Below are 55,465 nucleotides of genomic sequence, written 5' to 3' on the forward strand. Positions count from 1 at the left end.
GGTTGGGATCCGACCCCGCCCCGCGGCGGCCCCCCCCCCCCCGGGGGGGGTGTGGTTTAACCCGGCCGCGGGGGGGGGGCGGCGCCGCGCCCCGCCCCACCCCGGGGGCCCGATGACTTGAGGAACCGGTCAGTGCTTCCGGTGCCGGAAGATGTCCTTCATCTTCTCCTTCGCCTGACGGACGTCACCCTTCGTCCGCTCGCCGCGACCCTCGGCCGCCAGCCGCTCGTTGCCCACCGCGCGGCCCGCCGCCTCCTTGATCCTGCCCACGGCCTGCTCGGCCTTGGCCCGGTGCTTCTCGTTCTCCGGCACAGCTGATCACTCCCTCGGGTGGGACGGGAACACGTAACCCTCGTGTGGCCCGGATCCCGGACCTCAAACGCACGCGCCGAACGGGCGCGGATGTGATCAGCGGGTCCCCGAAATATGATGAGGGCTGTCTCGCGTCAGAACCCTGATGGCGGACGTACCCCGGAGCGGTCCATGACCTCCCATCGGTCCCCGCGGTCCGCGACCGCCGACGATTTGCTGACGAGGCTCGGAAGGCTGACGGCCCAGGCCAGGGAAGGCGCCGAACTCCAGCAGGCCCGGGTGGAACTGGCCGAGGCGCTCCAGCGGGAGATCCTCCCCGCCTCCCTCCCGTCCGTCCCCGGACTGCGCACGGCCGCCCGGTACACGCCCGCCCGTCACGGTCTGAGCATCGGCGGCGACTGGTACGACGGCTTCGCGCTCCCCGGGGGAGCCCTCGGCTTCTCCATCGGCGACGTGGAGGGCCACGACGTCGAGGCGGCCGCCTTCATGGGTCAGGTCCGCATCGCCGTCCGTGCGGTGGCCGCGGCCGCCGCCGATCCGGGCGAGGTGCTCAGCCGGGCCAACGACCTGCTGCTCTCCGTGGACTGCGACCTCTTCGCGACCTGCACCTTCCTCCGGTTCGACCCCGACACCTGGGAGATCCAGACGGCCCGCGCCGGCCACGTCCCCGGCGTGTGGGCCACCGTCGACGGCCTGTCCGGCGTCGTGGAGGACGCGGGAGGCACCCCGCTCGGCATGCTGCCAGGCGCCGAGTACCCCGTGACCCGCCGCCGGCTGACCACGGCGGGCTCGTACGTCCTGGTCACCGACGGGGTCGTCGAAGGACCGTCGTTCCCGATGGAGGCGGGGCTGGCGCGGGTGGCCGCCGCCGCCCGCGCCGCCGCCGGCGCGGAACCGGGGGAGTTGGCCGCCGAGGTGATGAAGGTCGCCGATTCGACGGGCCACGAGGACGACGCCGCCGTCCTGGTCCTGCGTCACGACGCCTCCGGCGCCGGACCGGGTGACACGCGAGACCCCTGACGCGTGTCACGCCCCGCCGCCGGGGCCGGGCTGTTGTCTGATGCAGTGATGCGCACCGAGGGCTCCCGACGTCCGTTCCTGGCCGTGGTCCGGGTCCTCGCCGTTGCCGCTGCCTACTTCGCGGGCGCGCGGATCGGGCTGCTCCAGCAAGTGGTGATCGAGGGAGCGGTCGTCACCCCGCTGTGGCCGCCCACCGGCATCGCCCTCGCCTGCCTGCTCTGGCTGGGGCTCCGGGTGTGGCCCGGGATCGCGCTCGGCGCGTTCCTCGTCATCCGGTCGCTCGGCTCGGAGGACCCGGTCGGACTCGTGATCGTCGCGGGCAACACCCTCGCCCCCGTCTGCGCGGCCCTGATGCTCCGCCGGGTCGGATTCCGCAGGGACCTCGACCGGCTCCGCGACGGGGTGGCCCTGGTCTTCCTCGGAGGGCTGGCGCCGATGCTGATCAGCGCCACCGTCGGCGCCTGGCTGCTGGTCTTCACCCACAGCCTGCCGGACAGCGGGTTCTGGACGGTGTGGTGGACCTGGTGGGCCGGCGACGCGATGGGCGTGCTCGTCCTGACGCCGCTCCTGCTGGTCGCGCACAAGGTCCACGTGTCGCAGGACCCCTACCGCTGGGCCGAGGCCGCGGCCCTGGCGATCGGGGCCGTCGGCGTCACGCTCCTCGCGACCAGGAGCAGCCTGGCCCTGCTGTTCCTCGTCTTCCCGCTGTTGATCTGGGCGGCCCTTCGGTTCCAGCTCGCCGGGAGCGCGCCCGTCATGCTGCTCGTGTCGGTGATGGCCAACGCCGCGGCCATCTCCCGCGTCGGCCCCTTCGCCGACCACACCTTCGTCGAGGGCATGGTCAACCTCCAGGCGCTCAACGGCAGCGCGGCCCTCACCTCGCTGCTGCTGTCGGCGCTCGTCACCGAGCAGAACACCATCCGCCTGCGGATCGAGCAGGCGTGCCTGGAACTCGCCGAAGTGGTGGATCAGCTCGCGTCGGGCAGGACGGTCTCGCGCCGGCACCCGCCCGACACGGACGGGCCCGGCGGCGACGGGTTCCACGGGGAGGGATCCCGGGCGGACGGCGGGTAGCGCGCCGGCCGCGCGCGATGCGCCGGTGGACCGCCGGGCTCCGGAAACGTTCGGAGCCCCGGTAACGCTCGGAGCCCGGAAACGTTCACGGACCGGAAACGTTCGTAGCCCGGGAAACGTTCAGAGCCTCCCGCCCAACCGGGCGGGAGGCTCTGAACGTGAAGGGTGGTGCCCACGTGAGGGGTCCGGATCCGCGGATCCGGGGGGTGGTGCAAGCCGGGGCCCCGTGGGCACTCGCGCAGGCGTCGGAGGCCCCGGCTCGAAGAGGGGACCGGGTCAGCTGTTGGCGGACACGTTGCCCGACAGGACCGGGATGTTGTCCAGGATGTGGGAGAGCGGCTCGTCGCCCTTGGCCTGGGTCGAGTTCTCGGTGCACTGCTGGTTCTGCGGGTTGGACAGGACGTTGATGTCCTGGACACCGATGTTCAGCGCGGCGATGAGCGACTGCGCGTTGATCTTGGCCGGCAGACCGATGCAGGGCTTGTTGAGCGTGCCCTGGACCAGGCCGAGCTGCGGGCTCAGGTCGCCGTGGGTCTTCTGGTTGCCGTAGATCTGGGAGGCACCGTTGCCGTTGACGGTGTTGATCCCGTTGTCGTTGCCGATGGCCATGGCCGGAGCGGCAAGGGCGGCGCCCGCGCCGACGATGGATGCGGTGGCGGCGGCGGTGGCCATCATCTTCTTGATCATCATGGTCCTTCTGTTGCACGAGTGCACGGTGGTGAGCGCTCTGATCAACGCCCGGACCTGCGGCAGGTTCCGCATCTTCACCCGATCGGCCGCCTGCCGCCCACCGCCCCGCGGTTCCGGCTCAGGCAGCCGTGACGACCGACGCCCGTATCGCCGAGGCCCACTCCTCCAGCAGCGCCGCGTGGCGCACCCGCTCGTCGTCACGAAGACGCCCCTCGGCACGGGCGAACAGGCAACGGATGTCCGCGTTGATGGCGGAGAGGGGACGGCCGGGCGTTTCGGAGTCAGGGGTCGGGCTCATGTGATCAAGAGTAGGGGGGAGGTCCGACAGTCGACGCCCGTGTCCGTCATGCGGACGGCCCCGGCGGGTCGGTGACGTCCCCGCCGGGGCGTCCGCCGAGCCGGGCGGCCCGCGCGCGCAGGTAGCGCCGCTCGGGGAGGCTGAGGGTCAGTTCGGCGGCCCTCGTGTAGGCGGCGCGGGCCCCCGCCGGATCGCCCGCCCGCTCCAGCAGGTGGGCCCGTACGGCTTCCGGACGGTGGTGGACCGCCAGGTGCTCGTCCCGCTCCAGGTCGGCGAGCAGGGCGAGGGCACGGTCCGGTCCGTGCACCATGGACACGGCGACCACGCGGCCCAGCTGCTCCGCCGGGCCGGGGACCAGACGGACCAGGACCTCGTACAGCCCGAGGATGTCCGCCCAGTCGGTGTCCTCGTCGCCCCGGGCCTCGTCGTGCACGGCCGCGATGGCGGCGCGCAGCTGGTACGGGCCCAGCGGCGTACGGGTCAGGGCGCCGCTGACGAGGGCGACTCCCTCGGCGATGGCCGAGGCGTCCCACCGGCCGCGGTCCTGCTCGGCGAGCGGGACCAGGCTGCCGTCGGGCGTCGTACGGGCGTCCCGGCGCGCGTCGGTGAGGAGCATCAGGGCCAGCAGCCCGGCCACCTCCCCGTCGTCGGGCAGCAGGGCGTGGACGGCCCGGGTGAGACGGATCGCCTCGGCGGCGAGCCCGGCGCGGCGCAGCTCGCGGCCGGAGGTGGCGGTGTAGCCCTCGTTGAAGATCAGGTAGAGCACCTGGAGGACGTCCCCGAGCCGTTCGGCGCGGTCGTCCTCGTCCGGCATGCCGAAGGGAGCCCCCGAGGACCGGATCCGCCGCTTCGCCCGGCTGATCCGCTGCCCCACGGTCGCTTCCGGGACCAGGAGCGCCCGGCCGATCTCGGCGGTGGTCAGACCGCCCACGGCGCGCAGCGTCAGCGCGATCCGGGCCGCCGGGCCCAGGTCGGCGCGACAGCACAGGAACAGCAGCTTCAGCGTGTCGTCCTCGGCCGGGGCCCGGCCCTCACCCGGCGGCGGGGCGACGAACTCGTCGCGCGGCGTCAGCGCGGCGGCCGACTCCTCCCGGCGCCTGCGCGCCTCCTCGCCGCGCAGCAGGTCCGTCAGCCGGCGGGAGCCGACCCGGATCAGCCAGCCGCGCGGATTGTCGGGCAGCCCTTCCTCCGGCCACTGCCGGGAGGCGGCCAACAGCGCCTCCTGCACGGCGTCCTCGGCGAGGTCGAAGTGGCCGTAGCGGCGCACGAGCGCCCCGAGGACCTGCGGCGCCAGCCGGCGCAGCAGGTCCTCGGGAACGGGGCCCGTCCTCACATCTCGGTCCCGGCGCCCTCGTCGACCGGCCGGACGACGACCGGGTAGTTCGGCGCGCCCTCGGGGACGGGACAGGCGTGGGCGCGCGCGGCGATCTCGGCGGCCCGCGAGAAATCGGCGACGTCGACGATCCAGTAGCCGGCGAGCACTTCCTTCGTCTCCCCGTAAGGACCGTCGGACACGACCGGCGAACCGTCGGCGCCGGCGCTCACCAGCCGGGTCCTGCGGGGTTCGGTGAGCCCCTGGCCGTCGACCCACTCGCCCGACTCGGCGAGATCGTCGTTGAGCGCGTTCATGTGGTCGAACATCGCCTTGACGTCCGCCTCCGACCAGGCCGGATTGCCCGCGCTGCCCTTGCCGCCCATGGCGTCGTAGTCGGCCTGGTTGCCGAGGACCATCAGCATGTACTTCATGGGGTGTCACTCCTCCTGATCGTGGGCCGCCTCCGCGGTGGCCTCTCACGGGGGACGTCGGAGCCGTGTCCACCATTTCGACACGCGGCCCGCGGCTTCGCGCGACGACCCGCCGTCCCGAGCCGCGGTCCGGCGCGTCGTCGCAGGTCCGGGGCGTTCCGGCCGAGCCGGAAAAGGTTCCGGCGACCTCCGGCGTGAGGTGCGGGAGGGCGTGCGAAACGGCCGGAAAGCGACAACCCGCCGTTACGGCCGGCCGGAAGACGCCGATCCGCGCGAAACCCGACCCATCCGAATCGGCCCCGGCGGCGAAGCACAGGGTGACAGGCCGCTGCCGGGCGGCACGACACAGCGCGGCCCGGTCGCGGAAAGCAGCGACCGGAAGGCTTCACTCCGTGACCCTCTCGACGCCCCGTGCCACGCGTGAGGACCAGTCCGTTCCCCGCCACCGCATACCGGCCGACCCCCGATCATGGCCCGACGTGGTGCGCTGCCCGGAACCCCCCACCGGTCACACCGCCATCGCGCGCGGCCTCCTGCGGCGCGCCTTCGCCCGCCTTCCGCTGCGCGTCCGCCTGGGCGGGCAGGCCCCGGCGGGCCACGGGCCCGAGCTCACCGTCCACGACCCCGACGCCTTCTTCCGTCGGATCGCCGCCGACGGCCTCATCGGCTTCGGCGAGTCGTACATGGCCGGCGAATGGGACGCCGACGACCTGCCCGGCGTCCTGACCGTCCTCGCCGCCCACGTGGACGAGCTCGTCCCCGCCCCGCTGCGCCGGTTGCGCGCCGCCTGGGTGCGGCGCAGGCCGGAAGCGCAGCGGGGCACCCCGGAAGGCGCCCGGGAGAACGTCCAGCACCACTACGACCTGTCGAACGAGCTCTTCGAGCTCTTCCTCGACCCGTCGATGACCTACTCCTCGGCCGTCTTCACCGCCTTCCCCGCCCGCCCCGAGACCCTGGAGACCGCGCAGCACCGGAAGATCGACCGGCTCCTCGACCTCGCCGGCGTCGGCCCGGACCGACGGCTCCTGGAGATCGGCACGGGCTGGGGCGAACTCGCGCTGCGCGCCGCCGCCCGGGGCGCCGAGGTCGTCACGCTCACCCTCTCCGCCGAGCAACGGGACCTGGCCGTCCGACGGATCGCCGAAGCCGGCATGTCGGACCGGGTCAGCGTGCGGTTGCAGGACTACCGCGAGGCGCGCGGCACGTACGACGCCGTCGTCAGCGTGGAGATGATCGAGGCCGTGGGCGCCGACTACTGGCCCGTCTACTTCCGCTCCCTGCGCGACGCACTCGCCCCGGGCGGCCGGATCGCCCTCCAGTCCATCACCATGCCGCACACCCGGATGCTGCTCACGGACCGCACCCACACCTGGATCAGCAAGTACGTCTTCCCCGGCGGACTGATCCCCTCCCGGCGCGCCATCGAGGAACACGCCGCCCGCGCCGGCCTCGGCGTCGTCTCCGACGAGGGCTACGGCGACCACTACGCGGAGACATTGCGCCTGTGGCGGGAACGGTTCACCGCCCGCGCCGACGAGGTCGCCGCCCTCGGGTTCGACGTCACGTTCCGCCGCATGTGGGAGCTGTACCTGGCCTACTCGGAGGCCGGGTTCCGCTCCCGCTACCTGGACGTCCGCCAACTGCTCCTCGTCGAAGGGGCCCGGTGAGCCCGGTGAGCGGTCACCCCGCCGGGCCGTCCCGGGAGCCCGGAGCCCCCGCCGAGGCCGCGCGTCGTCGCGGCGACGGAGTCCCGGGCGCGCTGCGCGTCCGCAGGGCGCCCGCGCGGCCCGCCTGCGCCGTCCTGCTGCTCCACGGCGGCCGGGCGGAAGGCCTGGCGCCGCCCCCGAGGGCCGGCCTGCCCCGGCTGCGCATGCGCCCGTTCGCCGCCGCCGTGCTGCGCGCCACCCCCGCGGACCGGGTCCTGGTGGCCGACGTCCGCTACCGCCACCGGGGCTGGAACGGCGACCGCGCCGACCCCGTCCGGGACGCCCGGCGGGCGCTGCGGGAACTGCGCCGCGCCGCCGGGCCCGTACCCGTCGTCCTGATCGGGCACTCCATGGGCGCCCGCGCCGCGCTCCGGGTCGCCGACGAACCGCACGTCCGGGGCGTCGTCGGCCTGGCCCCCTGGTGTCCGCCCGGCGAACCGGTGGTCCACCTCCAGGACACCCCGATCGTCCTGCTCCACGACGAACAGGACCGGGTCACCCGCGCCGAGGACTCCTGGGAGTTCCTGCGCCGCGCTCGCGCCTGCGGCATACGGGCCGGGGGCATCGCGATGCCCCACGGGAACCACGCCATGCTCCGGGACGCCCGCACCTGGCACCGGACCGCCACCGCCGTGGCCCTCGCGTTCCTGGGCCTGGGCCCCATGCCCGCCACCGGCCGCTGAGGCCGCGGGGCCGTTGCCCGCCGGGCGCGGGTGTCCGACGGGTGCATCCGCCCGGCGGTCCCGATCCGAAGGAAGCGGTGACGGCAGCATCCGTAGGGACCGGAAAGGACGGCGGCCCATGCGCGGCACCCGTGGAGGAAAGCACTCCGTCATCGTGGTCGGCGCCGGCGCGGCGGGACTCGCCTGCGCGGCGGACCTCGCCCGCGCCGGCGTCGAGGTGACCCTGCTGGAGGCCTCCGACCGGGTGGGCGGCCGCATGCGGACCGACGTGCGGGGCGGATTCCGGCTGGACCGGGGCTTCCAGGTGTTCAACACCTCCTACCCCCAGGTGAAGCGTCGCCTGGACCTTCGCGCCCTGCGGCTGCGCCCGTTCACCCCCGGCGTACTGGTCCACACCGACCGGGGTCGCGTCCGCTTCACGGATCCGACCCGGCGCCCCGGCGAGGTCCTGGACCTGCTGCGCGGCGCCCGACTGTCCCCGGCGGGCGCCGCCGCCGCGGGCGCCCTCGGCGCGGCCGGCCTGCTGATGCCGGCCCGGCTCCTCAAGCGGCTGCCGGAGACCGACACGCGGGAGGCCCTGCGCTCCTGGGGCGTGCCCGGTTCCCTGGTCGACGAGGTGCTGGGCCCCTTCCTGGCCGGCGTGTTCCTCGAAGACCGGCTGGAGACCTCCGGCCGCGTGTTCCGGATGACCTGGCGCAGTTTCCTGCGCGGCTCCCAGGCCCTGCCCGACGAGGGCATCGGCGCGGTCCCGCGGCAGCTCGCCGAGGCCGTCCCGGCCGGCCGTCTGGAGCTGGGCACCGCCGTCGCCGCCGTCTCCGAGGGAGGGGTGGTCCTCGCCGACGGCTCCTCCCGCGAGGCCGACACCGTCGTCGTCGCCACCGATCCGGCCACGGCGGGCGGCCTGATCCCCGGCTGCCCGGTCGCCGGAACCCGCACGGTCACCACGTACTACCACGCCTGCGCCACGTCCCCGCTGAGGGAACCGACCCTGCTGCTCGATGCCGGGCGGAGGTTCCTGAACAGCTGCGTGCTGACCGAGGTCGCCCCCTCCTACGCGAGCGACGGCCGCGCCCTGGTGTCCACGTCGGTCCTCGGCAGGGGCGCCCCCGAGGCCCCGGCGGAGCTGCGGGCGGCGCTGACCGAGGCCTACGGGACGGACGCCGACGCGTGGGAGCCGGTCGCCGCCGTCACGGTGGAGGGAGCGCTGCCCGTCATGCTCCCGCCGTGGCCCCTCAGCCGGCCCACCCGCATCGCGGACGGCCTCCACCTGTGCGGTGACCACCGGGCGACCGGCTCGCTCCAGGGCGCGTTGGCCTCGGGCGCCCGCGCCGCCCGCGAGGTGCTGCGGGCCGTGCGCGCCTGAGCCGTCTCAGGCCGGTTCCTCCCCGGCCGCCGGGACGAGGAACAGCTCGTCCTCGTAGCACCAGGCCCACGCCTCGCCCTCCTCGGCCGAGCGGGCCAGCGGGTGACCGGACGCGGCGGCGTGGGAAGCGGCGTGCTTCCCGGAGGAGCTGTCGCAGCAGCCGACGTGACCACAGGTCAGGCACAGCCGCAGGTGCACCCACCGCAGCCCGGCCTCCCGGCACCGCGCGCAACCCTCGCTCCGCGCGGGAGGTTCGCCCTCGCCGGCGCCGTCCAGGTGCCCGCACGCGCGACCCTCCGGCCTGCCCGCGTCATGGGCGACGGTCCAGCGCGTCACGACGGCTCCCTTCGTGCGACAGGCCCCCGCCCCATCCTTCCCGCCACCGCGGCCCGTGTCCATCCGTCATGACACCCATATCCCCGGCTTGTTCGCAGGTGGCAACATATGGTCTTGCCGCGCCGGATCACCTGCCTGAATAGGCCGTGCGCCGCACCACCATCGCAAAGAACGAGATTGAGGGGGACGGGCTGTGCCTGCTCCACGGATGAGCACGACACCGCTGCCCGGCATCGGCGTGCAGTACGACCTCACCACCCGGGAACACCGACACCTGTCGGTGATCGCGCACCGGGACGGAACCCGGACGGTCAACGTGTACCGGGCCGACGACCCCGACGCGTGCGCGCAGTCCCTGCACCTGACGGGGGCGGAGACCACGTCCCTCATCGACGCGCTGATGCCGGCGCACCACAGCCCCAACCTGCTGCACACCACCGACCTGGGCCTGGTCGCCGAACGCATCGAACTGTCGGCGCACTCGCACTGGAACGGCCGCGTGCTCGGTGAGACCCGGATGCGCACCGAGACGGGCGTGTCGGTGGTGGCCGTCCTGCGCCGCGCCGAGGCCAGGCCCTCGCCCGCGCCCGACTTCCGCCTCGCCGGCGGCGACACCCTCATCGTGATCGGCACCCGCGAGGGCGTCGACGCGGCCGCCTCGATACTCGGACGGGAGTGATCCGCACGTGCATTCCGCAGTCTTCCTGATCGAATTCGGTGCGATCATCCTCGGCCTGGGCCTGCTCGGCAGGCTCGCGGGCCGCTTCCACTTCTCCCCGATACCCCTCTACCTGCTCGCCGGACTCGCCTTCGGCACCGGTGGACTCCTGCCCCTCGGCGCGAGCGAGGAGTTCGTCGCCATCGGCGCCGAGATCGGCGTCATCCTGCTCCTGCTGATGCTCGGCCTCGAGTACACCGCCAGCGATCTGGTGTCCAACCTCAAGACCCAGTACCCCGCGGGCCTCGTCGACTTCACGCTCAACGCCGTACCGGGCGCGGTCGCCGCGCTCCTGATGGGTTGGGGGCCGGTCGCCGCCGTCGTGCTGGCGGGGGTCACCTGGATCTCGTCGTCCGGGGTCATCGCCAAGGTGATGGGGGACCTGGGCCGGCTCGGCAACCGCGAGACACCGGTCATCCTCAGCATCCTGGTCCTGGAGGACCTGGCGATGGCGGTCTACCTGCCGATCGTCACCGCCCTCCTCGCGGGCGTCGGCCTCGCCGCCGGAAGCCTCACCCTGGCCATCGCCCTCGGCGTCGCGGGCGCCGTCCTGTTCGTCGCGGTCCGCTACGGCCGGGTCATCTCCCGCTTCGTCTCCAGCGACGACCCGGAGAAGCTCCTGCTCGTCGTCCTCGGCCTGACCCTGCTGGTCGCGGGCGTCGCCCAGCAGCTCCAGGTCTCCGCCGCCGTCGGCGCCTTCCTCGTCGGCATCGCCCTCTCCGGTGAGGTGGCCGAGGGCACGCACACCCTGCTCAGCCCGTTGCGCGACCTCTTCGCCGCCGTGTTCTTCGTCTTCTTCGGCCTGCACACGGATCCCGCCAGCATCCCGCCCGTGCTGCTGCCGGCGCTCGCGCTCGCCGTGGTGACCGCGCTCACGAAGATCGCCACCGGCTACTGGGCCGCCAAGAGGGCCGGGGTCGGAGTCAACGGACGGTGGCGGGCCGGGGGCACGCTCGTCGCCCGCGGTGAGTTCTCCATCGTCATCGCGGGCCTCGCCGTCACCGCCGGGATCGAACCCGCGCTGGGGCCGCTCGCCACCGCCTACGTCCTGATCCTGGTGGTCATCGGGCCGCTCACCGCCCGCTACACCCAGCCCCTGGGCATATGGATCACCGGCCTGCGCACGCCGCCGGCCCAGCCGGTGCTGTCCGCGGTGCCGTCCCCGGCGAAGTCCCCGGAAACGGTGCCGGACCGGCAGCCGGTCCAGGACCAGGACCCGGCCGGCCGCGCCTGAGCCGGGCCCCGGGGGTCGAGCCCCGGGGCCCGACCCCCGGGGCAGCCGGACTCAGTGCATGCGCAGTGCCGCGGCGAAGTCCATCTTGTCCTCCAGCCGGGTCAGGTTGCGTCCCGTCAGCGACTCGATCCGGCTGATCCGGTAGCGCAGCGAGTTCACGTGCAGGTGCAGCGCCTCCCCGCACCGGGCCCAGGAGCCGTCGTGGTCCAGGAAGGCCCGGAGCGTGGGGACCAGGTCGCTGTGGTGGCGGCGGTCGTACTCGTACAGCGGGGACAGCAGCCGGCGGCTGAACGCCCGCCGCGCCTCCGCCGGGATCAGCGGCAGCAGGGACATCACGTGCGAGGCCATGTCGGCGGGGCCGCACACGCCGACGGATGACACCGGCCCCGTCCCCGCCGCGTCCGGCGCGGCCGCCACCCGGCGCGCGTGGCGGGCCTCCGCCAGGGCGTGCCGCAGGTCCGCCGGGTCCCGCACGGGGTCGCCGAGCCCGATGCTCAGCCGCTCCCCGTCCCGCAGTGCGAGCGGCAACGCCCCGCCGGCCACCTGCCGCACGGCCCCGGAGGTCAGTTCCTCGCCCCGTGCCAGGAGGACGAAGGCCACCGCCTCGCCGGGGTCCCCGGCGCCGGTCACCGCGATCCGGTGCGCGGCGTCGGGGCCGAGGCAGCGCGGGTGCAGCAGCACCTCCTCCAGCAGGTCCCGTACGGGAGCCCCGCCCGTCGGGGCGTCCAGTCGCGCCGCCACCGGCTGCCAACGGGGCTCTTCGCCGGGCCCGTTCGTCCCGGTCAGGGTCGCGGTCAGGCGGGCCGCGGCCTCCGTCGCCGCCGCGCCGCCGGAGGCGGACTCCAGCGGGCCGAGGAGGCGGCCCGCGGCGCGCCGCCCGGGGTCGCGGTCGGCGTGCCGGTCGGCGCGTTCCACCGCCACCAGTGCGGCCAGCCGCTCCACGAGGTCGATGTGCTCGCCGGGCCAGTCGCCGCTGTCGGCCTCCACCGCCACCAGCCAGTCGGTCGGCGCGGCCGCGGCCGTCGGATCCGACCGCACGGGGAACAGGGAGTAGGGCACCGTACGGATCGTGGTGCGGTGCGGGGGCCGCCGTCCGGCGCGCTCGGCGGCCAGGAACCGGCCGGCGAGGGCCGTCGCGGTCTCCTCGGTCAGGGCCGGTCGGGTGCCGGCGACCAGCCGGCCGGTGGGCGACAGGACGTGCGCGCGCAGGTCGAGTTCGGACAGCAGCAGTTCCAGGAGGGCTTCGGCCCCGCCGCCCGTGCGTCCGGTCGCGGTCAGTCGCCGGTGGCGATCCACCAGCGCCGCCAGGTTCCCGACCCGTGCACCGGCCTGACGGCGTGCGACGAACTCGGCGACCGAGGTGAAGGAGACGTCCACGCCGATCGCGAGCAACGGCAGGCCGTGCCGGGTGCAGGCCTCCTCCAAAGCGACGGGCACGTGCCCGAACTCGGCCTCGCCCGCGCCGAGCGCCGCGGCACCGGCCTCCACGAGGATCCGTACGAAGGCGTCGGGCCGCTGCGGATCCTGGCGCAGCCAGGTCAGTCCGGTCAGCACGAGGTCGCCGGGGCAGACGAACCTGCGCGGGTCCGGCAGATCGATGGTCACCGTGCGGTGCACGGGCCGATCGAGTCCCTCGTGGCCGTCCCGGCCGTCGTCGACGAGCCGGAGGAGCCGGGACGAGATCACATCGCGCAACTGCATGGCCCCAGCCTGTCATGACCCCTCCCGCGGACCCCGTGCGGGGCCGACCGGAGGGTGAGGTAAAGAATGCTTGACATGGTGTCGCAACTCCTTGACACTCCAGGTGTCTGGTTTTCTTGACATGGGCGGTGGTGGCAGTGGCGGTCGAAGAGAAACGCGCCTGGATCATGCTGGTGGTCGCGGTGACGTCGTACGCGGTGTACCTGTGGGTGGTGCTGGAGCGACCGGCCGGGGTGGCCTTGGCCCAAGCGCCCTACGTGGCGGCCCTGTTGTGGACGGTGGGCCTGTCGATCGCCGCCTCCGTCGCGGGACACGTCACGGTGGCCGCCCTCGCCTCGGCCGAGGACAACACGAAGGACCGGCGGGACCGGGAGATCCACCGGTTCGGCGAGTACGTCGGGCAGTCGTTCGTCGTGATCGGGGCGGTGGCCGGGCTCCTGCTGGCGATGGCCGAGGCCGCGCCCTTCTGGATCGCCAACGCGATCTACCTGGCCTTCGTGCTGTCGTCGGCCCTCGGCTCCACGGTCAAGATCATTTCTTACCGGTTCGGATTCCACCCGTGGTGAAGCCGACGAGGGTCACCAACACCATCCGGGCCCAGCGCTTCGCCCACGGCGAGATGACCCAGGCCGAACTCGCGCGCCGCATCGGCGTCAGTCGGCAGACGGTCATCGCCATCGAGCAGGGCCGCTACTCGCCGTCGCTGGAGATGGCCTTCCAGATCGCCGCCGTGTTCGGCGTCCCGCTCGACAGCGTCTTCCAGTACGCGGGCACCCCCGCCGGCGCCACCGCGCCGGCCACCCCTGCCGATGAGGCCAACGAGGGAGAAACCCCATGAGAGCGATCGTCCAGGACGTCTACGGGCCTCCCGAGGTGCTGCGCCTCGAAGACGTGCCCCGGCCCGTGCCCGGCCGGGGCGAGGTGCTCCTGCGGGTGCACGCCGCCGGAGTCGACCAGGGCGTCTGGCACATCATGGCGGGTCGGCCCTACCTGATCCGCGCCGCCGGTTTCGGCCTGCGCAGGCCCAAGGGCCGCATCCGCGGACTGGACGTCGCGGGCCGGGTCGAGGCCGTCGGCCCCGGCGTCACCCGCTTCGGTCCGGGCGACGAGGTGTACGGGATCTGCGACGGCTCGTTCGCGGAGTACGCCTGCGCCAAGGAGGACCGCCTCGCCCCCCGGCCCGCCGGCCTCACCCCCGAACAGGCGGCCGCCGTACCGGTGTCGGCCGTCTCGGCCCTCCAGGCCCTGCGCGGCGCCGGCCGGCTCCGGCCGGGCGGGAGCGTCCTGGTCATCGGGGCCGCGGGCGGCGTCGGAACGTACGCCGTGCAGCTGGCCAAGGCCCTCGGGGCCGGTCACGTCACCGGCGTGTGCAGCGCCGCCAAGGCGGACCTGGTCCGCTTGCTCGGCGCCGACGACACCGTCGACTACGCCACCGAGGACCCGGTCGACGGAACCCGGCGCTACGACCTCGTGCTCGACATCGCGGGGAACCGCACGCTGCGGAGCCTGCGGCGGGCACTCGCCCCGCGCGGCACCCTCGTCATCGTCGGCGGTGAGGGCGAAGGGAGCTGGATCGGCGGCAACGACCGTCAGCTGCGGGCCCTGCTGCTGTCCCCCTTCGTCCGGCACCGTCTGCGGGCGCTGGCCTCCGCGGTCCGGGCCGACGACCTGTTGGCCCTGGCCGGGTTCATCGACTCGGGCGCGCTCGTCCCGGCCGTCGACCGGACGTACGCCCTGCCCGAGGTCCCCGATGCGATACGCCACCTGAGGGAGGGCCGGGTGCGCGGCAAGGCCGTCGTCCGGGTGTGACGCCGCCACCGGTCGCGGGCCGCGGCGCTCGCCCCTACCGCCCGTCGAGCAGCCGGGCCGCGACCGCGCGCATCTCGACCTTGCGGATCTTCCCGGTGACGGTCATCGGGAACTCGTCCACGACGTGCACGTAGCGCGGGATCTTGAAGTGGGCGAGCCGTCCGTGGCAGTACGCGCGGACGGCGTCCGCGGTCAGCGGCTCGGCGCCCTCGCGCATCCGCACCCAGGCCATCAGCTCCTCCCCGTACTTCGGGTCGGGCACGCCGATCACCTGGACGTCCAGCACGTCCGGGTGCGAGTGGAGGAACTCCTCGATCTCGCGCGGGTACAGGTTCTCGCCGCCCCGGATCACCATGTCCTTGATCCTGCCGGTGATGGCGAGGTAGCCGTCCCCGTCCATGACCGCCAGGTCACCCGTGTGCATCCAGCCCTCCGCGTCGACGGCCTCGGCGGTCTTCTCCGGCTCCCCCCAGTAGCCGAGCATGACCGAATACCCCCGGGTGCACAGCTCGCCCGGGGTGCCGCGCGGCACGGTCCGGCCGGTGTCCGGATCGATCACCCTGACCTCCAGGTGCGGGCCGACCCGGCCCACGGTCGAGACCCGGCGCTCCACCGGATCGTCCGCGCGGGTCTGCGTGGACACCGGGGAGGTCTCCGTCATTCCGTAGCAGATCGACACCTCGGTCATGCCCATGCGTTCGATGACCTCGTTCATCACCTCGACCGGGCACGGCGAACCGGCCATGATGCCGGTCCGCAGGCTCGACAGGTCGTACTCCTCGAAGCCCGGGGCGGCCAGTTCGGCGATGAACATGGTCGGCACCCCGTACAGCGAGGTGCAGCGCTGCGCCTCGACCGCCGCCAGGGTGGCCACCGGGTCGAAGGCGGGCGCGGGGATCACCATGGCCGCCCCGTGGCTGGTGCAGGCGAGGTTGCCCATGACCATGCCGAAGCAGTGGTAGAAGGGGACCGGGACGCACACCCGGTCCTGCTCGGTGTAACCGCAGGATTCCCCGACGAAGAAGCCGTTGTTGAGGATGTTGCGGTGCGAGAGGGTGGCGCCCTTCGGGAAGCCCGTGGTGCCCGAGGTGTACTGGATGTTGATCGGCTCGTCCGGGGCGAGGTCGGCCCGGGCCCGGACCAGCGCGGCCCGATCGGCCGCCCGTCCCCGGGCGAACAGCGAGGCCCACAAAGGTCCGTCCAGCAGGGCGACGAACTCCAGCCCGGCGCAGCGCGGCCGGACCTCCTCGATCATCGCCGCGTAGTCGGAGGACTTGAAACGGTCCGCCGCGACCAGGAGCCGGATCCCGGACTGGCCCAGTACGTACTCCAACTCGTGGGCCCGATAAGCCGGGTTGACGGTAACGAGGATCGCCCCGATCTTCGCGGTGGCGTACTGCGTCAGCGTCCACTCGGCACGGTTGGGGGACCAGATCCCGACGCGGTCGCCCTTGACGATGCCCAGGTCGAGCAGCCCGAGGGCGAGGGCGTCCACGTCGGCCGCCAGTTGCGCGTACGTCCACGAGCGGCCGGCGGCCACGTCGACGAGGGCGTCACGGTCCGGGAACCTGCTCACCGTACGGTCGAGGTTGTCCCCGATCGTCTCGTCCAGCAGGGGGACCTCCACGCTCCCGGACGCACAACTCGACGCGACGGACACACGTACCTCCTGGACTCGCCGCCGCAGCAGGGGCGGCGGACGGACGGCGGGCGGACGACGGGTTCGCACGGGCCCGGAGGGCCCGGCGCGCTCATGATCCTCTCCCGCGCGCCCCGGGCCAACCCCCCTGCCGCGCCCTTCCCCTACAGGCCGAACCGGGAGGCGTACGCCGCCGCGCCCGCCGCGGTGTCGCCCGCCCAGCCGACGTATCCGTCGGGGCGGATCAGGAAGACCCCGTCCCCGTAGGCCCCGTACGAGGGAATCCGGACGGTGCGGACGGCGGGGGACTCGCCGAGGCCGGGATCGGCGCCGGCGGCTTCCGGGCCGACGGTCAGCAGCGTCCAGTGCGTGCCCCGGAACTCGCCGAACAGGTGCACGCCGTCGCGTCGGCCGTCCGGCGCGCGGTCGCCCGCGCGCAGGGCGTCCCCGGGCGGGTCGGTGCGCGTCTCGACCGCGAGCGACGCGTCCCGGTAGCCGAGGTCGAGTTGGGTGGTGGCCTTGCCGCGCCGGGTCTCGCCGCGGTGGACCCGGGTCGACAGGCCGAGCATGCCGGCGGCGACCGGCAGGCGTTCCTCCTCGTAGGTGTCGAGCAGGGACTCGGGGGCGCCGTCCCGCAGTACGGCGGCCAGCTTCCAGCCGAGGTTGTACGCGTCCTGGACGCTGGTGTTGAGGCCCTGGCCGCCCGCGGGGGAGTGGACGTGCGCGGCGTCGCCGGCGAGGAAGACGCGGCCGGAACGGAACCGGTCGGCCATGGCGGCCCGCGGCCTGAAGTCGGAGGCCCAGCGCACCTCCGTCACGTCGGCGGGCGCGAGGTGGGAACGGGCGGCGACGGTCGTGCGGATGCCTTCGAGGGAGAGATCGGCCTCGCCCTCGGGGAACTGCGCCACGACCTGGAAGTCCTCCGTGCCGGCCAGCGGGCAGATGGAGAGGTACCCGCCGTCGGGGGTGGGCGGGAAGAAGTGCCAGTTGTCGCGGTCCAGGCCGGTGATGCGGACGTCGGCCACCAGCATCGCGCCGGGGTCGACGGTCTCCCCGGTCATGCCGATGCCCAGGGAGCGCCGCACCGTGGACCGGCCGCCGTCCGCGGCGACCGCGTAGCGGGCGCGGACCGTCCCGCCGCAGGCGAACGTGGCCGTCACCCCGTCCGCGTCCTGGGCCAGGCCCACCAGGTCCCGGCCGAACGCGACGGTCCCGTCCAGCTCGCACAGGCGGGCGTGGAGGATCTCCTGCGTCCGCCACTGCGGCACCATCCAGGGCGTGGCGTACGGCGACCCCTCGTCCGGTTCGGCCGCGTCGAACATCACGTATTCGCCCTGTCGCTTCCCGTCCTGCCAGACCATGCCGACCGGGTACGGGGCGCCGGCCGCCCGGATCTCCTCGTGCAGTCCCAGGTCGTCGAGCACCTCCAGGGTGCGGGGCTGGAGCCCCTTGCCGCGCGAGCCGGGGAACAGGCGATCGGCCCGTTCGACGACGACGGCGCGGACCCCGCGCCGGGCGAGTTCGACGGCGAGGGTGAGGCCGGTGGGGCCGGCGCCGACGACGAGCACATCGGTGTCCTGGTGCACGGGAATCTCCTTAACGCTGTTAAGTTGCTGCCCCGACAGCGTGCACTTAACGGTGTTAAGCTGTCAAGCGTGGCAACCAGGAGAACCCCCAAGCTGGACAAGAAGCAGGCCGTCGACACGGCACTGCGGCTGTTGAACGAGGTCGGCCTCGACGGCCTGACCCTGCGCGCGATCGCCAAGGAGCTGGACGTCCAGGCGCCCGCCCTCTACTGGCACTTCAAGAACAAGCAGGAACTGCTCGACGAGATGGCCACGGAGATGTACCGCCGGATGGTCGCGGGGGAGCCGCCCGCGCCGGACGCCACGTGGCAGCAGCGGCTCGTGGCGACCAGTGCGGGCCTGCGCGACGTCCTGCTCGGCTACCGGGACGGCGCGAAGGTCTACAGCGGCTCGCGGTTCACCGGCACCGAGCACGCCGTCCGCATGGAGGAGAACCTCAAGGCCTTCGTCGACGCCGGATTCACCCTCTCGCAGGCGGTCCGGGCCACGTCCACGGCCTACTTCTTCACCCTCGGCTTCGTCACCGAGGAGCAGGGGGTCGAGCCGACCCCGGGTGAACGCAGGGAGGGCTACGACGTCGACGAACGCGCGGCGCGCCTGGCCGACTTCCCCCTCGCCGCAGCCGCCGGCACCGAGCTCTTCCAGGACTACGGGACGGGCTTCGAGGAAAGCCTGCGTCTGCTGATCGCGGGCATCGAGGCGCGGTACGGGATCGCCTGACCCCGCCCGGCCCGCCCGTGGGCGGACGGGCCGGGCGGGGGCGGCCCGGTCACTCGGGGCGCAGGCTCATGACCAGGTCGCGCGGGAGGCCGTGGGTGTCGTGGAGGTGCCGGAAGTCGTCCTCCTCCAACCGGCCCCGGAACCGGGGCCGGGCCAGCACCCGCCGGCCGCGCTCCAGGAGCCGGGCGAAGCGGCGCTCCTCCTCCAGCAGGATCCGGCGGACCTCGCCCGGGTCCACGTCCTGCCGGAACCGGTCCAGGGTGTGCCGCAGCGGTTCGTCCGGCAGGTCGCCGAGACCGCGGGAGCGATCGTCGCGCCACAGCAGGGTGAGCACGCGCCGTACGAGCCGGCGCAGTACGTACCCCTGGCCGGTGTTGGCCGGTCGGACCCCGTCGCCGATGACGGCGACGGCCGAGCGCAGGTGGTCGTTCACCACCCGCAGGGACGGTTCGTCCAGCGGCCACAGGGCCGGTACGAGGCGGCGCCAGGGTTCGAACACGTCGCAGTCGAACACCGAGGTGCGGCCCTGGAGCAGGGCGGCCAGCCGCTCCAGGCCGAGCCCGGTGTCGACGTTCCGCTGCGGCAGCGGCATGAGCGAACCGTCGTCGAGCCGGCGGTGGCGCATCATCACGTGGTTCCACACCTCCACCCAGCGGTCGTCGTGGGTGGGCGTGGAGCGGGGCGGACCGTCACCCGTCCACAGGAAGATCTCCGAGTCGGGTCCGCACGGGCCGGTCGGTCCGTTCGACCACCAGTTGTCCTCGACGGTGAGTTCCACGGGGACCCCGAGGCCCTGCCACAGTTCCAGGGAGGAGAGGTCCGGACCGGTCCGGTCGTCGCCGCCGAAGACCGTGGCGTGCAACCGCCCCGGATCGACTCCCAGGCCCTCGGTGAGCAGCCCGTATCCCCAGTCGAGGCTCTGCGGGCCCTCGTAGTCGCCCAGCGACCAGGTGCCGAGCATCTCGAAGACCGTCAGGTGGGTGGTGTCGCCGACCTCGTCCAGGTCCGTGGTGCGCAGGCAGCGCTGGGTGTTGACCAACCGCCTGCCCAGGGGGTGGGGGCGACCCTCCAGGTGGGGGGTGAGCGGATGCATGCCGGAGGTGGTGAACAGCACCGGATCGCCGGGTGGCGGCAGCAGCGTCGAGCCCGTGACGCGGCAGTGGCCGCGCTCCTGGAAGTAGTCGACGAACGTCCGGACCACGTGTTCCGTCTGCATGGGGTGGCTCCTTCGCGTGGGGCGTGGAGGCGCCGGACGACGGGAACCGGGAAGTCGCGTGATCGCGGACGACGGGGCGTCGCGGGAACCACCGGCGGACCGTGTCCGGTCGCCGGGGGAGGGGGAACGTCAGGCGGCGGCGGCCGGCGAGCTGGTCGCTCGCGCGGTCGCGGTGGTGGTGCTTCGGCCGGTGACGTTCATGGGCCCGACGATAGCGGGTCCCCGTGCGGCGCGGCACCCGGATTTCGACGCACGGGGCGTCCCCGGGAGGGGCGCCGCACGGCCCCGCCCGTCACGCTCAGCGCACCGGGTGCGCGTCCGCCTCGCGGTGCATGCCCGTGCACAGGGCCCAGATGATGAAGAGGTTGACGGCGATCAGCACCAGCGCCCACAAGGGGTAGTACGGCAGCCAGATGAAGTTGGCGATGGCGCCCAGACCCGCGATGGCCACGCCGAAGTAGCGCGCCCACAGGGCGCCGCTGAGCACCGCGCAGCCGGCGAGGACGAGGATGACGCCGAGGATCAGGTGGATCCAGCCCCAGCCCGCCAGGCTGAACTGGAACACGTAGTGGCGGGTCATCAGGAACAGGCCGTCGCGCGCGATGGCCGCGATCCCCTCGAAGATCGCCATGGCCCCGCCGAAGATCATCAGGGCGGCGGCGAGGACGGTGGTCCCGGACGTGTGCGCGTGCGTGGGGCTCGGGTACGCGCGCCCTGCTTGGGGTCGGGTGGCGTCACTGGCCATGTGGGTCTCCTCGGATGGCAGAGCCGGACGAGCAGCCTGGACGGGTGATCCCCCGATTCAGCGTGGCACAGGGCCATGGCGTCGGCACTCCGGCCGGGACAGCGGCGACCTCATATTCGAGCAGGTGTTCGGATTCGGGGGTATCGTGGAGCCATGCACGCGCTCCAGGGCTCCCTCTTCGACCAGACCGACGAGATCCGGCTCGGCCCGCTCGCCGGGCTCCGGCGCACGCACCTCGGCGCCGGGGCCTGGGTGGACCGTCTCCCCGGCTGGCTGACCGGGGCCGACACCCTCTTCGAGAGCCTCGCCGCCGAGGTCCCGTGGCGCGCCGAACGCCGGCAGATGTACGACCGCGAGGTGGACGTGCCCCGGCTGCTCGCCTTCTACGGGGCCGGCGCGGAACTGCCCCACCCCGCCCTGACCGGAGCCCGCACGGCACTCGACCGGCACTACGCCGCCGAACTGCGCGAACCCTTCGTCACGGCCGGACTGTGCCTCTACCGAGACGGCCGGGACAGCGTCGCCTGGCACGGGGACCGCACCGGCCGCTCCGCGACGCAGGACACCATGGTCGCGATCCTCTCCGTCGGCGACCCCCGCGACCTCGTGCTCCGCCCCCGCGAAGGAGGCGCGACCCTGCTCCGGCTGCCCCTGGGGCACGGCGACCTCGTCGTCATGGGCGGCTCCTGCCAGCGGACCATGGAGCACGCCGTCCCCAAGACGTCACGCGCCGTCGGACCCCGGATCAGCGTCCAGTTCCGTACCCGCGGCGTCATGTGACGGGACGGCGCGCCGACTCGGCGGGCGCCGCCGCGTTGAGGTGTCATGGGGGCGCGCCCGACCGGGCCTTCCGCACCCCTCGCGAGCCGGATCGGATCGAAGCCGGGTGGACGATCGAAAGCCGGTGAACATGAGCGTCGAACGCCTCCGGGGCCGGTGGGCCGCACTCACGCCCGCCGCCGGGGGAGTCGTCATGGCCACCGGCATCCTCTCGGTCGGCCTGGACCTCGTCGGCCGCACCTGGATCTCCCTCGGCGCGCTCGCCGTCGCCGCGGCGCTGTGGCTCGTGCTGGCCGCCGACTTCGCGGGCCTGCTCGTCGCCGACCGAGGCCGGTTCAGGGCCGAGGCCTACACCCCCTCCGCCCTCACCGCCGTGGCCGCCACCACCGTGCTCGGCACCCGCATCGCGCAACTCGACCGGCCCGCCGCCCCGGCCACTGCCACCGCCCTCCTGGTGCTCGCCGCCGTCCTGTGGCCCGGACTGCTCGGCGCCGTCGTCCGGCACTGGCGCCGACGGATGCCCGGCGCCGCCTTCCTCGCCTGCGTCGCCACCCAAGGGCTCGCCGTGCTCGCCGCCACCCTGGCCGACGGACCGCGCCCCGACTGGCTCGCCCGGGTGGCCCTGGCCTGTTTCTGCCTCGGGCTGCTGCTCTACGCGCTGGCCCTGCCGCGCTTCGACTTCCGGGAGGTCACCGGCGGCGCGGGCGACCACTGGGTGGCCGGCGGGGCCCTGTCCATCACGGCCCTGGCGGGTGCGAAGCTCACCGCCTCCCCCCTCTGGACCGGCGCCGCGCACACCGCCCTGCGCACCCTCACCCTGGCCTGCCTCGCCGTCTCGCTCGCCTGGTACGCCGTCCTGCTCGCCGCCGAAGTGCGCAGTCCCCGCCCGCACTACGACATCCGCCGCTGGTCCACCGTCTTCCCCCTCGGCATGACCGCCACGGCCTGCCTGTCCACCGCGGCCGCGACCGGCCCGGGCTGGCTGCGGCCGCTGGGAGAGGTACTGCTCTGGATCGCGGTCGGAGCCTGCGTCCTCACCTGCACCGCGTTCCTCCTGTCCCGGCGCGGCGGCCGGCCCCCCTCCGGCCCGGGTTCCGCCGTACCGGACCCGTGACGGCGGCGGGCGATGCCGCGGCGGGCGCCGCGTCGGCGGGCCGGGTCCCGCCTCCGGTGGCGTGCCGCGCAGGCGCTCGGTTAGGGTCCCGGCATGGCGTACACGTTCCAGGTGACCATCGACTCCACGGACCCCCACCCGCTCGCCGACTGGTGGGCCGAGGCGCTCGGCTGGGAAGTCGAGCCCAGCGACGAACAGTTCATCCGCGGCGTGATCGCGGCCGGACACGCGACGGACGAGGACACGACGACCCACCGCGGCACGCTGGTCTGGAAGGTCGGAGCCGCGATCCGCCATCCCGAAGGACCCGAACACGCGCCGCGCGTGCTGTTCCAGCGGGTACCGGAGCCCAAGACCGTGAAGAACCGCGTCCACCTCGACGTCCGCATCGGGGAGGACGACCCGAAGACCGTCGTCGAGCGACTCCTGACCATGGGCGCGACCCACCTCCACGAAGGCCACCAGGGCCCCTTCCGCTGGACCACCCTCGCCGACCCGGAGGGCAACGAGCTCTGCATCACCTACTGACGGGACGTAGGCTCCCCGTGTGAACGTCATCCTCCTCGGCGGAACCGGAATGATCGGGCGGGGCGTCCTGCGCGAATGCCTGCGCGACGACGCCGTCACCCGCGTCCTGGCGATCGGGCGCACCCCGCTCGGCGTGAGCCACCCCAAGCTGCGCGAGGTCGTGCGGCCGGACCCGTCCGACCTGTCGGGCCTCGCCGCCGAACTCCCCGGTTACGACGCCTGCTTCTTCTGCCTCGGCGTCTCCTCCGTCGGCATGAAGGAGGAGGCCTACCGCCGCGTCACCCATGACCTGACGCTCGCCGTGGCCCGGCCGCTCGCCGCCGCCAACCCCCGGCTCACCTTCGTCTACGTCTCCGGCGAAGGCACGGACAGCACCGGCCGGGGGCGTTCCATGTGGGCCCGGGTCAAGGGCCGAACCGAGAACGACCTTCTGGAACTCCCCTTCCGGGCGCACATGTTCCGCCCCGGGATCGTCCAACCCGTGCGCGGCGTCCCCTCGAAGACCCGGCTCTACCGAACCCTCCACACGGTCACCGCACCACTGATCGCGGTGCTCCGGCGGATCGCACCGAACCTCGTCACCACCACCGACGACCTCGGCCGCGCCATGATCGCCGTCGCCGCCGGCGCCGAGGTCCCCGGCCGCATCCTGCGACCCCGGGACATCAACCGCCTGGGCGCTGCCCCCACCAGGCATAATTGACTACCGGGCGCTCCCTCCCACAGGCGAGAATGAGCCATCTCGAACCGGGAGGAACCCATGAGCCAGGACCACCTGACTCTGCATGACCTGGTGCCCGCACAGGCACTGGCCGAGTCGATCGCCGCCGGGTACGTCACCCGCAAGCCGCACCCCGAGCTGCCGCTGTCGATCTACACCTACACCAGGTCGGCCCAGTACGAAGGCGTCTGGGACCAGGTCACCACGCGCTGCCGCGGACTCGTGGCGGACGACAGCACCGGCGCGGTCGTCGCCCTGCCGCTGCCGAAGTTCTTCAACGTCGGCGAGCACGAGGCCGGCATGCCGTACGCGCCCGCCCTCCCGGACGAGCCGTTCGAGGTGTACGACAAGGTCGACGGCAGCCTCGCCGTGGTCTTCCACTACGCGGGCCGCTGGCGGGTCGCCTCCAAGGGGTCCTTCGTCAGCACCCAGGCCACCTGGGCCCAGCGGCGCCTCGACGGCAAGGACACCACCGGGCTGCGCCCGGGCGTCACCTACCTCGCCGAGATCCTGTACCCGCAGAACCGCATCGTCGTGAACTACGGCGACCGCCGGGACCTCGTCCTCCTCGCGGCCTTCGGCCCGGACGGCACCGAGGTCCCGCTCGCCGAGGCCGCGACCCACTGGGAGGGCGTCGGCTCCGTCGTCAAGGTGTGGCCCGCCATGCCCCTCGCCGAACTGATGGCGCTGACGGAGTCCAACACCATGCCCGGCGGCGCGCCCGCCACCGGCACCGACGCGGAGGGCTTCGTCCTGCGCTTCGCCTCCGGCGTGCGCGCCAAGGCCAAGCTCTCCGAGTACGTCCGGCTCCACCACGTCCTCACCGGAGTCAACGAGCGCGATATCTGGCGCGGCCACGGCATCCAGCGGTTCGCCGACGTGCCCGCCAAGCTGCTCGCGCAGGGCCTCAACTGCACCGTCGCCGACATCGAGGCCTCGGGCGGCAAGCCGTTGGACGCCCTGCTGGAGCAGGTGCCCGACGAGTTCGACGCCTGGGTCCGCGAGGTGATCGTCCGCCTGGAGCAGCAGGCCGCGGACCACGAGCGGGCCATCGACGAGGCCTACGCGAGCCTCGCGCACCTCGCCGCCGACCGGGGCGCCTTCGCCCGCGCCGTCAAGGAGCTGCCGGACCGGGACGTCCGCCCGGCGATGTTCACGCGGCTCGACGGCCGCTCCACCGAACTCACCAGCTGGCGCCACGTACGGCCCGACGTGGCCGACGCCGGCACCGGCGACGAGGAGGGCGCGGAGGGACCCGCGGGGACGCGCCGCCCCGTGCCCGGGGACTCCTCCCGCGCCGGCGCGTCGGCCGCGCCCCGCCCGGCGGCCCCCGCCGTGCGGAACACCGCTCCGCGCGGGGCCGCTCCGCGGGAAGCGGCGGACCCCGCGACGGACGGTGAGGCCGTGCTGCCCGTCGTGCACGTCATGACGGGTCTGCCCGCCTCCGGCAAGACGACCGCCGCCCGCGCCCTGCAGGCGCGGTCGGGCGGGCGGATGCGCCGCGTCAACCTCGACGACCTGCGGGCCATGCTCGACCTGCCGGACCCCGAGCGGAGCCGGTCCTTCGCGCACGAGCAGACCGTCCTGGAGGTGCAGGACGCGGCCGTCCGCGCCGCCGTCGAGGGAGGGTTCGACGTGGTCGTCGACAACACCCACCTGACGAAGAACATCCCGAAGCGGCTCAAGGCGGCGGTCGGCGGCCTCGCCACCTTCGTCGTGCACGACTTCACCGACGTGCCCCTGGAGGAGTGCCTGCGCCGCGACGCGGCCCGGGAACGCCAGGTCGGCGAGGAGATCATCCGGATCCTCGCGGACAAGCACCAGAAGGCCCGCAAGGGCGGCTGGCGGCTCACTGCGGAGTGGATGAACGGCGGCTCCGCCGGCGCGGCCCTGCCGGCCGTGCGCCCGTACGTCCCCGACCCGGCACTGCCCTCGGCCGTCATGTGCGACATCGACGGGACCCTGGCCCTGCTCGGCAACCGTGGACCGTACGACTTCTCGCGCTGCGAGCTCGACCTGCTCAACGAGTCCGTGCGGCACGCGCTCGACGCCTTCCGGCGCGCCGACGGCGACACGATCGTGCTGCTGTCGGGGCGCGGTGAGGAACACCGCCCGCAGACGGAGTCCTGGCTGCGGAGCCACCGGGTGCCCTACGACGAGCTGTGGATGAGGGCCGCCGGGGACTCGCGTCGCGACGACGTGGTCAAGGCGGAGCTCTTCGACGCGCACGTGCGCGACCGCTTCGCCGTGCGCGTCTCGCTCGACGACCGGGACCGGGTGGTGGCGGTCTGGCGCCGGATGGGCCTGCCCACCTGGCAGGTCAACTACGGCGACTTCTGAGGGGTGACGCCGTGACGGTCCTCATCGTGGACGCCGCGAACGTGGTGGGGTCCGTCCCCGACGGCTGGTGGCGGGACCGGCGCGCGGCCGCCGAGCGGCTGCGCGACCGGCTCGCGCTGCGGGACGCCGGGGAGGAGATCATCCTCGTGGTCGAGGGCGCCGCCCGGGGCGTCGCGTCCGTGCCCGGCGTACGGGTGGACGGGGCGCCCGGCAGCGGCGACGACCGGATCGTCGAGCTGGCCGCGGCCCACGCGGGCCGCGGCTGCGTCGTGGTCACGGCGGACCGGGAACTGCGCGAGCGGGTGCGGGCGTACGGAGCCGAGTGCGCCGGCCCCCGGAGCGTACGCCCGCAGGAGTGACCCGGACGGTCAGCGGCACCACTTCACGGGCGTGATGTTGTTGACGTAACGGGCGGAGACCCAGGCCTCCTTGCGGTCCTTGTGGTCCATGCGGCGCTCGTCGCCGCGGGCGCCGTCCGAGTCGTCGCGGGCGACCGGCTCGCTGCCGTTCATGTCCTCCTGGCGGTCCTTGCGGTCGAGGAGGTACCAGAGGTCGTTGCCGTCGACGCGCTCACCGCGCTGCTTGCACTCGATCGCCAGCTTCTGGTTCGGGTACACCTTGCCCAGCTCGTACCCGCGCGTGCTCGGCTTGCTGCGGACCTTCAGCGGCCCGCGGGAGACGACCTTGCCCAGGGCGTGGCGCGGCTTGGGGTAGATGACCGGGCCCCCGGTCTGGACGTCGTCGTACACGTCTTCCTGCGCGGGCTGGTCGAAGGACGGACCGTCGTCCGCGACGGCGAGGCCCGCACCGACCAGACCGAGCACCAGGCTTCCGGTGGCGAGAGCGAGGATGGTCCTGGTGGGCTTCAGCATGAGCCGCTCCTCTACGAAGACTTCCGCCCGGCCGCGTCGCGCGGCGCGGGGCGGCAACCAGGCGGCTGCCAGGGACGACTATGGCGAGGTGACGCCGCCGGGCCCGGCCGACGCACCGCCCTTTAGCCCGATATGCCCAATACGCGGCCGGGGTCGGGGCGGGTCGGACCCGGGGGTGCGCCGGCCGTACCGGTCGCCCGGTCGTCCGGACCGTGGTTCCTGGCCGCGGCAACCGACCTTCCTACTCAGGTGATTGGGCTCAGGTACTCAGGCGGTCGACCGGCCGCGCCGGCTACGGTGTGCGGAGCAGGGGGAACCGACGGCAGTTCAGGGGGCGGTCATGCGTCGAGCGAGGGCGTTGGCGGGAACAGGGGCAGTGGGCGGTGCGCTGGTGGTGTCCCTGCTGCTGACAGGATGCGGCAAGGACGCCGGCGGGGCCGAGGCGGAGCCCGGACCCTCGGGGACGGCCGTGACGGCCACGCCCTCCGCGCCGGCCGTCAGCGGGCCTCCCGCCGGGACGCCCGCACCGGTCCCCTCGGGGTCCACGCCCCCCGGGACGCTGCCGACGGCCTACACCTTCACGCCCGACCCGGTGCGCGTCCCGCACAACGCCGAGGAGGCGCGCCGGTTCACCCGGGCCGCCGCGCTGGACCCGGACTCCTGGTCGGCCGGGATGGTCCGGCACGATCCGTACGAGAGCGGCGGGGACCGGCCGGTCCTGTCGGCCGACTGCGCGTGGTCGCGCGGACCGATGCCCGCCGACGTGCTCGACAGCCACACCCGGCGGATCGACATGCCCGCCAAGGACGGCAAGGGCCGTGTCCTGGGCTCGGTCACGCTCACCGTGCACAGCGACGCGGCCGCCGCCGACCGCGACATGCAGGACACGGTGCAGCAGAGCTTCCGCTGCCCCGACCAGGACCTGGGCGGCGGGCAGTTCCTGCGGGGCCTGATGTCCATGCACCAGCCGAAGGAGTCGGTCCTGAACGCCGACGCCTCGATGTTCGAGTCCGGGAAGTTCATCTCGGCCGAAGCGGGCGGCCCCGGCGCACCACAGGGCTACGTGTGGACCAAGTCCCGGATCGGGAGCGTCGTGATGGCCCTCTCCGTCAAGGGGGCGCAGGGGTACGAGACCCGCGACCTCCTCATGCTGGCCGCCGAGGGCGGGGCGAAGGCCCTGTACCGCGTCGAACTGGAGCTGAAGTGAGCCTCCGCGCCGGCGCGCGGGTCGGGAGCGCCCGCTGATGCAGCCCCTGCACGCCACCGATCCCGCCCGGATCGGCGGCTACCGCGTCCTCGGCCGCCTCGGCGCGGGCGGCATGGGCGTCGTCCTGCTCGGCCGCTCCGCCGGCGGCGCCCTCGCCGCCGTCAAACTCGTCCGTGCCGAGTACGCCGACGACCCCGCCTTCCGGGTGCGCTTCCGCCGCGAGGTGGCCATCGCCCGCCGGGTGCGCAGCCCTTGGGCCGTGCCGGTCGTCGACGCCGACACGGAGGCCCCCGCACCCTGGCTCGCCACGGAGTTCGTGCCCGGACCGCCGCTCGGCGACGCCGTCGCCCGGGCCGGCGGACTGCCGCCCGACAGCGTGCGCTTCCTCGGGGCGCGGTTGGCGGAGGCCCTCGGGGCCGTGCACGGCGCCGGCCTGGTCCACCGCGACGTCAAGCCCGCGAACGTCCTGCTCGCCACCGACGGGCCCCGGCTCATCGACTTCGGGATCGCCCGGGCCCTGGACGACACCGTGCTGACCGCCACCGACGTGGTCATCGGTTCCCCGGGCTTCCTGTCCCCGGAGCAGGCGCAGGGCGGCCACATCGGACCGCCGAGCGACATCTTCGCGCTGGGCTGCGTCCTGGCGTACGCGGCCACCGGGCGCCGACCGTTCGGCTCGGGCCCCGTCGAGGCCATGCTCTTCCGCACCGTCCACGACACCGCCGACACCACCGGGATCCCGCACGACCTGCTGCCCCTCATCGCGGCCTGCCTCGCCAAGGCACCTGCCGACCGTCCGACGGCCGAGGGACTGCGCCTGGCCCTGACCGGGGACGCGCCCGGCCCCTGGCTGCCCGCGCCGCTGCTCCAGCTGATCGCGGAACGCTCGGCGCGGATGCTGCAACTCCCCGACATCGAACCGACCCGGCCGACGGCGCCGGTGCCCGGCCCCGGCGCCGCTCCGGACGACCCGGCGGCGGTGCCCGCCGACGCGGTCCCGACCGGAGCCGCCCCGGCCGGTACCTCCCCGCGCCGCCGGACCGTACTGGCCGCGGCCGCCCTGACCCTGGCGGGCGGCGGGGGCACGGCCGCCTGGTTCGCGCTGCGGAAGGATCCGCCCCGGGAGCCCGAGCTCCGCCCCGAGCGGCCCACCCTCACCATCGGCCTCCAGGCCGACCTGACCGGTCCCGGCCGGGCCGTCGGCGAGGCCCAGCGCGACGGCGCCCGACTGGCCGTGGAGGAACTCACCGCCCGTACCGAACTCCCCTTCTCCTACCGGCTGTCCGAGGCCGACGACCGGGGCGCCGCCGGCCCCGCCGCCGCGGTGGCCGAGCGCTTCGCCGCCGACGCGTCGGTGGTGGCCGTGCTCGCGGCCACCGCGGGCCCGGCCGTCGCCGCCGCGCTCGGCCGGTACGACCGGGCGGGCCTGCCCCTCCTCAGCGCCTCCGACGGCGACACCACGCGCATCAACCGCGTCTTCACCTGCCTGCGCCCCAACGACGCCTACCAGATGAGGCCCGTCGTGGAGTACCTGACCGGGCGGGACCGGGGCACCACGATGATCGTGGACGACGGCACCCCGTACGGCTGGCAGACCACCCGCGCCCTCAGCGAGGCCCTGCGCGCGGGCAAACGCCCCGTGACCCCGGCGACGGTGGCGGCGGACGCCGACCACACGGCCGTCGCCCGCGACGCCGCCGGAGCCGGGGCGGTGCTCTACGGCGGCGGTCCCGCGGGCGCGGCCCGCCTCGCCCGCGCCCTTGTCGCGACCGGGTACCGGGGCAGGGTGATCGGCACCCGGGCGGTGCACGACCCGCTGTTCCTCGCGGAGGCGGCCGGGAGCGCGGAGGGCTGGCTGGTCGTCTCCACCGCGGTGGATCCGGCCGCGGCTCCCGCGGCCCGCGCCTTCGACACCGCCTACCGGGCCCGGCACGGCGGTCCGGCCCCGCTGCACGCGGCGGAGGCCTACGACGCGGTGCACCTGCTGGCCCGCTGCGCGCAGGGCCTGGGTCGCGGCCGGGTGGAGCGGGGGGACCTGCTCGCGACGGTGCGCGCCACGAAGTACGAGGGAGTGTCGAAGAAGTACGCCTTCGAGGCGGCGAACGGCACCTTCACCGGTGACGGCGGCCTCCACTTCTACACGGTGTCCTCGGGCCGGTTCCGACTGCTCGGGGACCGGCCGACGGTCTGGCCCGCGTGACGGCGGAGAGAACCGGCCGGTCCTGGCCGATATGCGAGCACCCTTTCGGGGGACTCCCGTTCGTCCCGTGCGTGGCTAGCATTCTCGTAAGTGCTTGTCGTGCAATCCCATATGGGATTGCGTGATCATGTGCGTCCGAGAAGAAGGGGACCGAACATGCAGTTACGCAATGGGGTCGTGGCGAGCGAGATTCCCGACGTGACCTGGGTGAAGAGCAGTGCCAGCGTGGGCAACGGCAACTGTGTGGAGGTCGCCGCGCTCGACGGCGGTGGTGTGGCGATGCGGAACTCACGTTTCCCCGACGGGCCGGCGCTGGTGTTCACGGCGGCCGAGATCGAGGCGTTCGTCGACGGTGTGAAGCGATCCGAATTCGATCACCTGACGGGATGACGGCCGGACTCCGGGCCGCACCACAGGCTGAATTCCGGGCTAAATCGTAGGCCAAAGCTTGGACGGTCGGGTGGAGGGACTCCATTCTGATGACTGGGACCTGCCCCAGTCGTATAGGAGTCCACATGCCCGCTCTCCCCGAGCCGCTGCCCGATCAGGTCGCCCCGGTATTACCGCTGGGGAGAGAACCGGGCCGGGCGGCGGCCGGCCGTGTCCTGGGCCAGGCGCTTCGGGGGTTCCGTGAGGACCGCGGTCTCACCCTGCGGGACGTTGCTCCCGTCATCCGCGGATCCGTTTCGAAGATCAGCCGCCTGGAGCGGGGCGAGAGCCCTCCCAAGCCCAAGGACGTCCTGGACCTGGCCCGACACTACGGACTGGACGCCGAGGAAACGCGAACCCTCGAACGGCTTCTGGAGTTCGCCCAGGACTGCGAGTGGTACGAGCAGTACAGCGACGTGACACCCGGATACCTCAGGCGCCTCATCCAACTGGAGGGCGACGCCGAGGAGATCTGCCTCTACGAGAACCTCGTGGTCCCCGGAATCCTCCAAACACCTGACTACGCGGCGCACATGGTCAGGGCGGTCATGCCCAGTGCCCCGCACGAGGAGATCGTCCGGGTCGTCCAGCTGCGGACGCAGCGCCGCCTGCGGCTCATGGAGGGCGAGGTGCCGCGGCTGACCGTACTGCTCGACCAGGGCGTCCTGAAGCGGCGCTGCGGCAGCGCCGAGGTGATGCGCGAGCAGCTCTCGTACCTGCTGAGCGCCGGTGACACCGCCAGGGTCAACATCCGCATCCTCGACATGACGTCGGGGTACGTCGCCGCGCCGCCGTACCCGATCACCCATCTCAAGTTCCGCGACGGCGGACCCGGCGAGCTGGCGTACGTCGAGCACATCAACGGCGCGAACTACGTGACCCGGCCGCGGGCCCTGGACGACCACCGCAACGCGCTGAGCAACCTGCGGGTCGCGGCGGCCTCCAGGGACCGCAGTCGGGAACTGATCGTCGAGGCGCTGGACGCCTTCCGCTGAACCGGGGTCAGCGCAGTCGGCCCACGCCGCCCCACTCGACCCAGTCCCTCGGCCGGAGTTCGGCCGGCGGGGGAGTGCTGTCCGGCCGCCAGTCCACCACGTCCACGAGACGCGGTTCGAGGATCTCCAGACCGTCGAAGTACCGTTCGACCTCGTGGGTTTCGCGCACCCGGCCCCAATGCCCGTGCGTGCTCACGTCCATGAGGCGGGTGACGTCCTCGCGCACGATCGGATCGTCGCTGACGAGCTGGCAGATCACCATGAAGCTGCCCGGCGGGAGCATGGCCGCGGTCCGGCGCACGACCGCCGCGGGATCCATTTCGTCGCCGGTGTCGGGAATGCAGTGCAGGACCGACACGAACAGGGCGGCCATCGGCGCCTCCCAGTCCAGGAAGGTGTCCGTCGCCCGCCGGATCGAGGCGGTGTCGCGCATGTCCCGCGAGATGACCAGGGTGCCGGCGTTGTCGTGGAGGGTCGTCTGGGCGTGCGCGAGGACCATCGGATCGTTGTCGACGTAGGCGACCTTGCAGCGGGGATCGACGCGCTGGGCCACCTCGTGGACGTTGTCCTGGGTGGGGAGGCCGGATCCGTGATCGAGGAACTGCCGGATGCCGTAGTCCTCGACGAGGGTCCGCACGACCCGGGTGAGGAACGCCCGGTTGTTCCGGGCCAGGAGTTGGGTGCTGGGTGCGATCTCCAGCAGTTTGGCGCAGGCCGTGCGGTCGCTGTCGTAGTTCTCCACGCCGCCCAACAGCCAGTCGTACATCCGCGCCACGCTCGGGGTGTGCATGTCGATCACGGGTGGCTGGGGGTTCTGCCCTAAGTCCATGTGCCCTCCTCGTGGCCCTGCCGGGCCTGTGCCGTGGAACCGGCCCATGGTAGGGAGTGGCCGGTCCCCCTGCCAATGACCCGTACCGGCTTCCGGCCGGTCCCACGGCCCGCCGCGGGTTTCCGGCCGGCCGGTGGCCGGAGGCGGGCGCCCGCCGGCCGGAAGCCGACTCAGTAGGTGACGACGATCCGCCGCGCAGGCCCGTCCACCCGGATGTTTCCGCCGACGGGGACCACGAGTTGCGGGTCGGTGTGGCCGAGGTCGACGTCGAACACGGCCATCGTGTCCGGGGCGTACTCCCGAAGGGCCCGCAGGACGGCCTCCCGCTGTCGCTGCCGGAAGTCGGCCCGTTCCGAGGCGTCGAGGGGGCTGTCGAACGACCAGCTCTTCGCCCGGCCCATCAACAGCGCGGGGAACTGCCGCAGGAGACCGCGTTCGCCCATGCTCCGCAGGACGCGGTAGACCTCCTCGGCGCGCGGCATCTCCTCCGAGGTCTCCAGGAACAGCACCCGGCCCGCATGGGAATCCGAGGGTCCGACGCGGTCGGCCATCAGGAGTTGGGCGAGGATCTCCAGGTTGCCGCCCCAGCCGGGACCCTCGACGATCCGGTCGCCGCCGTACCAGGTCCAGCCGTCGACCGGCTCCGTCACCGGTTCGGAGTCGAAGGTCCGCGGGTCGTCCCAGGGGCTGTTGACGTCCCCGGACGCGGAGGCCTCGGTCAGCTCGTACGGGCCCGAGGTGAACAGCGCCGCGCGGAGCGAGGCCGCCGTCGCCGGGTGCATCCTGCCGGGACGGCCCAACTCGACCATCACCGAGCCGCCGTGATAGGTGACCATGCCGAGGTCCCTCAGGAAGAGCAGCAGGTTGGTGTTGTCGCTGTAGCCGAAGAACGGCTTGGGGTGGGCACGCAGCAGTTCGCGGTCCAGGTGCGGCAGGACCGTGATCTGGTCGTCGCCCCCGATGCTGGCGATCACCGCTTTGACCTCGGGGTCCGTGAACGCCGCGTGGAGGTCCGCGGCCCGGTCCGCGGGCGTCGCGCCCATGCGCCGGGTCGTCGGGTACTCGACGGTCCGCAGCCCGAAGTCCTCCCGGAGCCTGCGCAGCCCCAGCTCGTACGGCAGCGGGAACAGTCCGGGCAGCCCGGACGAGGGGGACACCACCGCGACCAGGTCGCCGGGGCGGGGCTTGGCCGGGTGGACGGGCTCGATCATGGTCATCGGGCGATCGTAGACGAGGCCACGGCCCGGCCCCCGGCGGCTTCGGGTGCCGCCCGACGGCCCCAGGTGCGAACGAACGTGCGATCCGGTGCGGGCCTGCGGATGCGCGGCGGCGGGGCTGGCGCCACAGTGGGCCCATGGGTATCGAAGACTACGGCGGCGGGCCCGGCGCCCAGCAGACCGGCGTACTGGTGGTCACGACCAACGACGTCCCCGGGTACCGGGTCGAGCAGGTCATCGGAGAGGTCTTCGGGCTCACCGTGCGCTCCCGGCACCTGGGCAGCCAGATCGGCGCGGGCCTGAAGTCCATGATCGGCGGGGAGCTGAAGGGCCTGACCAAGACCCTCGTGGAGACCCGCAACCAGGCCATGGACCGGCTCATCGAGCAGGCCAAGGCGCGCGGCGCGAACGCGGTGCTGATGATGCGCTTCGACGTCACGGAGGCCGCCGACATCGGCACCGAGGTGTGCGCCTACGGCACGGCCGTCGTGCTGGTGCCCGGCTCCTGACCGGGGGCCGGTCGATCCGGCCCCGGTGAGTCCCTCCCGCAAGTCCGCTCCACGGCAACGAGGACCCGCTGGGCGCGATCCTCGTCAACGGAACGGTCCACACGCCCACGGTCACCCCGGTGCCCTCCGCGTCCGCCGTCGACAGCGAGGGGACGGCCGGTGAGAACGGCGCCGCCGCGAACGTCCTGGACGGGAACCCCTCCACCATCTGGCACACCCGGTGATACGCCGCCCCCCTGGACCTCCATCGCCGAACTCAACGTCGGCCACCGGCCCTGAAGTCGGGACTTCACAAGGCCCCCCGCCCCATGCCGGCCCCCCGGTACGGTGGCCTCCCGAGACGAGGAGGCGCCATGACCCGACGCAAGTCAGCGGCAGAGGTGTTCGACGCACTGGGGGAGCGGTACGACGACCTGTTCGGGCAGGTGCCCGGCCAGCTCGAAGCCCTCGACTGGCTCGCGGACCGACTCCCCGCCGGCGCCCGGGTCCTCGACGTCGGCAGCGGCACCGGCCGACCCACCGCCGAGGTGCTCGCCCGGGCCGGCCACGCCGTGACCGGCATCGACGTCTCGGCGGCCATGGTCGAGGCGGCCCGCGCCCGGGTCCCCGGGGCCCGCTTCGAGCAGGCCGACGTGCGCACGTACGCGCCGGAACCGGGCCGGTACGACGCCGTCTGCTCGTTCTTCCCCCTGCTGGTCATGGACCAGCCGGACATCGCCGCCGCACTGCGCCGCATGGCGTCCTGGGTGGTGCCGGGCGGCTACCTCGTACTGGCCACGGTGCCCGGCGACATCCGGGGCCTGGACATCGAGTGGATGGGCCACCCCGTCACCGTCAGCAGTCTCTCCACGGAACACCACCTCTCACTGCTCGCGGAGGCGGGACTGGACGTGCTGCGCCACCACACGGCCTTCTTCACGCCCACGGATCCGCTCGCGGGCCCCGAGGAACACCTGTTCTGCTTCGCGCGCCGCCCGGCCTGAGCGGCCCCGAACCGCCCCGTCCGCGCCATCCCGAGCACCGGCAGGTCGGTGCGGGCCGGCAGTTCCTTCGCGCGGCTCAGCCTGATGCCGAGCAGGTACTCCTTGACCCCCTCGTCGGTGGTGCGACGGACGGCGCCGCGCAGTTCCGGCAGCGTGATCCCCAGCCGCGCGGCGTGCTCCGCGACCGGGATGGGCGCAGCGCGTCCCGCGCCGGCGCCTCCGGCACGGCGTCACCGTGCCGCGACACCTCGGCGCGGGCGTGGCGCAGTGCCACGAGCAGCGCGTGCAGGGCGGCCGTCGCCTCCACCTCCAGCAGCGGGCCGCCGCGCCGGGTCGCGCGGACGATCCCGTCGACGACGTGCCGGACCCCGTCCGTCGCGCTCAACGCCACCAGCGGGCGGTCGGGGGTCACGTAGCCGAGGTCCGTGTACGCCTCCACGGCGGATCCGGTGAAGTCCACGAAGCACTCGCCCCAGCCGCCCGCGCCCGGCCCGTAGTGGTGCTCGACCCCCGGTACCAGCCACAACGGGGAAGCGCCGCCTCCTGCACGCCCACGCCGAGGCAGACCGGGCCGAGCCGTCGACGTCCCGAGGTCGGGGAGAAGTACCGCGTCCAACTGCTGTACGGGGGCGTCGACATCTGCGGATCGTGATCCACGGGGCCGTGCCGCCCAAGAGGTCATCACGCGTGCCGACAAGATCAACGACGTTGACAGGGCGCTGCCGGGTGCGTCTAATGGGAGCCGGTGTCGCGTGACTCCGGCCACAGAGCAGTGGGCCGGCCGGTGATCGGGCGAACACCCTTCACATCCGAGGACGCGCCTTGAGCCAGAACTCCGCGCCCCGCAGCTGACGCGTTCGTGGCCGTGCACCGGCCGCGCGCAGCTCCGCAGCACCTCACCTCCACCACCCGGCACGCCCGCGGTCCTGCGGCCCCGCCGCGCCGTTCGGCGTCCGCCCGGGTCGTCCTTCCGCACGCCCCGCCCCGGTACGCACCGCGGGCCCGGCGGCGTGCCCACTCCTGCCCCGAGAGGCGAACAACCGTGCCCACGTCCTTCAACCAGTCCGTCATCGAGGAGTTCCGAGCCCGCGAGGGGAAGGTGGGCGGCCCGTTCGAGGGGTCGCGACTCCTCCTGCTGACCACCACCGGCGCCCGGTCGGGCGCCGAGCGGACCACACCGCTCGGCTTCGTCCGCCACGCGCAGGGACTGCTCGTCGTCGCCTCCAACCTCGGCGCCCCCCGCCACCCCGACTGGTACCACAACCTCCTCGCCCATCCCCAGGTGCGGGTGGAACTCGGCGCCGACACCTTCGAAGCCCTCGCCGTCCCGGCCGAGGGGGCCCGCCGTGACGAACTCTTCGCCCACGTGCTCGCCGCCGAGCCCGGGTACGGCGACTACCAGGACCACACCGACCGGATCCTGCCGGTCGTGGTCCTCGGACCGGCCGATCCCGACGGATGGCAGGCACCCGGGGAGGTCCGCGACCTCGCGGCCAAGGTCATGGAGGTCCACACCTGGCTGCGGGCCCAACTGCACCACGTGAGCGCCGAGACCGACGCCCACTTCGCCGCCCGCGCCTCGCACACCGGCCCGGGCGAGCCGCCGCCGCCGGGGCTCGGCCTGCAGATCCGGCAGCGCTGCCTCGCGTTCTGCCAGGCCCTCGCGTTCCACCACACCAGCGAGAACGACCACCTGTTCCCCGGCATGGCCCCCCACCACCCGCACCTGGCCGACACGTTCGCCCGGCTGCGGACGGAACACCAGGAACTCGCCCGGATCCAGGGCGCGCTCGTCGCCCTCCTGGACGGCGTCCACATCGCCGAACCGGAGCTCTTCCGGACGGAGTTGGCCCGGATGACCGCCGAACTGACCGCGCACCTCGACCACGAGGAGGCGGAACTCGTCCCGCTGCTGGCCGAGATCCCCTGGCCGCCGCAGCCGCCGGGCCGCGACTGAGCGCGGGGAGGAGGGGGAGCACGGGGAGCAGGGGGAGTAGGGGGAACGGGACCCGTGGACAGCCCTCCGCCGTCGGTGGGGCATTCCGCGGGCGGCGTCCCGGACGGCGCCCGGACAGCACCCGGACGGCGCCCGGACAGCACCCGGACGGCGCCCGGACAGCACTCGGGCGGCGCTTCGGACAGCACTCGGCGGCGCTCCGGAGACGGTCCCGGAAAAGTTTTTCGGAAACGGTGGCAACCGATGGGACCTTCGCGCGTCGTGCGGGGGTGAAGGGCGTAGTTGAGCGCCCTCGACCCGACCGTGGAGAACCACTGTGAAGAACATCAAGCGCTCCCCCCTCTCCGCCCGCCGGGCGGCCGTAGTCGTCGCCGTCGCCGCAGGTGCGGCCGTCGTCCTCGGCGGGCCGGCCGTCGCCGCGCAGGGGGCGGCCGGCGCTCCGGTGCCCACCGCCAGTGCGACCCCGAGCGCCGCGCCCAGCACCGTGCCGAGCCCGTCCGCGACCGCCCCCGCCGGCGCGAAGCCGACTCCGTCGGCCAGCGTTCCCGCGAGTGCCAGGCCGAGCGTCCCGACGAGCCCGAAGCCGACCCCGAGCGCGAGTGCGCCGGGCAGCGCGAAGCCGACCGCCCCCGGTGCCGCGCCGTCCGCGACGCCCTCCGCGACTCCCGGCGGATCCGAGCTGGCGCATACTGGCTCCTCGGCGACCACCGTCGCCCTCGGCGCGGGAGCGGCCGGGCTCGTCGCCGTCGGTGGCGGAGCCCTGTACGCCGTACGGCGCCGCGCCGCCAACTGAGGATCCACGTGCTCGACCTCGCACCAACCATCAGCCCCCTCACGCCCGGGTTCGCCCGGGCGTGGCGGGGCTTGTGGCGGTGGCTCTCGCGCAGCGACCGTTCCGCCCCGCCGGCCGGTCCCGGGACGCGCCCGTACGCGTACACGTACGGCCACGGCCCGACCTTCGACGACGACGGGACGCACGGCGCGGACGCGCCGGCGCCCCGGCCCACCGTCAGTGAGCTCTACCACGCGCACCGGCTGGGCATGGTCCGGCTGGCCGTGCTCCTCGTGGACGACGTATCCACCGCGGAGGACGTGGTCCAGGACGCCTTCACCGCCCTGTACCGCCGGTACGGAGAACAGATCACGGAGGTGGACAACGCACTGGGCTACCTGCGCACCTCGGTGGTGAACACCTCGCGCTCCGTGCTGCGCCGCAGGCGCACCGCCCGGGCCTGGGTGCCGCCGGTGACGGCGGACATGCCCTCGGCCGAGGCGTCGGTCGTGTGGGGAGAGGCGCATCGGGAGGTGCTCGCCGCGCTCCGCGGACTGTCCCCGCGCCGCCGCCAGGTGCTGGTGCTGCGCTACTGGGCCGACCTGAGCGAGGCGGAGATCGCCACCACCCTCGGCATCAGCCGCGGAGCGGTGAAGTCGAACGCCAGCCGCGGTCTGGACGCGCTGGAGAAGATTCTGGAGGGCCGGGTATGACGGGCAGGGAGCACCACGACGGCGAACGCCCCGTGGAGTACCGACTGCGGCAGGCCCTGGCCGCGCGGGCGGACGAGGTGACCGTCATCGGGCTCCGGCCGGCCGATCCGCCGGGTCCCCACCTGCGTCGGCTGTCGGTGCGCGCGCTGTGGCGACGGCGCTCGGTCCGGGTCTTCACCGGGTTCTCCGGGTTGGCGGCGGCGGCCCTGGCCGGGTACCTCGTGCTCGGACCCGAATCCGTGGCGCCCCGGCCGGTGCCGCCCGCCGCGCCGCCCGAGCTGACCTCGCCGAGCCCCAACCCGAAGCCCACCCCGACGCCGACCCCGAGCCGGCCGCCGGCGTCCTCGCGGCCCGGTGCGGTGCCGTCGCCCTCGGCGACTCCCTCCGGGTCGCCCGTGCCGTCCCGGACCCCGCCGAGCGGTACCGCCGTGCCCAGCTCCAGTTCGACGCCGCAGCGGGCGCCCGCGACCAAGCCGGCGAACTCCGCCCCGCCGTCCACCGCGGCCCCTTCGGGCGGCAGGCCCTCGGCCACGCCGAGCACACCGGCGACCTGACCACCGCGACGCCCCGTCCCGCCCCGCACCCGGCTGCTCCGCCGGGTGCGGGGCGGCCGCGCGTGTGGCGCCGCGGACCCGGCAGGATCCGGACGGGACAAGATCCCGTCTGCCGCGCGGCCGCCCTCCGGGCGACAACGCGACTTTGACGACAGGTCCTAGGGGCGGGTCGAGCCGGTCGCCTCGATCACCTTGACCAGGGGCGCCAGTTCGGGGTTGCCCGACGCCTCGTCCAGAGCCTCGCGCAGGGCCGCGTCGTTGGTCGGGCGGGCCAGGGACAGGAGGGTCAGACCCGCTGCGCTGACATCGGTGTAGATGCCGCGGCGGTCGGTGTCGCAGATGTAGCGGTTCAGCAGGCCGCGGTCCTCCAGCCGGCTGACCAGGCGGGTCGTCGCGCTCTGGCTGAGCACCACCGAGTCCGCGACCTGGTGCATGCGCAGGTGTCCGCCGGGGCCCTGGTGCTGCCGGCTGAGGACGTCCAGCAGCGAGTACTCGCGCACGCTCAGCCCGTGGCCCGCCTGGAGCGCCCGCTCGATGTGGGCCTCGATGCGGCCGTGGAGGAGGGAGAGGGCGCACCAGCCCTGTGCGAGAGCGGTCAGTGCGCTGTCCGTGGCCGTCATGGCTCCTCCGTCGATTGCCGGTGGCGTCGCCCTACGACGCCGACGCGTACCGCCAGGATAGGTCACTCGCGCAATAGCCCGCGCTTGCAAATATCCCGCGTCTGCAATTAATGTGGACGAAGGCAAACGGCGAACGCACGATTTTTCGTCGTGTTCGAGCCGTCCCGTGCCCGACCGCGCCGGACGCCTCGACCCACTCCGTCCCCACCCCTCACTCGAACCCTGAAGGGCACCTCCCTCATGCCTCTCGCGCTCCTCGCCCTCGCCATCGGGGCCTTCGGGATCGGCACCACCGAATTCGTGATCATGGGCCTGCTCCCCGAGGTCGCCGCCGGCTACGGCGTGACGATCCCCACCGCCGGCCTGCTGGTCACGGGCTACGCCCTCGGCGTCGTCCTCGGCGCCCCGCTGATGACCGTCCTCGGCACCCGCGTCCCCCGCAAGCGGATGCTCATGCTGCTGATGGGCCTCTTCATCGTGGGCAACGTGCTCTCCGCGCTCGCCCCGACTTTCGGCCTCATGCTCGCCGGGCGGGTGGTCGCCTCCCTGGCCCACGGCGCCTTCTTCGGGATCGGCTCGGTCGTCGCCGCCGGGCTCGTCGCCCCCGAGAAGAAGGCCGGCGCCATCGCCATGATGTTCACCGGCCTGACCGTCGCCAACGTCGTCGGCGTCCCGCTGGGCACCCTCGTCGGACAGAGCCTCGGCTGGCGCGTCACCTTCCTGATCGTCGCCGCGCTCGGCGTCCTCGGACTCCTCGGCATCGCGCGACTGGTCCCCGAACTGCCCAGCCCCGAAGGCGGCGTACGCATCCGGCACGAGATCGCCGCGTTCCGCAACGTGCAGGTCCTGCTCGCCATGGCGATGACCGTTCTCGGCTTCGGCGGGGTGTTCGCCGCCATCACCTACATCACCCCGATGATGACCAACGTCGCCGGTTTCGCCGACACCTCCGTCACCTGGCTGCTCGTCCTCTTCGGCCTCGGCATGGTCGCCGGGAACCTCGTCGGAGGCCGGTTCGCCGACCGCGCGCTGATGCCGATGCTGTACGTGTCCCTCGGCGCCCTGGCCCTCGTACTGGCCGTCTTCACGCTCACCGCCCACAACAAGGCGGGCGCCGCGATCACCGTCGTCCTCATCGGCGCCCTCGGGTTCGCGACCGTGCCCCCGCTGCAGAAGCGGGTCCTCGACCAGGCCGCGGGCGCACCCACCCTGGCCTCCGCCGTCAACATCGGCGCCTTCAACCTGGGCAACGCCCTCGCCGCCTGGCTCGGCGGGGTCGTGCTCGCCGCCGGCCTCGGCTGGACCGCGCCGAACTGGGTCGGCGCCGCCCTCGCCGCCTCCGCGCTCGTCCTCGCCGTCGTCTCCGGGGCCCTGGAACGCCGTACGGCACACCGAGACGGGGCCGGAACCGGCCGTGTCGTCGCCGGAGCCCCGGTGCCCGCGCCCGCACCGCTGCCCGCCCACCACTGACCGCCCCCACCCCTTCCCCCCCCACGCACACACCACAGGAGCCCCGCATGTCCGGCGCCACCACCGCCCGTCCCACCATCACCCCCCTGACCGGCGCCGACGCCGACCTGCTCGTCGCCGCAGCCCGGGCCGCCGCCGAAGCGGCCGGGGTCACCGTCAGCGTCACCGTCCTCGACGCGGGCGGCCACCTGCTCGCCTTCCGCCGCGACGAGCGGGCCGTGCTGATCTCCGGCGAGACCAGCACCCGCAAGGCCTTCACCGCCCTCCAGCTCGACGCCCCCACCGCCGACCTCGTCGACGCCGTCCAGCCCGGCGGGCCGTTCCACACCCTGCCCACCGCCCTCGACCGGCCGCTCCTCTTCATCGCGGGCGGCCTGCCCGTCCACCGCGACGGCCGACTCATCGGGGCCATCGGCGTCGGCGGCGGCGCCCCCGACCAGGACCACGGCTTCGCCGCCGCCGCACTCGACGCCCTGGTCCAGGACGTGTTCTAAGTCCCGCCCGGCCCGCGGCGTCCGGCGCCCCCGTCGGAGCACGCCCCGGCCACCGGCCCCCTCCGGTCGCGCGCCCGTGTCCCCCGTGCCAGGTTGGTACAGGGGATACGGGCACACCATGCGACAGACGACCGGGAAGTTCGGCAGAGGCAGGACCATCGCGACGGCAGCGGCCGCCGCCCTGGTCACCCTCGCGGTGCCCGCCTGCTCGGCCTCCTCCGGGACCGCGCCCGCCGCTCCGGCCAGCCCGGGAGCCGCCGCGACCACCGCCGGCGCCGCCCCCGATCCGACGCCCCCGCCGGCATCCTCGTACCCGATGTCCACCGCGCCGCTCACCGTCCCGGCCGTACGGGAACACGAGCCCGCGCGCGGCCCCGGCTGGAAGCCCGCGACCGGCTCGCGCGTTGTCGTGGCCCCCGCCGACAGAGCCGCCCTCGCCGACGAGGGGAAGCTGCTCGCCGAGGAACTGAAGCTCGGGTACGCGGAGTCCGACGAGGTGAAGGCCGGCGACGTCGAACTGGACCTCGGTGCGAAGGGGTCCGGCGCCGCCGAGTCCTACACCCTCACCGTCCGGGACGGCCGGGTCCGAATATCCGGACCCGACGAGGCGGGCGTCTTCTACGGCACCCGCACCCTGAAGCAGGCGGTGCGCGGCGCCGGGTCCGCCCCGGAGGGCACCGTCAAGGACGCACCGGCCAAGCCGCAGCGCGGCCTCAACCTCGACATCGCCCGCAAGTACTTCGCCCCCGAGTGGATCGAGGACCGGCTGCGCGAAATGGCCGACCTCAAGCTCAACCAGCTCGGCCTGCACTTCTCCGACGACCAGGCCTTCCGGATCCAGTCCGACAGCCACCCCGAGATCGTCTCCACCCCCCACCTCACCAAGGCGGAAGTCCGCCGGATCACCGCGCTCGCCGCCCGGCTGCACATCGCGGTCGTCCCCGAGATCGACTCGCCCGGACACCTCGGCGCCGTCCTGCGCGCCCACCCGAACCTGCAACTGCGCGACGCGCAGGGCAAGGCCGTCAAGGGCGCCGTCGACATATCCGACCCGGCGTCGGCCGAACTGGTCGACGAACTGCTGCGCGAGTACATCCCGCTGTTCCCCGCCGGAGCCTGGCACCTGGGCGCCGACGAATACCAGGCCCTGGTCGTCCGCGACCCGCAGGCCTCCTTCCCGCAGCTCGCGGCCGCCGCCCGGCAGCGCTACGGCCCCGCGGCCCGGGTCCAGGACCTGGCGACGGGCTGGCTGAACGACAGGGCCGCGGTCGTCCGCCCGTCGGGCAAGGCACTCAAGGCGTGGAACGACGGGTTCTTCCGCGGGGGAGTGGTCGCGGCGGCCCCGGACATCCAGGCCGAGTACTGGACCGGCAAGGAGATCGGCGCGCGGCCACCGCTGGAATACCTCGACGCGGGCCGCAAGGTCGTCAACCTCAACGACGAGTACCTCTACTACGTGCTCGGCCAGCCGAACGAGTTCACCTACCCCACCGGCCGCCGCATCTACGAGCAGTGGACCCCGCGCGTCCTGCGCGGCACCACGGCCGTCCCCGCCCGCTACGACCCGCAGATACTCGGCGCCCGGCTCGCCATCTGGGCCGACCTGGCCGGCGCGCAGACCCCCGCCCAGGTGGCGGCCGGGATCCGGCTGCCACTGGCAGCCCTGTCGCAGAAGGTGTGGGACGCGCGGCCCCCGCAGCAGCCCTGGACCGGCTTCCAGGCCCTCGCCGACCGCCTACGGACCCCGTAGCCCCCGTAGCTCCCGAACCGCCGCCCGCGAACCCCGCGGCGCTACCCCCTGCCCGGACTTCCATGCCGCCGCCACGCGGATTCAGCCGAACGGGTGGGCGCGCGGCGCGGGGGCCCCGGGCGCCTCGCTAGCGTGGGCCGCCGGATCTCAACGGAGGCGCCCATGGACGCACATGACCCGGCGCCGGACGCAGCCGCAGGGTCCGCCCCGGCAGAAGAAGGCGCCGCCGGGCCGGCCGCGGACTTCGGGGCGGCGCTGCGTCGGATCAGGACCGAACGCGGGCTGTCGCTCTCCGCGCTGGCACGGCTCCTGCACTACAGCAAGGGCTACCTCAGCAAGATCGAGAACGGCACCAAGCCGCCCACCGCCGATCTCGCCCAACGCTGCGACGAGGCCCTCGGGGCGGGCGGCGCACTGGCCCGACTGGTGCCGGACACGGTGCCGCAGGCACGCAGAGCGGAGGACGGGCCCACGGCCTGCCCGTACCGGGGCCTGGCCGCGTTCGGTCCCGGCGACGCCGACTGGTTCTTCGGACGGGAACGGGCCACGGCGACGCTGCTCCAGCGGCTGGCGGGGCAGGCGGGCAAGGGCCCCCTGGCGGTGGTGGCACCGTCGGGCGCGGGCAAGTCCTCACTGCTGCGGGCCGGGCTCGTGCCCGCCCTGCGACGGGGCGGCGGCGGACCGTTCGGAGTCCGGGCGCCGCGCGTGGTGCTCTGCACACCGACGGCCCACCCGATGCGGGAACTGGCACGGGTGCTGGAGCCCACCGCCCCACCGACCCCGGCGGCGCGGCCGGACGGCCCCGCGCCGGTCGGGGCCCGGCTGGTCCTGGTGGTCGACCAGTTCGAGGAAGTGTTCACGCTGTGCCGCGACGAGGCCGAACGGCGGGCCTTCATCACCGCGCTCACCGAACTGTCGGCGCTCTCCGGCGGCGACACCGACGCCCCCGCACTCGTCGTCCTGGGCCTGCGCGCCGACTTCAGCGGGCGCTGCCTCGCCCACCCCGAGCTCGCCGACGTGTTCAGCCGCGGCCTGTTCGTCCTCGCCCCGATGACCCCCGAGGAGCTCCGCGCGGCCATCACCCGCCCCGCCGAGCGGGCCGGGCTGCTGCTGGAACCCGGCCTGGTGGAACTCCTGGCACGGGACGCCGGCGCGGAGGACGACGCCCCGGCGGGTTCGGCGGGCGCCCTACCGCTGCTGTCGCACGCCCTCCTGGTGACCTGGGGCGCCCGCTCGGGGCGCACCCTCACGGTCGCCGGCTACGAGGCGACGGGCGGACTGCGCGGCGCGGTGGCGCGCACCGCGGAGGACGTGTTCACCGGGCTCGACCAGGCCGGGAAGGACGCGGCCCGGCGCGTGCTGCTGCGGCTGGTGCAGATCGGCGACGGGGACGTGGAGACCCGGCGCCGCGTCGAACCCGACCGACTGCTCGCGGGGCTGCGCGACGCGGGCGCGGCGGGCGCCGCGCTGGACGCCTTCGTGCGGGCCCGCCTCGTGACGGCCGGGGAGTCCGCGGTGCGGATCACCCACGAGGCCCTGCTACGGGCCTGGCCCAGGCTGCGCGAATGGATCCACTCCGACCGGGCCGGGCTCCTGCTGCGCCAGCAGCTCGCCGACGCCGCGGCGGCCTGGGTGCGCGGCGGCCGGGACGCGGAGCTCCTCTACCGGGGCGGCCGCTTGGCGGCGGCCGGGGAATGGGCCGAGCGGCAGGACGGCCGTGACCCGCCGGGCCCCTGGGAGGGCGAGTTCCTCGCCGCGAGCCGGGCCGAGGAACACGGACGGCGACTGCGGTCCCTGCGCCGGGCGCGGACGCGCCGCAGGCTGCTGGTGACGCTGGGCCTGCTCCTGGTGCTGGCGCTCACCGCCGGCGGCCTGGCCTTCCACCAGTGGTCCCGCGCGGTGGAGGAACGGCTGGTCGCGCAGTCCCAGGCGCTGGCGGTGCGGTCCGGGGCGCTGGCCTCGGGCCAGCCGGAGGCGTCGATGCTGCTGGCGGCGGAGGCGTACCGGACGGCCCCGACGACGGAGGCGCGCGGCGCGCTGCTCAGCACGCAGGCGCAGGCCTTCACCGGCAGGCTGTCCGGGCACACGGGCCCGGTCAACGGCGTGGCCTTCGCCCCGGACGGCACATTGCTCGCGACGGCCAGCGCCGACGCGACCGTACGGCTGTGGGGCGGCGCCGGCCACCGCTCGACGGTGGCCACGCTCACCGGGCACGGCGGGCCGGTGCTCGGGGTGGCCTTCGCCCCGGACGGCCGACTGTTGGCGTCGGCGAGCGCGGACGGGACGGTCCGCTTGTGGCGGCTGCCGGAACGCCAGCCGGCGGGCACGCTCTACGGACACGGCGGCGGGGTCCGTTCCGTCGCCTTCTCGCCCGACGGCGCGACCCTCGTGTCGGGGGGAGTCGACGGGACGGTACGCCTGTGGGACACGGCGTCAGGGCAGCCGCGGAGCACGCTGCGCGGCCACACCGACGCCGTGCACGGGGTCGCCTTCTCCCCGGACGGGCGCCGGGTGGTCTCGGGGGCGGCCGACCGCACGGTCCGGCTGTGGGAGGTGACCGCCGGCGCGGGCGGCGGTGCGCAGGAGGTCCTCGAAGGACATGACGACGGGGTCCTCGGGGTGGCCTTCGCACCGGACGGTCGCAGCGTCGCCTCGGGCGGCGCGGACCGCACCGTCCGGATCTGGGACGTCTCCGGGCCGGGCCGGGCCGCGCAGACGGAGGTGCTGCGCGGGCACAGCGACGACGTCAACGCCGTCGCCTACACGCGTGACGGCACCACCGTCGTCAGTACCAGCGGCGACGGCACGGCCAAGCTGTGGGACACGGCCGGACACCGGGTCACGCAGGTCCTCGCCGGTCACACCGACTACGTGCTCGCGGTGGCGGTCGGACCGGACGACCTGCTGGCCACCGGAGGGTTCGACCGGTCGGCGGTGGTGTGGGACCCGGGCCGGACCGCGCTGGTCGTCCGCCCCTTCGCCGAGGTGTGGCAGGCGGCGTTCGCCCCCGGCGGGCGGCTGCTCGCCTCGGCGGGCGCGGACCGGGCCGTCCGCCTGTGGGACCTGCGGCAGCGCCGCCCCGCCGGCATGCTGACCGGGCACCAGGGGGCCGTGTTCGCCGTGGCGTTCTCCCCCGACGGACGCCTCGTGGCGTCGGCGGGCGCCGACCGCACGGTCAGACTGTGGGACTGCGCCCGGCGAACGCCGCTCGCCACCCTCACCGGGCACGGCGGTTCGGTCTTCGCGTTGGCGTTCTCACCGGACGGCCGGACCCTCGCGTCGGCGAGCGCGGACCGCACGGTGAAACTGTGGGACACCGCCCGACGGGCCCAGCTCAGCACCCTGACCGCGCACCAGGACTTCGTCAACGCGGTCGCGTTCAGCCCTGACGGCCGGGTCCTTGCCTCGGGGAGCGACGACCTGACGGTGCGGCTGTGGGACGTCGCCGGTCGTTCGCCGCGGACGGTCCTGCGCGGCCACGGGGGCGCGGTGCGGAGCGTGTCCTTCAGTCCCGACGGGGAGCGCCTGGCCAGCAGTGCCAACGACGGGACGGTCCGGGTGTGGGAGCCCGCGTCGGGGCGTTCCCTCGCCACTCTGACCGGGCACACGGGTGCGGTCCGCGCCGTGGCCTTCGGGCCCGACGGCCGGGTCCTGGCCTCCGGTGGCATCGACGGCACGGTCCGGCTGTGGGACGCGGTCGGGTTCCGGCCGGTCGCCACCCTCGCGGGACACGGCGGGGCCGTGTGGGGCGTCGCCTACGACCCGTCCAGCGGGAGGCCCGCGAGCAGCGGCACCGACGGCACCGTCCGCTTCTGGTCCGTCGATCCGGGCGGACGGACGGCCGAGATCTGCACCCTGATCGGGGATCCGACGCCGGGGCGCTGGCGTTTCCTGCTGCCGGGACGCCCGTACCGGTCGCCGTGCGGCTCCGCCGCTCCCACCGCCGCCCCGCCGGACTGACGCCGGGTCAACGTGCCTGTTGGGAGGGGGTTTCCCGAGGGTTTCCCGTTTCCCGTCCCGGTGGGCGACCGCCGGCTCCTCGACACCCGGGGGTGCCGGGGCACAGTCTCGGAGTGCCAGGCGGCCCGGTGGAGAACCGGACCGCGATCACGGGGACGACACCCGCGGCAACACCGCGACGGGGACGGGGAGACGTACATGGGGATGCGCAGAACGGTGGGGGCGGCGCTGGCGGCGGTCCTGCTCCTGGCCGGCTGGGGAGGGGCCCGGGCGGCGGCGGCAGGGGCGCGGGCGGAGTCCTGCGGCGTGCTCGCCCCCGGGGCCTCGGCGGTGGCGGAGGCCGCCGTACGGGCCGCGTGCGAGCAGATCGGCGTCTGGTACACCTGGGGCGGCGGTCACGGACCGCGGCCGGGGCCGACGTACGGCCAGGTCGATCCGAGCGACCCGGCCAGTGAACACGACCCGGAGCGGCTGGGCTTCGACTGCTCGGGGCTGGTCCGGTACGCCTACTCCCGCGCCGCCGGCGGCGACCCGCTGTCCGGCAACGCGTACCACCAGTTCAACTCCCCGCAGGTGAAGCAGCGTTTCACGGCGGCCCGAGGGACGGCGCCGCTGCTGCCGGGCGACCTCCTTGCCTGGGGGACCGGGGGTTCCGTCCGCCACATCGCGATCTACCTGGGTGCCGGAAAGATGGTGGAGGCCCGGCAGTCGGGCACCCGGATCGCGGTCGGCGACGTACGAGCGGGAGGGGACTACGCGGGTGCGGTCCGCATCGACGCGGCCCCGCAGGCCCCGGGAACGTTCAGCACCTGGGGCACCGATGTGTGGACGCACACGGAACCGTCCACGAGCAGCGGGCGGGTGCACCGGTTCCCCGGCCCGACATCGGTGCGCGTCGATTGCCAGAAGCACGCCGAGACGGTGACGGCGGAGGGCTACACCAACGACGCCTGGTCCTACCTGCCCGAGTACCGGGCGTGGATCACGAACATCTACCTCAAGGGCCCCGCCTGGTTGGACGGCGTGCCCACCTGCCGCTGACCTCCGGTCGGCGAACACACACCACACCCACGCACCACCACACCCACACACCGACACGCCCACGCACCACCACACCCATCACCGGCTCCCGACGGAGCCCTTTCGAGGAGGAAGCATGTCCGCACGCAAGAAGATCGCCCTCGGTCTCGCCGCCGCCGCCCTGGCGGGCGGCCTGGCCACCGCCACCGGGCCCGCGATGGCGACGCCCACGGCCGTGAAGGGCGCGGCCGCCGAATGCGGGGTCCGCTCCGACGGCAAGCTGTGGTGCGGCAACAGGGTCGGCGCCAAGGGCTACGAGCACCGCTCCTACGGCTCCGCGGTGCGCGGCCCGCTCAACACGGGCTTCAGCTGGTTCCAGTGCTGGGGCCGCGGCGACAACCACTCCGGCGGCAACAACGTCTGGTACTGGACCAAGCTGGACAACGGGCAGTGGGGCAACGTCCCGGCCGTGGACGTCCACACGTCGGTCGACCCCGCGCCGGGCCTGCGCGAGTGCTGACGGCCTGACGGCCCGACCGACGGCTTGACGGCCTGGAGCGCCGAGCCCGAGTCGACGGGCCGGGGCCGCCCCTTCCCGTACGGGGAGGGGCGGCCCTTCGCGCGTCGTGGCCGTCCCGCCGGTCGGGAACGGGGGGACTCACGCGGGGGCGTCGGCGTACTGGGCGGCGTATTCCGCGGTCGGCGGGACGACGGTGATGACGTCGATCAGGACGCCGTCCGGGGCGCCGACGACGAAGTGCCGTTGCCCGAACTCCTCCGTGCGCAGCGGGAGGACCTCGGTCAGTCCCGCGCGGGCCACCAGGCGGTGGTGTTCGGCGTCGACGTCGGCCACCTCGAAGTTCAGCAGCAGGCCGCCGCGCAGGGGGACGCGGTGGCCCTCGGGGACGCTCGGGTGGGCCGGGTCCAGGAGGGCCAGTTCGTACTGGGGGGCGTCGGGGCGGCGCAGGCTCACGTACCAGTCGGCCTCGAAGGTGATCTCGAAGCCGAGGTTGCGGGTGTAGAAGTCGCGGGAGGCGCTCACGTCCGTGGTCGCGATCACCGGGTAGAAGCCGCCGAGTGCGTTGGTCATGACCGTCTCCTCACGTCCGGCCGGAGCTCGGCGCCGGCCCGTTCCATTCGCATACCCGGAGTATGTGAACCTTGGGGCTAGCATACCCCGGGTACGCGAAATGGGAAGGCGGTACGTGCGATGGCGGTCAACCGGGCACAGCAGCGCGAGGCCACGCGCCGGGCGCTGCTGGCCGAAGGCCGGCGACGGTTCGCGGACGACGGGTACCACCACGTCGTTCTCGCCGAGGTCGCGCAGGCGGTCGGGGTGACCAAGGGGGCCGCCTACCACCACTTCGACAGCAAGGCGGGGCTCTTCCGGGCCGTCGTCGCCGAGGTCCAGCGCGAGCTGGGGGAGCGGGTCGCGGCCGCGGCGGACGAGCACGCGGACCCCTGGGAGCAGCTCCGGGCCGGGTGCCGGGCCTTCCTGGCCGCGGGATCCAACCCCTCGGTCCGGCAGATCCTGCTGGTGGACGCGCCGGCGGTACTCGGCTGGGACGAGTGGCGGGCCCTGGACGAGGAGCACTCCGCCCGGCACCTCGCGGAAGCGCTGACGGCCCTCGCCGCGGCCGGGGTCATTCCCGCCCAACCGGTGGAACCCCTGGCGCGGCTGCTCTCCGGGGCGATGAACGAGGCCGTGCTCTGGCTGGCCAGGGGCGGCGACCTGCCGGCCACGGAACGCGCCCTGGACCGGCTCCTGTCGGGACTGCGGGCCCCTTAGTGCGCCCGCGCCCGCGCCCGCTCCTGCGACGCGGCCGGTCGGGTCGGCTCGCGGCCGTACCGGGCGGGGGCGGCGTCATGGACGTCCGGGATCGGCAACGGCGCGATCCCGGCTCGGTGACGAACGGGATCGAGCCGTCGCCCTGGCCGGATCCCGGCGCTACGTTGACGCGCGACGCTTCAGCGCGGCGGAGGCGAGTGGCAGCGGCCAGAGGGAGACGACGATGCGAGCAGTACGACACCGACGGACGGCTCTGGGGGCCGTCGCCCTGTGCGGGGTGTTGGCGCTCTCGGGATGCCGGGGCGGCGCCGGTGACGACGGGGCGGCGCCCGGCGGGCCGACCGCCGCCCCGGCCACGGCCTCCTCGGCCGGGGCGAAGCCCGCCGGGACGGCGACGGCTCCGCGGGAGCCGAGGGCCACGCCGAGCGCGACCAAGGCGCCCGCCGTCGCGACGACCCCCGCAAAGAAGCCCAAGTCATCGGTCCCGGCGGCCACTTGCGACCACCGGATGCCGATCTCCCCGGACGAGATCCAGGTCAACCGCTACACGCCCGAGGGCGGCTTCCACAGCCTGATCGTCAGGCACGGCAACTGGGGCTGCGGCGCCCCCGACACCGATGGCGCGCCCTTCGAGACGGTGGGCAAGGAGACGTACCTTCCGATCGCCGCCGATGCCGAGGTCACCGCGGTCACCCCGATCGTCGCGAGCACCGAGAACCAGAAGATCACCCTGCAACAGCTCATCGACTGGCTCGTCGCCCACCCCGACCAGGGGCTCGTCTTCCGCTACCACCTGGGCGCCGACGGGGGCTCCGGCGAGGGGCCCGCGATCGACACCCTGGACCAGGTCTTCACTCCCTGAGCCGAGGATCCTCCCGGCGGGGGAGGAGGGCGGTCGAGGGCCGGGGGAGGCGCGGGCGCGGTCCGGCTACCAGATGGCGGAGACCCACTCCGGGTGGTCGATGAACGGGTTCCGGTTGTGCTGGTAGGAGTCGAAGATGACCTGGTTGCGGCGCTGCTCGAAGGCGTCCGGCGGGTCCTGCTGGTGCCACTGCTTCAGCAGGCTGATCCGGCCCATCGCCGGGGCGCTGCCGTTGTTGACCTTGTCGTTCATCTCCAGGTTGGCGAAGCCGTCGCCGCCCTCGTAGCGCACCGCCATGTACAGCAGCATCCGCGCGACGTCGCCCTTGACCGCGTCCCGCGGCTCGAAGGAGTCACCGTCGGTGAAGCTCCCGGTGGCCTCGGAGACGGGGCTGCCGCCCTTGTCGAAGTCCTTGTTGCCCCGGGTGCTGTTGACCGTGACGTCCTCGGGGCGCAGGTGGTGCAGGTCGGTGCCCGGGCCGGTGGCGGTGCCGAAGTCGCCGTGGCTCTTGGCCCAGACGTGCTCGCGGTTCCAGTCGTTGGCGCCACCGCCGTTGGTGGACTTGGACTGGGAGCGGCCCGAGTAGAGCAGGATGACGTTGTTGGAGTTGGCCGGGTCCTGGTCGGTGACCTTGAGCGCGTTCCACACCCCGTCGTAGGACACCTTGGACTGGTTCTTGATGATGCCGTGCAGGGCGGACTTCAGGGCCGCGCCCGTCTTGCCCGCGGCGGGCGCGTAGTAGTCCGCGTAGGGGTCGACCGCGGCTGCGGCCGGGGCGGCCGCGGTGGTGTCGCGGAGGCCGGCGTGGGGATCCGCCGCCGTCCGGTCCTGGACCGCCGAAGCGGTGGCGGGTATGAGGAGCAGGGAGGCGGCCGCGAGGGCGCTCGCCCAAGTGGCCGAACGGGAGATTCTCATGACGTGGGGGATACCTCTCCACATGCACCGTCCCCGACCTGGCAGTTGGCGGGGTGTCTGGTGGCAGAGCGAGGTTCACATTGTCATGTGCCCTACAGGTTGATTCCATGTGTCGGGCGTGAAGATCCCGAGGGTGTTTCGGGCCCTCCCGAAGGGCAGGGTACGGGTGGCCCCGGGTGGGGTCCGACCGAGCCCGAACAGCCCCGACAGGAGCCGTACATGCCAGTGAAGATCCTCATCGTCACCGGTGACGCCGCTGAGTCGCTGGAGGTCCTCTACCCCTACCAGCGGCTGCGCGAGGAGGGCTACGACGTCCACATCGCCGCGCCCGCCGTGAAGAAGCTGCGCTTCGTGGTGCACGACTTCGAGGAGGGCTTCGACACCTACACGGAGAAGCCGGGTTACACCTGGCCGGCCGACATCGCCTTCGCCGACGTGGTCCCCGAGGAGTACGCGGCCGTGGTCGTCCCGGGCGGCCGCGCACCCGAGTACCTGCGCAACGACCCCGAGGTGCGGCGGATCCTGGCGGGCTTCGCGGACGCCGACAAGCCGATCGCGCAGATCTGTCACGGCCCGCTGATCACCGCCGCGAGCGGGGCGCTGGACGGTCGGAGGGTCACCGCCTATCCCGCGCTGGAGCCGGACATGCGCGCGGCGGGGGCCTCCTTCGAGGACTCCGAGGCGGTCGTCGACGGCACGCTCGTCTCCGCCCGGGCGTGGCCCGACCACTCCGCGTGGATGCGGGAGTTCCTCACCGTGCTGCGCGCCAAGGCGCCGCAGGACTGACCTGCGGGGCGCGAGGTGCCGGAGCGCGGCTCGGGCGTGGGGTGGCGGAGCGAGGGCCGGGTGTGAGGTGCGACCTGCCGTCGACGCCTGCACGGAGCGCCGCATCCGGCGTCCGCCGCCCCCGGGGGAGCACCGCATCCGCCGTCCGCCGTCCGCGGAACCGAGCCGCACCCGGCGCGTAGCGCCGCGCCCGCCGTCCGCAGGCCTCCGTGGGGCCGCGGCCGGCGGGCGCGGGTGCTCGTCGCCCGGGGTGGGGTCGGATCGGGCGATCGGGTCGGGTGACCGGGTGATCGGGTCGGGGCGACCCGTGGTGGGCAGGGGGGTCCGCGACCCGGAGGATCAGCCGTTCGTCGTGACCTGCGGGGCGGGCTCGTACTTGTAGTTGGCCGGCCCGAAGTTCTTCTTCACGGCCGTCTCCCAGGAGCCGTCCGAGACCATCTTGGTGAGCGCGGAGTTGATCTTGCGCTGAAGGTCCCCGTCGCCCTTTTTGACGCCGATGCCGTAGTTCTCGTTGCTCAGGCTCAGCCCGACCAGCCGGAACTTGCCCTCGTTGCCCTTCTTCGCCGCGTACCCGGCGAGGATGGAGTTGTCGGTGGTCATCGCGTCGACCAGGTTGTCCTGGAGGGCGACGAGACACTCGGAGTACCCGCCGAGCTCCAGCACGCTCGCCTTCGGGGCGAGGTTGCGCTTGACGTTCTCGGCGGAGGTGGAGCCGGTCACCGAGCACAGCCGCTTGGTGTTGAGGTCCTCGCCCTTGGTGATGGAGGTGTCGTCCGCGCGGACGAGCAGGTCCTGGTGCGCGACGAAGTACGGGCCGGCGAAGTCGACCTTCTCCTTGCGCTTGTCGCTGATCGAGTAGCTGGCCGCGACGAACTTGACCTCGTTGTACTGGATCAGGAGTTCCCGGTCGGAGCTGTACACCTGCTTGAACTCGATCTCGCTCGGCTTGTAGCCGAGTTCCTTCGCGATGTACGTGGCCACGTCGACGTCGAAACCGGTGAAGGTGCCGTCGCTCTCCCGCATCCCGATGCCGGGCTGGTCGAACTTGATCCCGATGGCGATGGGCTCCTTGGGGTCCTCACCGGCACAGCCCGAGGCGGTGGCGGCGATGGCGATCGCGGCGGCGACCGCACCGGCCTTGGGAACCTTCATGCTGAACTCTTTCCTCGGGAACGCGGAACCACGGAGGCGTGAATCGCGGGAACGGGGCACGTGGGGGACCGCGGCGTGTGAACGCACGTGAACGCACGTGTACGAGGAAGCTAGGAAGGTCTCGGGCTCAGCGTCACTAGATCTGAGTAAAACTTGAGGATAACGATCCGGTTCGGCCGAAGATCCTGCGGCGGCCCGGCCCCGGCGGGGGAAGGGTGTCGGCCGGGACGGTCTGCGCGGAGTGAGGCGCCGGGCACTGCCCGCTGTCGAGGAAGCGCCCCGGATCGGGCTCATCCGGACATTGTCCCGCGCGGGAGCCGCTCAAACGTGTGATCGAACGTGGATCTCCGGGCCGATATGATCAACGCAGCAAGGTCGTAGCGCAGAGGTCGTCGCGCCCAAGCATCGAGCTGGAGGACGTCGGTTCGAATCCGACCGGTCTTGCGTCTCCTTCCCGTCGCGGGGGCGCGTCCGCGTGCCGCCACGGCCTCGTCCTCGAACAGCCGGGCACCGGGCGCCGGCGAAGGAAGCGGTGGAGTGGTGATGACAGGGCCGACGCCCGTACGGTGCCCCGCGATCGAACATCCTGATCTGCCGCTCGCCGATCCGGCGGACCTGAGCCCCCTGTTGGCCCGGCTCGCCGAGAACCGGCCGGTCGAGGTGGACGAGGCCTTTCCGCTCGGCACCCTGCGCCCGGACGGCCGCGTCGACCTCTGCAAGCAGGGCCTCGGTCCCGCCGGAGCGGCCCTGCTGCTGCCCGCGGCCGGGGCCTCCCCGCACGCGGAGCACCTCCTGCTGGGCACCAACGCCCTCGCCGACGAAGGCATCCGTACCCTGGCCGGCTCCCTGCGCGGCGCCCACGGACTGCGCACCCTCTACCTCGGCTGCAACCGGATCGGCCCCGACGGCGCCCTCGCCCTCGCCTCCGCGCTCACGGACGACACCACCGTCCGCGCCCTCTGGCTCAAGCGGAACCCCCTGTTCGAGGAGGGTGCCCGGACCCTTGCGGCCCTGCTGCGCCGCAACACCGCGCTGCGCACCCTCGACCTCGTCAACACCGGCATCGGGGCCGGCGGCGTCCGCCTGGTCCTCGACGCCCTCCTCGTCCGCGAGGAACCCCTGGAGCGGATCTTCCTCGGCGGCAACGGCCTCACCGCCGAAGAGGCCCCGCTCCTCGCCGCTCTGATCCGCGACGCCGGGGTGCGCGAACTGTACGCACCGGCCAACCACCTCGGCGACGAGGGCGTCGCGATCCTCGCCGCCGCGGCGGCCGACCTCGCGCACCCCGTTCGTCTCGGGCTCGGCGGCAACGGCATCGGGGCGGACGGAGC

56 protein-coding genes and 1 tRNA gene (1 of these 57 running past the window's edge) are annotated in these 55,465 nt (G+C 73.7%); 38 read left to right on the plus strand and 19 right to left on the minus strand.

All coding sequences use genetic code 11. From position 1 onward, the window contains the following. Positions 1-129: 129 nt before the first annotated feature. Positions 130-312 carry a CsbD family protein gene (locus tag ACFVS6_RS32415; RefSeq protein ID WP_389709512.1) on the minus strand — a complete coding sequence of 61 codons (183 nt, stop codon included), beginning with the start codon at positions 310-312 and terminating at the stop codon, positions 130-132. A 171-nt stretch (positions 313-483) separates the two neighbouring features. Here ACFVS6_RS32415 and ACFVS6_RS32420 point away from each other — a divergent pair, with 171 nt between their 5' ends. Both ACFVS6_RS32420 and ACFVS6_RS32425 read left to right on the plus strand, forming a co-directional pair. Beyond that, positions 484-1,332 (plus strand): PP2C family protein-serine/threonine phosphatase, encoded by an 849-nt coding sequence (locus ACFVS6_RS32420; protein WP_389709514.1) that lies wholly within the window; start codon positions 484-486, stop codon positions 1,330-1,332. Between the two features lie 45 nt (positions 1,333-1,377). Next, positions 1,378-2,406, plus strand: a complete 1,029-nt coding sequence (locus ACFVS6_RS32425) for an MASE1 domain-containing protein (RefSeq protein ID WP_389709624.1) — start codon at positions 1,378-1,380, stop codon at positions 2,404-2,406. A 276-nt stretch (positions 2,407-2,682) separates the two neighbouring features. Here the strand turns inward: ACFVS6_RS32425 and ACFVS6_RS32430 are convergent, their stop codons facing one another. The 4 genes from ACFVS6_RS32430 to ACFVS6_RS32445 form a co-directional block, all read right to left on the minus strand. Further along, entirely contained in the window at positions 2,683-3,093 is a 411-nt protein-coding gene (locus tag ACFVS6_RS32430; protein ID WP_385583442.1) for a rodlin, read from the minus strand. 121 nt (positions 3,094-3,214) lie between these two features. After that, positions 3,215-3,394 (minus strand): hypothetical protein, encoded by a 180-nt coding sequence (locus ACFVS6_RS32435; protein WP_389709516.1) that lies wholly within the window; start codon positions 3,392-3,394, stop codon positions 3,215-3,217. A gap of 46 nt (positions 3,395-3,440) precedes the next feature. Then, entirely contained in the window at positions 3,441-4,727 is a 1,287-nt protein-coding gene (locus ACFVS6_RS32440) for an RNA polymerase sigma factor (protein ID WP_389709518.1), read from the minus strand. Then, a complete protein-coding gene (locus tag ACFVS6_RS32445; RefSeq protein ID WP_389709520.1) occupies positions 4,724-5,140 on the minus strand; it encodes a YciI family protein in 417 nt (138 codons plus the stop codon). The genes ACFVS6_RS32440 and ACFVS6_RS32445 overlap by 4 nt, the downstream gene beginning before the upstream one ends. Positions 5,141-5,532: 392 nt before the next feature. Here ACFVS6_RS32445 and ACFVS6_RS32450 point away from each other — a divergent pair, with 392 nt between their 5' ends. Genes ACFVS6_RS32450 through ACFVS6_RS32460 form a run of 3 tightly spaced genes read left to right on the plus strand, consistent with a single transcriptional unit; the run spans position 5,533 to position 8,892 of the window. Then, entirely contained in the window at positions 5,533-6,807 is a 1,275-nt protein-coding gene (locus ACFVS6_RS32450) for a class I SAM-dependent methyltransferase (protein ID WP_389709522.1), read from the plus strand. Between the two features lie 5 nt (positions 6,808-6,812). Beyond that, positions 6,813-7,529: an alpha/beta fold hydrolase gene (locus tag ACFVS6_RS32455; RefSeq protein ID WP_389709524.1), complete on the plus strand. Its 717-nt coding sequence runs from the start codon at positions 6,813-6,815 to the stop codon at positions 7,527-7,529. Positions 7,530-7,542: 13 nt separating this feature from the next. Next, the gene (locus ACFVS6_RS32460) at positions 7,543-8,892 is read left to right on the plus strand and encodes an NAD(P)/FAD-dependent oxidoreductase (protein ID WP_389709526.1); all 1,350 of its coding nucleotides are present in this window, start codon (positions 7,543-7,545) and stop codon (positions 8,890-8,892) included. 6 nt (positions 8,893-8,898) lie between these two features. On the opposite strand, the gene ACFVS6_RS32465 is transcribed toward ACFVS6_RS32460, so the two are convergent. Further along, positions 8,899-9,228, minus strand: a complete 330-nt coding sequence (locus tag ACFVS6_RS32465) for a UBP-type zinc finger domain-containing protein (RefSeq protein ID WP_389709528.1) — start codon at positions 9,226-9,228, stop codon at positions 8,899-8,901. A 208-nt stretch (positions 9,229-9,436) separates the two neighbouring features. On the opposite strand from ACFVS6_RS32465, the gene ACFVS6_RS32470 reads away from it, so the two are divergent. Further along, entirely contained in the window at positions 9,437-9,907 is a 471-nt protein-coding gene (locus ACFVS6_RS32470) for a cation:proton antiporter regulatory subunit (RefSeq protein WP_281209480.1), read from the plus strand. A gap of 7 nt (positions 9,908-9,914) precedes the next feature. Continuing rightward, complete coding sequence (locus ACFVS6_RS32475; protein ID WP_389709530.1) at positions 9,915-11,180, plus strand: cation:proton antiporter; 1,266 nt, start codon at positions 9,915-9,917, stop codon at positions 11,178-11,180. A 51-nt stretch (positions 11,181-11,231) separates the two neighbouring features. Here ACFVS6_RS32475 and ACFVS6_RS32480 read toward each other — a convergent pair whose 3' ends face one another. Next, the gene (locus ACFVS6_RS32480) at positions 11,232-12,881 is read right to left on the minus strand and encodes a helix-turn-helix domain-containing protein (RefSeq protein WP_389709532.1); all 1,650 of its coding nucleotides are present in this window, start codon (positions 12,879-12,881) and stop codon (positions 11,232-11,234) included. Positions 12,882-13,018: 137 nt separating this feature from the next. On the opposite strand from ACFVS6_RS32480, the gene ACFVS6_RS32485 reads away from it, so the two are divergent. Genes ACFVS6_RS32485 through ACFVS6_RS32495 form a run of 3 tightly spaced genes read left to right on the plus strand, consistent with a single transcriptional unit; the run spans position 13,019 to position 14,690 of the window. Next, positions 13,019-13,447, plus strand: a complete 429-nt coding sequence (locus ACFVS6_RS32485; protein WP_389709534.1) for a hypothetical protein — start codon at positions 13,019-13,021, stop codon at positions 13,445-13,447. Then, the gene (locus tag ACFVS6_RS32490; RefSeq protein ID WP_389709536.1) at positions 13,441-13,719 is read left to right on the plus strand and encodes a helix-turn-helix transcriptional regulator; all 279 of its coding nucleotides are present in this window, start codon (positions 13,441-13,443) and stop codon (positions 13,717-13,719) included. The genes ACFVS6_RS32485 and ACFVS6_RS32490 overlap by 7 nt, the downstream gene beginning before the upstream one ends. Then, complete coding sequence (locus ACFVS6_RS32495) at positions 13,716-14,690, plus strand: NAD(P)-dependent alcohol dehydrogenase (RefSeq protein WP_389709538.1); 975 nt, start codon at positions 13,716-13,718, stop codon at positions 14,688-14,690. Before ACFVS6_RS32490 ends, ACFVS6_RS32495 begins: the two co-directional genes overlap by 4 nt. 34 nt (positions 14,691-14,724) lie before the next feature. On the opposite strand, the gene ACFVS6_RS32500 is transcribed toward ACFVS6_RS32495, so the two are convergent. Continuing rightward, positions 14,725-16,350: an AMP-binding protein gene (locus ACFVS6_RS32500; RefSeq protein WP_389709540.1), complete on the minus strand. Its 1,626-nt coding sequence runs from the start codon at positions 16,348-16,350 to the stop codon at positions 14,725-14,727. Positions 16,351-16,493: 143 nt separating this feature from the next. Further along, positions 16,494-17,954 (minus strand): FAD-dependent oxidoreductase, encoded by a 1,461-nt coding sequence (locus ACFVS6_RS32505; protein WP_389709626.1) that lies wholly within the window; start codon positions 17,952-17,954, stop codon positions 16,494-16,496. A gap of 30 nt (positions 17,955-17,984) precedes the next feature. Here ACFVS6_RS32505 and ACFVS6_RS32510 point away from each other — a divergent pair, with 30 nt between their 5' ends. Continuing rightward, positions 17,985-18,635, plus strand: coding sequence for a TetR/AcrR family transcriptional regulator C-terminal domain-containing protein (locus ACFVS6_RS32510; protein WP_389709542.1), 651 nt, complete (start codon positions 17,985-17,987; stop codon positions 18,633-18,635). 49 nt (positions 18,636-18,684) lie between these two features. Here ACFVS6_RS32510 and ACFVS6_RS32515 read toward each other — a convergent pair whose 3' ends face one another. Then, positions 18,685-19,851, minus strand: coding sequence for an alanine--tRNA ligase-related protein (locus ACFVS6_RS32515; RefSeq protein ID WP_389709544.1), 1,167 nt, complete (start codon positions 19,849-19,851; stop codon positions 18,685-18,687). Positions 19,852-20,149: 298 nt separating this feature from the next. Continuing rightward, positions 20,150-20,596, minus strand: coding sequence for a hypothetical protein (locus ACFVS6_RS32520; protein WP_389709546.1), 447 nt, complete (start codon positions 20,594-20,596; stop codon positions 20,150-20,152). A gap of 153 nt (positions 20,597-20,749) precedes the next feature. Between ACFVS6_RS32520 and ACFVS6_RS32525 the strand changes: the two genes are divergently transcribed. From ACFVS6_RS32525 to ACFVS6_RS32550, 6 genes are all read left to right on the plus strand, one after another. Continuing rightward, complete coding sequence (locus ACFVS6_RS32525) at positions 20,750-21,376, plus strand: alpha-ketoglutarate-dependent dioxygenase AlkB (RefSeq protein WP_389709548.1); 627 nt, start codon at positions 20,750-20,752, stop codon at positions 21,374-21,376. A gap of 130 nt (positions 21,377-21,506) precedes the next feature. Next, complete coding sequence (locus ACFVS6_RS32530; protein WP_389709549.1) at positions 21,507-22,490, plus strand: tellurite resistance/C4-dicarboxylate transporter family protein; 984 nt, start codon at positions 21,507-21,509, stop codon at positions 22,488-22,490. Between the two features lie 93 nt (positions 22,491-22,583). Beyond that, positions 22,584-23,018, plus strand: coding sequence for a VOC family protein (locus ACFVS6_RS32535; RefSeq protein WP_389709551.1), 435 nt, complete (start codon positions 22,584-22,586; stop codon positions 23,016-23,018). Positions 23,019-23,037: 19 nt separating this feature from the next. Next, positions 23,038-23,721 carry an epimerase gene (locus tag ACFVS6_RS32540; protein ID WP_389709553.1) on the plus strand — a complete coding sequence of 228 codons (684 nt, stop codon included), beginning with the start codon at positions 23,038-23,040 and terminating at the stop codon, positions 23,719-23,721. Positions 23,722-23,778: 57 nt separating this feature from the next. Continuing rightward, the gene (locus ACFVS6_RS32545) at positions 23,779-26,079 is read left to right on the plus strand and encodes an AAA family ATPase (RefSeq protein ID WP_389709555.1); all 2,301 of its coding nucleotides are present in this window, start codon (positions 23,779-23,781) and stop codon (positions 26,077-26,079) included. An 11-nt stretch (positions 26,080-26,090) separates the two neighbouring features. After that, entirely contained in the window at positions 26,091-26,438 is a 348-nt protein-coding gene (locus tag ACFVS6_RS32550) for an NTP pyrophosphohydrolase (protein ID WP_389709557.1), read from the plus strand. 9 nt (positions 26,439-26,447) lie between these two features. Here ACFVS6_RS32550 and ACFVS6_RS32555 read toward each other — a convergent pair whose 3' ends face one another. Next, positions 26,448-26,951, minus strand: coding sequence for a hypothetical protein (locus ACFVS6_RS32555; RefSeq protein WP_389709558.1), 504 nt, complete (start codon positions 26,949-26,951; stop codon positions 26,448-26,450). Between the two features lie 340 nt (positions 26,952-27,291). On the opposite strand from ACFVS6_RS32555, the gene ACFVS6_RS32560 reads away from it, so the two are divergent. The 4 genes from ACFVS6_RS32560 to ACFVS6_RS32575 all read left to right on the plus strand — a co-directional run bounded on the left by ACFVS6_RS32560 (position 27,292) and on the right by ACFVS6_RS32575 (position 31,782). Next, complete coding sequence (locus tag ACFVS6_RS32560) at positions 27,292-28,158, plus strand: hypothetical protein (protein ID WP_389709560.1); 867 nt, start codon at positions 27,292-27,294, stop codon at positions 28,156-28,158. 37 nt (positions 28,159-28,195) lie between these two features. After that, on the plus strand, positions 28,196-30,358 hold the full coding sequence (locus ACFVS6_RS32565; protein ID WP_389709562.1) for a bifunctional serine/threonine-protein kinase/ABC transporter substrate-binding protein: 2,163 nt from the start codon (positions 28,196-28,198) through the stop codon (positions 30,356-30,358). 156 nt (positions 30,359-30,514) lie between these two features. Beyond that, positions 30,515-30,748, plus strand: a complete 234-nt coding sequence (locus ACFVS6_RS32570; protein WP_389709627.1) for a DUF397 domain-containing protein — start codon at positions 30,515-30,517, stop codon at positions 30,746-30,748. 125 nt (positions 30,749-30,873) lie between these two features. Beyond that, positions 30,874-31,782 carry a helix-turn-helix domain-containing protein gene (locus ACFVS6_RS32575; RefSeq protein ID WP_389709563.1) on the plus strand — a complete coding sequence of 303 codons (909 nt, stop codon included), beginning with the start codon at positions 30,874-30,876 and terminating at the stop codon, positions 31,780-31,782. Positions 31,783-31,789: 7 nt separating this feature from the next. Here ACFVS6_RS32575 and ACFVS6_RS32580 read toward each other — a convergent pair whose 3' ends face one another. Together ACFVS6_RS32580 and ACFVS6_RS32585 are read right to left on the minus strand one after the other, a co-directional pair. After that, on the minus strand, positions 31,790-32,611 hold the full coding sequence (locus ACFVS6_RS32580) for an SAM-dependent methyltransferase (RefSeq protein WP_389709564.1): 822 nt from the start codon (positions 32,609-32,611) through the stop codon (positions 31,790-31,792). A 170-nt stretch (positions 32,612-32,781) separates the two neighbouring features. Then, entirely contained in the window at positions 32,782-33,822 is a 1,041-nt protein-coding gene (locus ACFVS6_RS32585) for a S66 peptidase family protein (protein ID WP_389709629.1), read from the minus strand. Positions 33,823-33,965: 143 nt separating this feature from the next. On the opposite strand from ACFVS6_RS32585, the gene ACFVS6_RS32590 reads away from it, so the two are divergent. Next, on the plus strand, positions 33,966-34,337 hold the full coding sequence (locus ACFVS6_RS32590) for a YbjQ family protein (RefSeq protein WP_389709566.1): 372 nt from the start codon (positions 33,966-33,968) through the stop codon (positions 34,335-34,337). A 353-nt stretch (positions 34,338-34,690) separates the two neighbouring features. Continuing rightward, positions 34,691-35,320 (plus strand): class I SAM-dependent methyltransferase, encoded by a 630-nt coding sequence (locus ACFVS6_RS32595; RefSeq protein WP_389709567.1) that lies wholly within the window; start codon positions 34,691-34,693, stop codon positions 35,318-35,320. Between the two features lie 76 nt (positions 35,321-35,396). On the opposite strand, the gene ACFVS6_RS32600 is transcribed toward ACFVS6_RS32595, so the two are convergent. Beyond that, a complete protein-coding gene (locus ACFVS6_RS32600; RefSeq protein ID WP_389709569.1) occupies positions 35,397-35,846 on the minus strand; it encodes a hypothetical protein in 450 nt (149 codons plus the stop codon). A 516-nt stretch (positions 35,847-36,362) separates the two neighbouring features. Between ACFVS6_RS32600 and ACFVS6_RS32605 the strand changes: the two genes are divergently transcribed. The 4 genes from ACFVS6_RS32605 (at position 36,363) to ACFVS6_RS32620 (ending at position 39,316) form a co-directional block, all read left to right on the plus strand. Continuing rightward, positions 36,363-37,277, plus strand: coding sequence for a nitroreductase/quinone reductase family protein (locus tag ACFVS6_RS32605; protein WP_389709571.1), 915 nt, complete (start codon positions 36,363-36,365; stop codon positions 37,275-37,277). A gap of 316 nt (positions 37,278-37,593) precedes the next feature. Then, entirely contained in the window at positions 37,594-38,070 is a 477-nt protein-coding gene (locus ACFVS6_RS32610; RefSeq protein WP_389709573.1) for an LAETG motif-containing sortase-dependent surface protein, read from the plus strand. 8 nt (positions 38,071-38,078) lie between these two features. Then, complete coding sequence (locus ACFVS6_RS32615; protein ID WP_389709575.1) at positions 38,079-38,762, plus strand: RNA polymerase sigma factor; 684 nt, start codon at positions 38,079-38,081, stop codon at positions 38,760-38,762. After that, a complete protein-coding gene (locus ACFVS6_RS32620; protein ID WP_389709577.1) occupies positions 38,759-39,316 on the plus strand; it encodes a hypothetical protein in 558 nt (185 codons plus the stop codon). The genes ACFVS6_RS32615 and ACFVS6_RS32620 overlap by 4 nt, the downstream gene beginning before the upstream one ends. Positions 39,317-39,474: 158 nt before the next feature. Here the strand turns inward: ACFVS6_RS32620 and ACFVS6_RS32625 are convergent, their stop codons facing one another. Further along, complete coding sequence (locus ACFVS6_RS32625; RefSeq protein WP_389709579.1) at positions 39,475-39,936, minus strand: MarR family winged helix-turn-helix transcriptional regulator; 462 nt, start codon at positions 39,934-39,936, stop codon at positions 39,475-39,477. Positions 39,937-40,176: 240 nt separating this feature from the next. Between ACFVS6_RS32625 and ACFVS6_RS32630 the strand changes: the two genes are divergently transcribed. The 6 genes from ACFVS6_RS32630 to ACFVS6_RS32655 all read left to right on the plus strand — a co-directional run bounded on the left by ACFVS6_RS32630 (position 40,177) and on the right by ACFVS6_RS32655 (position 49,150). After that, entirely contained in the window at positions 40,177-41,406 is a 1,230-nt protein-coding gene (locus ACFVS6_RS32630) for an MFS transporter (protein WP_389709581.1), read from the plus strand. A 47-nt stretch (positions 41,407-41,453) separates the two neighbouring features. Beyond that, entirely contained in the window at positions 41,454-41,900 is a 447-nt protein-coding gene (locus tag ACFVS6_RS32635) for a heme-binding protein (RefSeq protein WP_389709583.1), read from the plus strand. Between the two features lie 118 nt (positions 41,901-42,018). Continuing rightward, on the plus strand, positions 42,019-43,650 hold the full coding sequence (locus ACFVS6_RS32640) for a glycoside hydrolase family 20 protein (RefSeq protein WP_389709585.1): 1,632 nt from the start codon (positions 42,019-42,021) through the stop codon (positions 43,648-43,650). Between the two features lie 162 nt (positions 43,651-43,812). Continuing rightward, positions 43,813-47,610, plus strand: a complete 3,798-nt coding sequence (locus ACFVS6_RS32645; RefSeq protein WP_389709586.1) for a helix-turn-helix domain-containing protein — start codon at positions 43,813-43,815, stop codon at positions 47,608-47,610. Between the two features lie 198 nt (positions 47,611-47,808). Continuing rightward, a complete protein-coding gene (locus tag ACFVS6_RS32650) occupies positions 47,809-48,651 on the plus strand; it encodes a C40 family peptidase (protein ID WP_389709588.1) in 843 nt (280 codons plus the stop codon). Positions 48,652-48,766: 115 nt separating this feature from the next. Then, positions 48,767-49,150 carry a hypothetical protein gene (locus tag ACFVS6_RS32655; protein WP_389709590.1) on the plus strand — a complete coding sequence of 128 codons (384 nt, stop codon included), beginning with the start codon at positions 48,767-48,769 and terminating at the stop codon, positions 49,148-49,150. Positions 49,151-49,288: 138 nt separating this feature from the next. On the opposite strand, the gene ACFVS6_RS32660 is transcribed toward ACFVS6_RS32655, so the two are convergent. Then, the gene (locus tag ACFVS6_RS32660; RefSeq protein ID WP_389709592.1) at positions 49,289-49,720 is read right to left on the minus strand and encodes a VOC family protein; all 432 of its coding nucleotides are present in this window, start codon (positions 49,718-49,720) and stop codon (positions 49,289-49,291) included. Positions 49,721-49,840: 120 nt separating this feature from the next. Between ACFVS6_RS32660 and ACFVS6_RS32665 the strand changes: the two genes are divergently transcribed. Continuing rightward, entirely contained in the window at positions 49,841-50,419 is a 579-nt protein-coding gene (locus ACFVS6_RS32665) for a TetR/AcrR family transcriptional regulator (RefSeq protein WP_389709594.1), read from the plus strand. Between the two features lie 223 nt (positions 50,420-50,642). Next, positions 50,643-51,281, plus strand: a complete 639-nt coding sequence (locus ACFVS6_RS32670; protein ID WP_389709596.1) for a hypothetical protein — start codon at positions 50,643-50,645, stop codon at positions 51,279-51,281. A 66-nt stretch (positions 51,282-51,347) separates the two neighbouring features. Here ACFVS6_RS32670 and ACFVS6_RS32675 read toward each other — a convergent pair whose 3' ends face one another. Continuing rightward, positions 51,348-52,196: an endonuclease I family protein gene (locus tag ACFVS6_RS32675; RefSeq protein WP_389709598.1), complete on the minus strand. Its 849-nt coding sequence runs from the start codon at positions 52,194-52,196 to the stop codon at positions 51,348-51,350. A 219-nt stretch (positions 52,197-52,415) separates the two neighbouring features. Here ACFVS6_RS32675 and ACFVS6_RS32680 point away from each other — a divergent pair, with 219 nt between their 5' ends. Continuing rightward, positions 52,416-52,982, plus strand: a complete 567-nt coding sequence (locus ACFVS6_RS32680; protein WP_389709600.1) for a DJ-1/PfpI family protein — start codon at positions 52,416-52,418, stop codon at positions 52,980-52,982. Positions 52,983-53,321: 339 nt separating this feature from the next. Here ACFVS6_RS32680 and ACFVS6_RS32685 read toward each other — a convergent pair whose 3' ends face one another. Then, entirely contained in the window at positions 53,322-54,134 is an 813-nt protein-coding gene (locus ACFVS6_RS32685) for a glutamate ABC transporter substrate-binding protein (protein ID WP_389709602.1), read from the minus strand. Positions 54,135-54,505: 371 nt separating this feature from the next. On the opposite strand from ACFVS6_RS32685, the gene ACFVS6_RS32690 reads away from it, so the two are divergent. Next, a tRNA-Arg gene (locus tag ACFVS6_RS32690) sits at positions 54,506-54,578 on the plus strand. A gap of 99 nt (positions 54,579-54,677) precedes the next feature. Further along, positions 54,678-55,465: the 5' portion of a gala protein gene (locus ACFVS6_RS32695; protein ID WP_389709604.1), read on the plus strand. It continues 349 nt past the right edge of the window; 788 of the gene's 1,137 nt are visible here — the first part of the coding sequence; the start codon lies at positions 54,678-54,680; its stop codon lies beyond the right edge, outside the window.

Source organism: Streptomyces sp. NPDC057939, from assembly GCF_042887545.1.
Lineage (GTDB): Bacteria > Actinomycetota > Actinomycetes > Streptomycetales > Streptomycetaceae > Streptomyces.

Excerpts from the sequence above, each read along its gene's own strand:
- ACFVS6_RS32580 (WP_389709564.1), bottom strand. The coding sequence starts at position 32,611 with ATGGACTTAGGGCAGAACCCCCAGCCACCCGTGATCGACATGCACACC.
- ACFVS6_RS32655 (WP_389709590.1), top strand. The coding sequence starts at position 48,767 with ATGTCCGCACGCAAGAAGATCGCCCTCGGTCTCGCCGCCGCCGCCCTG.
- ACFVS6_RS32670 (WP_389709596.1), top strand. The coding sequence starts at position 50,643 with ATGCGAGCAGTACGACACCGACGGACGGCTCTGGGGGCCGTCGCCCTG.
- ACFVS6_RS32470 (WP_281209480.1), top strand. The coding sequence starts at position 9,437 with ATGAGCACGACACCGCTGCCCGGCATCGGCGTGCAGTACGACCTCACC.
- ACFVS6_RS32625 (WP_389709579.1), bottom strand. The coding sequence starts at position 39,936 with ATGACGGCCACGGACAGCGCACTGACCGCTCTCGCACAGGGCTGGTGC.
- ACFVS6_RS32595 (WP_389709567.1), top strand. The coding sequence starts at position 34,691 with ATGACCCGACGCAAGTCAGCGGCAGAGGTGTTCGACGCACTGGGGGAG.
- ACFVS6_RS32685 (WP_389709602.1), bottom strand. The coding sequence starts at position 54,134 with ATGAAGGTTCCCAAGGCCGGTGCGGTCGCCGCCGCGATCGCCATCGCC.
- ACFVS6_RS32675 (WP_389709598.1), bottom strand. The coding sequence starts at position 52,196 with ATGAGAATCTCCCGTTCGGCCACTTGGGCGAGCGCCCTCGCGGCCGCC.
- ACFVS6_RS32570 (WP_389709627.1), top strand. The coding sequence starts at position 30,515 with ATGCAGTTACGCAATGGGGTCGTGGCGAGCGAGATTCCCGACGTGACC.
- ACFVS6_RS32630 (WP_389709581.1), top strand. The coding sequence starts at position 40,177 with ATGCCTCTCGCGCTCCTCGCCCTCGCCATCGGGGCCTTCGGGATCGGC.
- ACFVS6_RS32640 (WP_389709585.1), top strand. The coding sequence starts at position 42,019 with ATGCGACAGACGACCGGGAAGTTCGGCAGAGGCAGGACCATCGCGACG.
- ACFVS6_RS32585 (WP_389709629.1), bottom strand. The coding sequence starts at position 33,822 with ATGATCGAGCCCGTCCACCCGGCCAAGCCCCGCCCCGGCGACCTGGTC.
- ACFVS6_RS32665 (WP_389709594.1), top strand. The coding sequence starts at position 49,841 with ATGGCGGTCAACCGGGCACAGCAGCGCGAGGCCACGCGCCGGGCGCTG.
- ACFVS6_RS32525 (WP_389709548.1), top strand. The coding sequence starts at position 20,750 with ATGCACGCGCTCCAGGGCTCCCTCTTCGACCAGACCGACGAGATCCGG.
- ACFVS6_RS32565 (WP_389709562.1), top strand. The coding sequence starts at position 28,196 with ATGCAGCCCCTGCACGCCACCGATCCCGCCCGGATCGGCGGCTACCGC.
- ACFVS6_RS32645 (WP_389709586.1), top strand. The coding sequence starts at position 43,813 with ATGGACGCACATGACCCGGCGCCGGACGCAGCCGCAGGGTCCGCCCCG.
- ACFVS6_RS32555 (WP_389709558.1), bottom strand. The coding sequence starts at position 26,951 with ATGCTGAAGCCCACCAGGACCATCCTCGCTCTCGCCACCGGAAGCCTG.
- ACFVS6_RS32480 (WP_389709532.1), bottom strand. The coding sequence starts at position 12,881 with ATGCAGTTGCGCGATGTGATCTCGTCCCGGCTCCTCCGGCTCGTCGAC.
- ACFVS6_RS32680 (WP_389709600.1), top strand. The coding sequence starts at position 52,416 with ATGCCAGTGAAGATCCTCATCGTCACCGGTGACGCCGCTGAGTCGCTG.
- ACFVS6_RS32545 (WP_389709555.1), top strand. The coding sequence starts at position 23,779 with ATGAGCCAGGACCACCTGACTCTGCATGACCTGGTGCCCGCACAGGCA.
- ACFVS6_RS32660 (WP_389709592.1), bottom strand. The coding sequence starts at position 49,720 with ATGACCAACGCACTCGGCGGCTTCTACCCGGTGATCGCGACCACGGAC.
- ACFVS6_RS32420 (WP_389709514.1), top strand. The coding sequence starts at position 484 with ATGACCTCCCATCGGTCCCCGCGGTCCGCGACCGCCGACGATTTGCTG.
- ACFVS6_RS32435 (WP_389709516.1), bottom strand. The coding sequence starts at position 3,394 with ATGAGCCCGACCCCTGACTCCGAAACGCCCGGCCGTCCCCTCTCCGCC.
- ACFVS6_RS32635 (WP_389709583.1), top strand. The coding sequence starts at position 41,454 with ATGTCCGGCGCCACCACCGCCCGTCCCACCATCACCCCCCTGACCGGC.
- ACFVS6_RS32445 (WP_389709520.1), bottom strand. The coding sequence starts at position 5,140 with ATGAAGTACATGCTGATGGTCCTCGGCAACCAGGCCGACTACGACGCC.
- ACFVS6_RS32575 (WP_389709563.1), top strand. The coding sequence starts at position 30,874 with ATGCCCGCTCTCCCCGAGCCGCTGCCCGATCAGGTCGCCCCGGTATTA.
- ACFVS6_RS32560 (WP_389709560.1), top strand. The coding sequence starts at position 27,292 with ATGCGTCGAGCGAGGGCGTTGGCGGGAACAGGGGCAGTGGGCGGTGCG.
- ACFVS6_RS32535 (WP_389709551.1), top strand. The coding sequence starts at position 22,584 with ATGGCGTACACGTTCCAGGTGACCATCGACTCCACGGACCCCCACCCG.
- ACFVS6_RS32590 (WP_389709566.1), top strand. The coding sequence starts at position 33,966 with ATGGGTATCGAAGACTACGGCGGCGGGCCCGGCGCCCAGCAGACCGGC.
- ACFVS6_RS32430 (WP_385583442.1), bottom strand. The coding sequence starts at position 3,093 with ATGATCAAGAAGATGATGGCCACCGCCGCCGCCACCGCATCCATCGTC.
- ACFVS6_RS32495 (WP_389709538.1), top strand. The coding sequence starts at position 13,716 with ATGAGAGCGATCGTCCAGGACGTCTACGGGCCTCCCGAGGTGCTGCGC.
- ACFVS6_RS32650 (WP_389709588.1), top strand. The coding sequence starts at position 47,809 with ATGGGGATGCGCAGAACGGTGGGGGCGGCGCTGGCGGCGGTCCTGCTC.
- ACFVS6_RS32520 (WP_389709546.1), bottom strand. The coding sequence starts at position 20,596 with ATGGCCAGTGACGCCACCCGACCCCAAGCAGGGCGCGCGTACCCGAGC.
- ACFVS6_RS32620 (WP_389709577.1), top strand. The coding sequence starts at position 38,759 with ATGACGGGCAGGGAGCACCACGACGGCGAACGCCCCGTGGAGTACCGA.
- ACFVS6_RS32530 (WP_389709549.1), top strand. The coding sequence starts at position 21,507 with ATGAGCGTCGAACGCCTCCGGGGCCGGTGGGCCGCACTCACGCCCGCC.
- ACFVS6_RS32515 (WP_389709544.1), bottom strand. The coding sequence starts at position 19,851 with ATGCAGACGGAACACGTGGTCCGGACGTTCGTCGACTACTTCCAGGAG.